The organism is Streptomyces sp. NPDC032091 (genome assembly GCF_055580265.1).
In genome coordinates this window covers 128865-180792 of sequence record NZ_JBVILR010000017.1, presented here as the reverse complement: position 1 = coordinate 180792, position 51928 = coordinate 128865, and the positions used below count along the sequence as shown (strand labels likewise).

The window sequence follows — 51928 nt, the reverse complement described above, 5'->3', positions numbered from 1 at the left end:
CGCGCTGGGCTTCGAGAAGCCCGAGGGCGGTTTCCGCAACCTCGTGGAGCACGGCTTCCGGCGCGTGGCGTCGACGAGCTGGGAGCAGGGCGACGTCCACGTCGGCGTCCAGCTGCTCCAGTTCAAGGACTTCATGGGGGCGGACGCGTACAAGATCGGCCAGTCCGAGTACCTGCCCAAGGCCGACTTCGCGGGCAACGCCGGAGCGGACATCCCCGGAGTGCCCGGCGAGTCCGGACACCTCTGGGTGTTCTCCAAGGCCGATGAGAAGCCCGGCTACTACCCGGTCCGTGAAGCCAGGGCCGTCGCCCGCCGGGGCGACATCGTCATGCACATCTTCTACCTCGACCTGCGCGGACGTGAGATCGCGGAGAGCGACGTCGCCGAGGTGGCGAAGCGCCAGTGGGAGCGACTGTGACCGAGCCGCAGAAGGACACGGACGCCACCGCCCAGGCGCCGGAAACCCCCGCCACGGAGGCCCCGGCGCCCGAGGCACCCGCGCCCGAGGAGCCCGCGCAGGCGGAACCCGCGGGGGAGGCCGGCGCGCGGACGGGCCGGCGTCGCAAGGGCGTCGCCCTCGCCGCGGCGGCCGTCACGGCCGTCGTCCTCGCGGCCGGCGGGGTCTGGGCCTCGTCCGCCGTCACCGGCGCCGACCGGACGGCACGCACGGCGTACTGGGTCCCCGACGGGGCGTCGCTGCCGAACCGCGGGGTGCCGGGCCAGGTGCCCGCGAACCTCCTCTCCGCGAAGCTCATCCCGGCCCCGCCGGGCTACCGGCCCGGCCCCGACCTGGGCGCCGACGGCAACGACTACGTCGTGTCGGGCGAACGGGCGCTGGACGGCTTCAAGGAGGCCCGCACCGGCCTGTCGTCCTCGGAGCGCAAGAAGCGCGACGACATGCTGGCCGGGCTCAAGCTGAAGGGCGTGGCGGGCCGCACCTTCGCGAAGGACACCGGGACGCTGGTCGTGGAGGTCAAGCTGATGCAGGCCGACCCCAAGGCCCTGGATTCCTTCTCCCAGGTCTCGCGCAAGCTCCTCGAACTCGGCGGTGACGGCCGTGAGGCGCCCAAGGCGGACGGGTTCCCCGATGCCAGGTGCGCTCTGGCCGCCCTGGTCGCCGACGACGCGGGCAAGGGCAAGGACAAGGACAAGAAGGACCAGGGCATCGACTCCCTGACCTGCGTGGCGGTCCAGGGTGACGTGATGGTCGACTTCCGGGCCTACGGATCCAAGAGCGTCTTCTCGGCCTCCGACGCCGTCACGATCTTCAAGAACCAGCTGAACCACCTGAAGTCCCCCGGGGAGTCCGTGTGACCGAGCAGACCACCGCCGCCCCGGACGCCCCCGCCGCGGACGCCCCGGGAACCGGGTCCCCCGACGCCCCCGCCGCGAAGGACCGCCGCGCCCTGCGCGCCGTCCTGCGGTGGACCGCCGCCGTCCTCGTCTTCGGCGTCGCCGGGGCGGGGACGGCGTACGGGATCACCCGGGCCGAGCGCACCGACGTCCCCGGCCTGTCCACCAAGGACGACGGCCGCTGGGCGTACCCCGTCCTGGCCAGGCCCACCCCTCCCCCCGGCGCCGCGCTGCCCTTCGCCGCGGACAACCCGGAGGGCATCCACTACGCCGGCCTGACCCAGCTCCTGCTGCCCGCTCCCCAGGGCTCCACGCCCGACGGCGCGCTGAGGCTGGAGAAGGACTCGGCCGTCACCGTGGACACCTTCCTGGAGGAGTACGAGCCGTCGGCCCGCGCCACGATGCGCGAGCAGTTCGACGTCAACGGCCTGCGCCAGATCGCCGGCCGCGGCTGGACCACTCCCGACGGCACCCGCACCCGCGTCTACCTGCTGCGCTTCCACGCCTCGGGATTCGCGGACACCTTCAAGGGGTGCGGCACCGACATGGAGCTGAACGGCGTCAAGCAGGTCGTGACGGACGAGGTCTGGAACAAGGCCAAGGTCGGCCAGGTCTCGCCGGCCGTCGAGGGCATCAAGGTCCTGGAAGAGGCCGTCCCCTTCGGCGACGAACAGACCCGCGTCGGGTGCGTCGAGGCGGGCGACATCCAGGCAGTGATCGTCCAGAGCCGCAAGGGCGCGGCCCTCACCGTCCCCCTCCACCAGACGGTGATCCTCCAGGACCAGCTGCTCCACTGAGCGGCGCCCCCCGGCAGGCCCGGTTCGGCCTACCTCACACCGTGCGCCGGTCCCCGGGCCAGTAGGCTTGGGGACCGGCCCCGTCCACCCGCACCGAATCCTCCGAGGAGCACCCCGTGCTTGAGGCTTTCTTCACCTCCCTGCTGGTCCTGGTCTGCGTCGGCGTCCTCGCCTTCACCGGCCTGGCCGTCAAGAAGCTGTACCAGGGTCAGCGCTGACAGCCGACCGGCCGACCGCCCCGGAACCCCTCCCACAGATCGCCTGAGCAGCCAACCATGATCCAGATCCCGTCCGACCTGAACCCCGGTCTCGTCCCCCTCGCCTTCCTCCTCGGTACCTGGGAAGGCGCCGGCGTCTTCGACTTCCCCGGCGAGGAGAAGTGCAACTTCGGCCAGGAAGTCGTCTTCAGCCACGACGGCCGGGACTTCCTGGAGTACACCTCCCACTCCTGGGTCCTCGACGCCGACGGCAACAAGGTGCGCCCGCTGGAGTCCGAGTCGGGCTACTGGCGCATCGACAAGGACCGCAAGGTCGAGATCGTCATGGTCCGCGACCAGGGCGTGGTCGAGGTCTGGTACGGCGAGCTCGCCGACCAGAAGCCGCAGATCGACCTCGTCACCGACGCCGTGGCCCGTACCGCCGCCTCCGGCCCGTACAGCGGCGGCAAGCGCCTCTACGGCTACGTGAAGAGCGACCTGATGTGGGTCGGCGAGAAGGCGACCCCCGAGGTCGAGCTGCGCCCCTACATGTCGGCCCAGCTGAAGAAGGTCGTCACCCCGGAGGAGATCGCCGACATGGCGCGCAACCTCCCCGAGCTCCCGGAAGACGGCATCGCCTTCTTCCGCTGAGCCGCGTACGCGCACGAAAGGGGACCGCGGCAGGGCCGCGGTCCCCTTCGCGCGCTTACACTGGCCGGGTGGTGACCACCGACTGGAAGACCGACCTGCGGCAGCGCGGATACCGGCTGACACCGCAGCGCCAGCTCGTGCTGGAAGCGGTCGACGCCCTGGAGCACGCCACCCCCGACGAGATCCTCGTCGAAGTGCGCAAGACCGCCTCCGGCGTCAACATCTCCACCGTGTACCGCACGCTGGAGCTCCTGGAGGAGCTCGGCCTGGTCTCGCACGCCCACCTCGGGCACGGGGCGCCCACGTACCACCTCGCCGACCGGCACCACCACATCCACCTCGTGTGCCGCGACTGCACCGAGGTGATCGAGGCCGACCTCGACATCGCCGCCGACTTCACGGCGAAGCTGCGCTCCACCTTCGGCTTCGAGACCGACATGAAGCACTTCGCCATCTTCGGCCTGTGCGAGCGGTGCGCCGCCCGCCGCCGGGACGACCGCGCCGGGAGCCCCGCCGCCGGACAGGGCGACGCGTAGCGCCCCCGGTGCGCCCTGGGACCCCGCGGACGGGGTCGTAGGCTTGGTGGCATGACCAGCAGCCCCTTGCTCCATCTTCCCGGCGCCGTAGCGGCCGAAGGCCGTGACGAGGGCGTCGCCGCCCACTACGGAGAGCTCTACGGCGAACAGCGCGCCCTCGCCGACGGCCGAGGCTTCGTCGACCTCTCCCACCGCGGGGTCGTCACCGTCACCGGCCAGGACCGGCTCGCCTGGCTTCACCTGCTGATCACCCAGCACGTCACGGAACTCCCGCCCGGGCAGGCCACCGAGGCGCTGATCCTCTCCGCCAACGGGCACATCGAGCACCAGCTGCACCTCGTCGACGACGGCGAGACCACCTGGGCGCACGTCGAGCCGGGCACGCAGGAGGCGCTGATCGCCTACCTGGAGTCCATGAAGTTCTTCTACCGCGTGGAAGTCGCCGACCGCACCGCCGACTTCGCCGTCCTCCACCTCCCGGCCGGCTCCATCGCCGAGACCGACAAGGAGCTCGTGGTCCGCGAGACCCCGTACGGCCGTGACGTGTTCCTGCCGCGCGAGCGGCTGGAGGCCTTCGCCGCCGAGCACGGCCCGGCCGCCGGGCTCCTCGCCTACGAGGCCCTGCGCGTCGAGGCGCACCGCCCGCGCCTGGGCCTGGAGACCGACCACCGCACCATCCCGCACGAGATCGGCCTCATCGGCACCGCCGTGCACCTGCAGAAGGGCTGCTACCGCGGCCAGGAGACCGTCGCCCGCGTCCACAACCTGGGGAAGCCCCCGCGCCGCCTGGTCTTCCTCCACCTCGACGGCTCCGAGGTGCTGCTCCCGCCGCACGGCGCGCCCGTACGCCTCGCCGCCGACGGGGAGGACGGCCGCCAGCTCGGCTTCGTCACCACCGCCGTGCGCCACCACGAGCTCGGGCCGATCGCCCTCGCGCTCGTGAAGCGGAACGTTCCGGTGGACGCCCCGCTGCTGGCCGGGACCACCCCGGCCGCACAGGAGGTCGTCGTGGCCCCGTAGGGGCTCCGGCGGCTATACGTCGATGACGAGGGTGAACGGGCCGTGGTTGGTCAGCGAGACCCGCATGTCCGCGCCGAACCGGCCCGTCGCCACCGTCGCGCCCAGCGCCCGCAGCTGCGCCACGACCTCGTCCACCAGCGGCTCGGCCACCGGCCCGGGCGCGGCCGCGTTCCAGGTGGGGCGCCGGCCCTTGCGGGCGTCCCCGTAGAGCGTGAACTGGGAGATCACCAGCAGCGGCGCGTCCACGTCGCTGCAGGACTTCTCCGCCTCCAGGATCCGCACCGACCACAGCTTGCGCGCCAGCACGGCCGCCTTCTCCGCGGTGTCGTCGTGGGTCACCCCCACCAGCACGCACAGCCCCTCGCCGACGATCTCGCCGACCGTCTCGCCGGCCACGACGACGCTCGCGCCGTCCACCCTCTGCACCACTGCTCGCATACCACCTGTGTACCAGGCGTGCACCCGTCCGGGGCCGATCGGGTGGCGTGGGACTGCGTCCGCACCACGGAGAGTGGCACCATGCACGCAGGCGGTGCCCCCAGCACCGGTCGAGGGGACGGACACGAAACGATGAACACCACCTCTGATACCTCCGCACTTGCACCCGCGGCACCCGACGAGGCGTCCGCGCCCCAGGTGCGGCCGCCCGCGCAGCGCACCGGCGACCCCGAGGGGCCGACCACCCCCGCCGGTCTCCCCGCCGCCGCGCTCGGCCTGCCCGAACTGCGCGCCCTGCGCCGCGACGCCCAGCGCGACGAGGCCGACCTCAGCTACATCCGCAGGCTCCTCCAGGGCCGCATCGACATCCTGCGCGCCGAGCTGGCCCGCCGGACGGACCCCGAGGCGCCGGTGGTGGACCGGCTCTCGGAGATCCTCGCCGACGCCCCGTCCCGCCGCAGCGCCTCCGCCCGGCACGTCACCCTCGGCACCCCGCACAACGAGGAGTTCCGGCTGCTGGCGGCCGAGATGCTCTCCGACGTGGAGCTGTCGGACCTGGACGCGCGCACGGACGCCGAGCTGCACGAGGCGATGGCCCGGCTGGTCCGCTACGAGCAGCAGGTTTCGCGCCGCCGCCAGCAGCTCCAGCGGACGGCGGACGACTCCAGTGCGGAGATCACCCGGCGCTACCGGGAGGGCGAGGCGCAGGTGGACGACCTGCTGGCGTAGCGGCGGTGGCGGGACCCGGGGCCTGACGGCCGGGCGGAAATTCGGGCGACTCGGCCCGGTGGGGCCGTTAGCGTGACCGGATATGAGTGCTGACATCCGGCCGATCGCCGAATCCGAACTCCCCGAGTGGATGCGGGCCCTGAACACGGGCTTCCTGATGCCGGCTCCGGTCGCGGGGCCCGACGTGGCCATGCGGAGCAAGTACTGGGACCTCGCCCGTACCCAGGGTGCGTTCGACGCCGCCACCGGCCGCTGCGTGGCCACCTTCCGGTCCTTCTCCCAGCAGCTGGCCGTCCCCGGCGGCGCGCGTGTTCCCTCCAGCGCCCTCACCAATGTCAGCGTGACCGCCACCCACCGGCGGCAGGGCCTGCTGACGCGGATGATGGCCGCCGAGCTGACCGCCGCCAAGGAGCGCGGCGACGTCGTCTCCACCCTGATCGCCGCCGAGTACCCGATCTACGGCCGGTACGGGTACGGGCCCGCCACGACCGCCGTCGAATGGGAGATCGACGTCGCCCGCAGCGGCCTCGACCCCCGCGCGGCCGGCCCCGGCGACGGCGGCCGCATCGACCTGGTCGACGCCGCCGAGGCCCGCGAGACCGGTCCCGGCCTGCACGAGCGGCTCAGCGCGGCTGTGCACGGCGCGGTCAGCCGCGACACGCGCCGGTGGAACATCGCCACCGGGGTGGAGGAGACCCAGGACCGCCCCTACAAGCACCGGTTCTTCGCGGTCTACCGGGACGGGGCGGGAGAGCCGGCCGGTATGGCGGCGTACACGGCCGACGACCGGTGGACGGACGAGAAGCGTCCGCTGAACACCCTCCAGGTCAAGGACCTGATCGCGGTGACCCCGGAGGCGGAGCGCGGCCTGTGGCGGTTCCTGTGCTCCATCGACTGGGTGATGAAGGTCCGCACCGGCTACCGCGCCCCCGACGACCTCGTCCCGCTGCTGCTGCCCGACCCGCGCGCGGCCCGCCTGGTGACCTCGGCGGACTTCATGTGGCTGCGGCTGCTCGACGTCGAACGGGCCCTGTCCGCCCGGACGTACGCCGTGCCCGGGGTCCTGGTCCTGGAGGTGGAGGACGCGGCGGGGCTCGCGGACGGCCGCTACCGGCTGGACGCGGGGACCGGCGCGTGCACCCGTACCCAGGACCCGGCCGACGTGCGCCTGGACGTGTCCGCGCTCGGCTCCCTCTACCTAGGCGACGAGTCGGCGGCGCGGCTGGCGGCGCTGGGGCGTGTGACGCAGGAGCGGGCCGGGGCGGTCGCGCTGGCCGACGCGGTGTTCCGCACGGCCCGGCGCCCGTGGTGCCCGGACGTCTTCTGACCGGCCCTGGGAGGGGACACATGACATCGATCGTCGAACGGCTGCGCGCAGCGGGCTGCGTCTTCGCCGAGGAGGAGGCCGAGCTGCTGGTCGCGGCCGCCTCCGGGGACGACCGCCGGCTGGCGGGGCTGGTCGCCCGGCGGGTGGCGGGCGAGCCGCTGGAGCACGTCGTCGGCTGGGCGCAGTTCTGCGGGCTGCGCGTGGAGGTGGGGGCGGGGGCCTTCGTACCGCGCCGGCGCAGCGAGTTCCTCGCCGAGGAGGCGGTGGGGCTGGCCCGGCCCGGCGCCGTGGTGCTGGACCTGTGCTGCGGGGTGGGCGCCCTCGGCGCGGCGGTGGCCTCGCAGGTGCCGGACGGGGTCGAGCTGCACGCGGCCGACATCGACCCGGCCGCGCTGGCGTACGCCCGGCGCAACGTCGCCCCGTACGGGGGAGCGGTGTGGGAGGGCGACCTGTACGCGGCGCTCCCGGCGGAGCTGCGGGGGCGGGTGGAGGTCCTGGTGGTCAACGCCCCGTACGTGCCGACCGGGGAGATCGGGCTGATGCCGCCGGAGGCCCGGGAGCACGAGCCGCTGGTCTCCCTCGACGGGGGCGAGGACGGCCTGGACGTCCACCGCCGGGTCGCGGCGCAGGCCCTGCGCTGGCTGGCCCCGGGTGGCCACCTGCTGATCGAGACCAGCGCCCGCCAGGCCCCGCTGACGGCTTCCGCGCTGACGGCGGGGGGTCTGGCGGTGCGCGCGGCGGTCTCGGAGGAGCTGGGCGCGACCGTGCTGATCGGCGGAGTGCCGGCGGGGCCGGGCCCGTCCCCGGCAGACAGGCCCTAGGCGGGGAAGGGGCGGCCTAGGCGGCGAGGCGTTCGGCGAGGAAGGCCTCCCAGGTGCGCTCGCCCAGGACCGCCCCGTCGAGGGAGAGGTTCTCCCCGGCGCGGTAGGCGCGGCCGGCCTTTCCGGGCATCCGGACGGGCAGCATCAGGCGCCGCTTGCCGCGCGCCCGCAGGTAGCTGCGGCTCAGGTCGCCGAGGGTGTGGACGTCGGGCCCGGCGAGGTCGGGGACCAGTCCGGCGGGCTTGCCGAGGGCCAGCTCGACGAGGCGGGCCGCGACCTCGCGGGAGTCGACGGGCTGCCAGCGGACCCCGCCGGGGACCGGGACCACGGGCAGCCTGGCCAGCTTCTCGGCGACCGTCAGGGCCAGTTCGTGGAACTGGGCCGCCCGCAGCGTGGTCCAGGGCAGCCCGGAGCCGGACACGGCGCGCTCGGCGTCGAGTTTGGCCCGGAACCAGGCGAGGGGCACGGTGTCGGCACCGATGACGGAGATCAGGACGAGGTGGCGGACCCGGGCGGCCTGGGCGGCGCGCACAAGGTTGCAAGCGGCGACGTCGTCGCCCTTGGGCCCGCCGGCGAGGTGCAGGACCGTTTCGACGCCGTCGAGGGCGGCGTCGAGGCCCTCGTCCCGCAGCAGGTCGCCCCGTACCCGGGTGATGCCGTCGGCGGCGGCGGGGCGGGCGGTGCGGCTGAGGATCCGGACGGGGACGCCGGCGTCGCGCAGGAGCGGTACGACCAGGCTGCCGAGGGTTCCGGTGCCGCCGGTGACGAGGAAGGGGCTGGGGGATCCGGTCGTGTCCGTCATCTGGTTCATCTCCGATCGCGGGGACGCGAGTTGACGTCCCTGGCTTGAACTCGTTCGAAATCACGGTGGTGTGCGGTCTACTGCACTGACCCGCAGTGAGGAAGGAATGTGACAGGTGGACGAGAGTTCTTCGTGGACGGAACTGGCGGATCTGACGGAGCGTTTCGAGGAGCACCGCAGCCATCTGAAGGCGGTGTCCTACCGGATGCTGGGCTCGGTGAGCGAGGCCGAGGACGCCGTCCAGGAGACGTGGCTGCGGCTGGAGCGCACCGACGTGAGCGAGGTCGAGAACCTCGGCGGGTGGCTGACCACCGTCGTCTCGCGGATCTGCCTCAACATGCTGCGCTCGCGCGAGCAGCGGCGTGAGGACCCGGTGGAGCGGCTGGAGACGCGGATCCCGGACCCGTTGATCGGCTCCGAGCGGCGGATCGACCCGGAACAGGAGGTGATGCTGGCCGACTCGGTGGGGCTGGCGCTGATGGTGGTGATGGAGTCGCTGGCGCCGGCGGAGCGGCTGGCGTTCGTCCTGCACGACATGTTCGCGGTGCCGTTCGAGGAGATCGCCCCGCTGGTCGAGAAGTCCGCGGCGGCGACCCGGCAGCTGGCGAGCCGGGCGCGGCGCAAGGTGCAGGGGCAGGCCCCGGCTCCGGACAAGGACCTCGCGCGCCAGCGGGAGGCGGTGGACGCGTTCTTCGCGGCCGCGCGGGACGGGGAGTTCGAGGCCCTGCTGTCGGTGCTCGACCCGGACGTGGTGCTGCGTTCGGACGGCGGGGCCGCCGGTGCGCTCACCGTGGTGCTGACGGGGGCGCGGACGGTGGCGGGCCAGGCGGTCACGTACAGCTCGCTGGTGCCGTTCGTACGCCCGGCGCTGATCAACGGTGCGGCGGGTGTGGTGGTGGTCCGCAAGGACCGGGCCGTGTCGGTCATGGCCTTCACGGTCGTGGAGGGGCGGATCGTCGCGATCGACGTGCTGTCCGACCCGGAGCGCCTGGGGGCGCTGGACCTGACGGCCCTGGAGGACTGAGGGCCGCCCGTTTCCGGTGCCCGGGCCGTCGCCGGCCCCGGCCCCGGTCTCAGACCAGGGCCAGGACGGCGGCGGCGGGGGCGGCGTAGATCAGCGGGAAGGCGACGTGGGCGTACGAGCGGGCCCGCAGGACGGTGATGACGGCGCCGGTGAAGTAGAGGACCAGGCCGATCGCGGCGGCGATGCCGAGGGCGGGGACGGCGAAGCCGGCGAGGAGGCCGAGGGCGCCGGCGATCTTGACGGTGCCGAGGAAGGTCCACATCCCCTTCGGGACGCCGTACTCGACGAGCGGGTCGGTGACGAACTTCGCCCCGCGCAGGATCGAGAGGCCGGAGAACCCGGCCATGAAGGCGGCGACCAGGGTGACGACGGTGGCGGTGGTGGACATCGGGGGCTCCTTCGGGTGGTCTGCTTCTGCGTCTTCTTCTTCTTCGTCGTCGTCGCTCTCTTGCGTCCGACACCCCTCTGACCCGGCGCCGCGCACGGATGTGACAGGTCTGCGGAAGTCTTTTCCGGCCCACCCGGATGGATACTCCTGCAAGCAAGCGCTTGCAATAGTTAGCAGGGTGCGGCAGGATCGGAGCATGGCATCGCTCAACGTCGGGAACCTCGGCGACTACCTCCGCGATCAGCGGCGGCAGGCCCAGCTGTCGCTGCGGCAGCTGGCCGACGCGGCCGGGGTGTCGAACCCGTACCTGAGCCAGATCGAGCGCGGGCTGCGCAAGCCGAGCGCGGACATCCTCCAGCAGCTGGCCAAGGCGCTGCGGATCTCCGCCGAGACCCTGTACGTGCAGGCCGGGATCCTCGACGAGCGGGACCGGGACGAGGTGGAGACGCGGGCCGTCATCCTCTCCGACCCGTCGATCAACGAGCGGCAGAAGCAGGTGCTGCTCCAGATCTACGACGCGTTCCGCAAGGAGAACGCGACGGACGAACCGGCCGCCGACGACGCGGTGCCCCCTACGAACTGACCGGATCCGGGAGGACCCGCACATGGCCATCGCCGATGACCTGAAGAAGACCCTCACCGACCCCACCCCCCTCTACTTCGCCGCCGGCACCGCCGACCTGGCCTTCCAGCAGGCCAGGAAGGTCCCCGGCCTGATCGAGCAGCTGCGCGCCGAGGCGCCGGCCCGGATCGAGGCCGTGCTCGACACCGACCCCAAGGTCGTCCAGGAGAAGGCCAAGGTGGCCCAGGAGGCCGTCACGGCCCGGGTCGTCGAGGTCTTCGGGGCGATCGACCCGAAGAAGCTCGGCGAGACCGCCCAGGACCTGGCGCTGCGCGGGGTCGGCGTGGCCGCCGAGTACGCCGTCCGGGCCAAGGAGACCTACGACAAGGTCGCCGAGCACGGCGAGCAGGCCGTACGCGCCTGGCGCGGCGAGGTCGCCGACGAGATCGTCGACATCGCCGGGGCCGTGGAGCCGGAGCCGGCCCCGCCCGCGGAGCCCGCGCAGGACGCTCCGGCCGAGGCCGCCGCCGGCGTGGACGGGGACGGCGACGGGAAGACCGCCGCGAAGAAGCCCGCCGCGCGCCGCAACGGGGTCAAGAAGACCGCCGCCGAGCCGGTCGCCGAAACCGCCGGCGAGAGCTGACATGTCCGCGGACGAACCGGGCACCCGCGGGGTGTCCGGTTCGTTCTCGTTTCGGAAGGCGGCTCGGGCGGTAGCGTGGAGTCGGAAGAGCTGAACGCGAGAAGGCGGTCGAGACGATGCTGATGCAGGGGTTCGATAACGGGGTCCTCCCGTTGCTGGGCTACGCCATGCTGGCGCTCGCCGTCGCGGCCTTCGTCCTCGCGCTCCTCGCGCGTGAGGACGCCTACCGCGCGGCGGACAAGCAGACCAAGACCTTCTGGCTGGTCATCCTGGGCGTCACGGTCCTGGTGGACTTCTTCCTCGGGATGCTGTTCCTGCAGATCGCGGGCCTGGTGGCGTCCATCGTGTTCTTCGTCGACGTCCGCCCGGCCCTCAAGCAGGTCTCGGGCGGCGGCAACCGGCGCCGCGGCGGCAGCAGCAGCGACGGCCCGTACGGCCCGTACAACGGCGGCCGCTAGTCCGACCGGACCTAGCCCCTGGAGAGCAGGACGAGGGCCACGTCGTCGGTGAGCTCGCCGCCGTTGAGGCGCCGGGCCTCGGTGACCGAGGCCTCCAGCAGGTTCTCCCCCCTGAGCCCGTCCTCCAGGTGGCGGTTGATCATGTCGACCATGCCGTCCTGGCCGAGCCGCTCGCGGCCCTCGCCGATCCGGCCCTCGATGAGGCCGTCCGTGTAGAGCATGAGGCTCCAGGTACCGCCGAGGTCCACCTGGCGGCGGGGCCATCGGGCCCGGGGGAGCAGGCCGAGCGCCGGGCCGCTGTTCTCGTACGGCAGGAGCCGCGCGGGGCGGCCGGGGCGGGAGACCAGCGGGGCCGGATGCCCGGCCAGGCACAGGCCGGCGCTGCGGCCGTCGGGGGAGATGTCGACGGTGCACAGGGTCGCGAAGATCTCCTCGCAGGGCCGCTCCACCTCCAGGACCTCCTGGAGGGTGGCGAGCAGGTCGTCCCCGCACAGGCCGGCCAGGGTGAGCGCCCGCCAGGCGATCCGCAGCTCCACGCCGAGGGCGGCCTCGTCGGGGCCATGGCCGCAGACGTCGCCGATCATCGCGTGGACGGTGCCGTCGGGGGTGCGGACGGCGTCGTAGAAGTCGCCGCCGAGGAGGGCCCGGCTGCGGCCGGGGCGGTAGCGGGCGGCGAAGCGGAGGCCGGAGCCGTCGAGCAGGGGGGTGGGGAGCAGTCCGCGCTCCAGGCGGGCGTTCTCCTGGGCCCGAAGTTTCGATTCTGCGAGCTTGTACTGGGCGATGTCGGCCCGCTTTCTCTCCACGGCGTAGCGGATCGCGCGACTGAGGAGCCGCCCGTCCAGCTCGTCGCGGAAGAGGAAGTCCTGGGCGCCGACGCGGACGGCCTCGGCGGCGCGCTCGGCGTCGGCCTCGGCGGTGAGCACGAGCACGGCGTGGCGGGGCGCGATGCGCAGTACCTCGCGCAGGGCGCCGAAACCGTCCTCGCCGGGGCCGGGGAGGGCCAGGTCGAGCAGGACGCAGTGCACGTCGGGCGTGAGCAGCCGCTCGGCCTCGGTGAGGTTGCGGGCGCTGCGGAGCCGGATGCGCTGGCCGTCGGCGTCGAGGATCTCGGGGACGGTGAGACCGCCGCCGGGGTCGTCCTCGACGACCAGCAGGGTCAGCGGGGCGGGGCCGCCGATCTCCGTGGCGGGGATGTCCCTCTGCCGCGGTACAGGTACGGGCATCGTCTCCGGTTCCTTGCCTCCCCCCGGAAGTGCGCTCATGCCGGGACCCTAGCGGGCCGGGGTCGGGAGGGGGAATGCCGAAGCGGGCGGGGGCCCGCTCCATATGCCCCCATCCCGGCGGAAACCCGCCCACCCGCAATGACCAACGTCACGGCCCGGCCGGCCCCGCCGGAGCCGCCCGTCACGGGGTGTGCGGACCCCGCTGCACGGGGCGAGGCCCCCTGCCCGCCTTTCCAGCCGTTCCCCCGGCGACAGCCGGCGCGGAGCACGCGGGGCGGCGCCACCGGCCCCGGACCCGCCCGCCCGGGGCCTACGCGTCGGGCCGGACCACCGCCTTGATCGGCATCGAGCCCGCCCCGGCCATCGTCACGTTCCGCCCGGGCCGCGGCGCGTGCACGATCGCGCCGTCCCCGACGTACATCCCGACGTGGCTCGCGTCGTCGAAGTAGATGATCAGGTCCCCCGGCCGCATGTCCTTCACCGCCACCTTCGGCAGCAGCCGCAACTGCTCCTGCGAGGTACGCGGGATCGGCCGCCCCGCCGCGAGCCACGCCTGCGAGGTGAGCCCGGAACAGTCGTAGGAGCCGGGCCCCTCCGCACCCCACACGTACGGCTTCCCGATCTGCGCGGTGGCGAACTGCACCGCCCTCTTCCCGACGTCCGAGGCCAGGCCCTTGACGTCCTTCATCGCGCCCGACGACAGCCATGCCGTCTGCGCCTGGTACTGGGCGTCCTGCTCCAGCTGGATCAGCCGGGCCTTCTCCTCGGCCGCCAGCCTGCTCTCCAGGTCCTCCGCCGCCTTGATCTTGCCCTCGATCTCCTTCTTGGCGGCTTCCTTCTTGACCCGGTTGTCCTCCATCTTCTGCCAGACGGCGCCCGCGTCCTTCGCGTACCGCTCCAAGTCGGCCTGCGTGCGGTTCAGTTCGGCCAGCAGATCGGTGGTGGCCTTCTCGCCCTGCCGGAGCCGGTCCGCCCCGTCGAGGAACTCGGAGGGGCTGTTGCTGAGCGCGAGCCGTGCGCCCGGCGGCAGGCCGCCCGAGCGGTACTGGGCGCGGGCGGCGGCGCCCGCGCGGTCCTTCAGGGTGGAGATCCGGTCCTGGCCCGCCACCACCAGCTTGGCGATCTCGACGATCCGCTCGGACTGCGCCTTGGTCTCGCCCTCCGCGAGGTTGTACGCGTCCGTCGCGCTGCCCGCCTGGCGGTAGAGGTCCTCTATCTCCTTGCGGACCTGCTCCAGGGACTTGGCGCCCGGCTCCGGCGCGGGCGCGGACGGGGCGGAGGGGGTGGACGGGGCGGACGGGGCCGCGAACGCCGAACCCGTCGCGAATCCGGGGGCCGTCAGTATCGCCATCGCGCACAGCAGGGTCAGGGCGGACGCCCCCCTCCGGCGCGACGACGCTCGCTTCACGGTCCCCATGGCTCCCCCAGGCGCCCCGAGTCGGACCCGACGTCACCCGACATCAGATCTGACTATTCGTCAGTAACTTCGCACTGCCTCCGGGATGGTGCCACGAACCGGCGAATTCCAACACCCTCCGGATTCCGCTCCGATCATGACCCGCCACGCACCGTCCACCCCAGACGACCCAACGGACCGCCCCCACCCCCGGTTCCCCGTACCGCGAGGTTCACCCCGCCGGGCGCAACGCCTCCCACCGCACCGTCAGTTCCCCCTGCCTCCACCGCACCGGCCCGTCCGCCAGCGGCCACTCCCCGGCCAGCGCCCGCGCCGTCCGGATCCACCGCTGCCGCGCCCCGTACGAGGCGTACGGCGCGGCCGCCGACCACGCCCGGTCGAAGTCGCGCAGGAACGCGTGCACCGGCTCCCCCGGCACGTTCCGGTGGATCAGCGCCTTCGGCAGCCGCTCCGCCAGGTCCGACGGGCGCTCCAGCGAACCCAGCCGCGTCGCGAAGGTCACCGTCCGCGGCCCCTCCGGCCCCAGCGCCACCCACACGTGCCGCCGGCCGATCTCGTCACAGGTCCCCTCCACCAGCAGCCCCTCCGGCGCCAGCCGCGCGCACAGCCGCTCCCAGACCGCCTCGACCTGCTCCTCCTCGTACTGCCGCAGCACGTTCGCCGCCCGGATCAGCGCCGGCCGCTCCCCGCCCTCCAGCGGCACCTCGAACCCCCCGTGCCGGAAGCTCAGCCCGTCCCGCTCGTAGGGCTTCGCCCCCGCCACCCGGGCCGGCTCGATCTCGATCCCCACCACCCGCACCGCCGGCGCCGCCTCCCGCAACCGCGCCAACAGCTCCACCGCCGTCCACGGCGCCGCCCCGTAGCCCAGGTCGACGGCCACCGGCGCGTCCGCCCGGCGCAGCGCCGCCCCGTGCACGGCGGCGATCCAGCGGTCCATGCGCCGCAGCCGGTTCGGGTTCGTCGTCCCGCGCGTCACGGTGCCCACAGGGCGCTTCGGGGGTGGCGGAGTGCTGCGGGAGACCATGCGCCGAGCGTAAGCGGAGCCGGGGGCGCGCAAAAAAATCCGGCGTACCGGCGAGGAACTTCCCGTCCCCCGGAATGCGGGGGGCGGCCATCCGGGTTGCACTCCTTGCAGAGCGCCGCGCGCGCTCCCGCAGTCATGCCGTCCGTGTGCCGCCCCACCGGCACCCGCACAGCCCGCCGCCCGCGCGATCCGAGCGAGAGGAACTGCTCCCTTGAGCCAGTACGTGTCCCGCCTCGGCGGCAGCATCAGCGGCCGCATCGCCGCCGCCCGCGGTGCCCGCCAGGACGCGCCCCGCCTGCGCCTCCCGGCCGTCGGCCACCACCGCAAGCCCCGCCGCGTGGCCATGCTCAGCGTGCACACCTCCCCGCTGCACCAGCCCGGCACCGGCGACGCCGGCGGCATGAACGTCTACATCGTGGAGCTGGCCCGCCGCCTCGCCGCCATCAACATCGAGGTCGAGATCTTCACCCGCTCCACCACCGGCGGCCTGCCGCCGGCCGTCGAGCTAGCCCCCGGCGTCCTCGTCCGGCACGTGGACGCGGGCCCGTACGAGGGCCTCGCCAAGGAGGAGCTGCCCGCCCAGCTGTGCGCCTTCACCCACGGCGTCATGCAGGCCTGGGCCGGCCACCGCCCCGGCTACTACGACCTCGTCCACTCCCACTACTGGCTCTCCGGCCACGTCGGCTGGCTCGCCGCCGAACGCTGGGGTGTCCCCCTCGTCCACGCCATGCACACCATGGCCAAGGTCAAGAACGCCGCCCTCGCCGAGGGCGACACCCCCGAGCCGGCCGCCCGCGTCATCGGCGAGACCCAGATCGTCGCCGCCGCCGACCGGCTGATCGCCAACACCGCCGAAGAGGCCGACGAGCTCGTCCGCCACTACGAGGCCGACCCGGGCAAGGTCGCCGTCGTGCACCCCGGCGTGAACCTCGACCGCTTCACCACCGGCGACGGCCGCGCCGCCGCCCGCGCCCGGCTCGGCCTGCCCCAGGACGCCGTGATCCCGCTGTTCGCGGGCCGCATCCAGCCCCTGAAGGCCCCCGACATCCTGCTCCGCGCCGTCGCCGAGCTCGTGGACCGCGATCCCGCCCTGCGCGGCCGCCTCTTCGTCCCCGTCGTCGGCGGACCCAGCGGCAGCGGCCTCGCCAAGCCGGAGGGGCTGCAGAAACTCGCCGCGAAGCTCGGCATCACCGACCTCGTCCACTTCCACCCGCCGGTGGCCCAGGACCAGCTCGCCGACTGGTTCCGGGCGGCGTCCGTGCTGGTCATGCCCTCGTACAACGAGTCCTTCGGGCTGGTCGCCATCGAGGCCCAAGCCACGGGCACGCCCGTCCTCGCCGCGGCCGTCGGCGGACTCCCCGTCGCCGTCGACGACGGGGTGACGGGCCTGCTCGTCCCCGGCCACGACCCCGTCGACTACGCCCGGGCGCTGCGGCGCTTCGTCGATGAACCCGGCCTCACGGCCCGCATGGGCGCCGCCGCCGCCCGGCACGCGCAGCACTTCGGCTGGGACACCGCCGCCAGCGGCACCGCCGACGTATACACCGCGGCGATGCATGATCACCGCCGTCGCGTACGCTCCCACCATGGCTGACACCGCCGCGATCATCGAGTCCACGCTGGCCGGCGCCGAGCTGCCCTGGGAGAGCCCGCAGCCCGGCACGTACGTCGTCCAGCTGCCCGGAACCCGCAAGCTGAGCACCACCTGCTCCCTGCGGATCGGCCGCCACTCGCTGTCGCTGAACGCCTTCGTGATCCGCCACCCCGACGAGAACGAGGCGGGCGTCCACCGCTGGCTGCTGGAACGCAACCTCAAGCTGTACGGCATGGCGTACGCCGTCGACCCGCTGGGCGACGTCTACCTCACGGCCAGGCTCCCCCTGTCCGTGGTCACCCCGGACGACCTGGACCGCCTCCTCGGCACGATCCTGGAGGCGGCGGACGGCGCGTTCAACACCCTCCTGGAACTGGGCTTCGCGAGCGCGATCCGCCGCGAGTACGAATGGCGCACGTCCCGCGGCGAACCCACCCACAACCTGGACGCCTTCAAGCACCTCACCCGCCCGGATTCCAGCCCCGCCGGCGCTTGAAAGGGCGGGGGAGCGGCTCCGCGCAGCGGCACCCGCCCCCCACTCCACACCACCGCCCCGGCTACGCCTCGGTCGGAGCCGGAGCCACCACAGGAGCCGGAGCCGGAGCCACCACAGGAGCCGGAGCCACCACAGGAGTCGGCTCCGTCACCGGAGCCGCGGCGGAGCCGGAGGCGCCCGGCGCCCCGCCCGCCCCCGGCATGCCTCGCATCAGGACCGCGTACCCCCCGGCCGCCACCGTCCCCAGGACACCCGTCGCCGCCCACAGCCACCCGGCCCCCCACCGGTCGATGACGAGCCCCGACATCAGCGGAGCCACCAGCGAGGCCACCGACCAGGACATCGTGTACATCCCCTGGTACCGCCCCCGCCCGTGCACCGGCGACAGCTGCACCACCAGCCCCATCTGCGTCGGCGAGTTCACGATCTCCGCAAGCGTCCACACGCACACCGTCAGCGCGTACGCCCACAGCGGCCCCGCGAACGCGGTCATCGCGAACCCGTACCCCGCCAGCAGCGCCGAGGCCACCAGCAGCCGCCGCGGGTCACGCTTCTCGATGAACCGCGTCACCGGCAGCTGGAGCACCACGATCAGCACCCCGTTCGCCGCGATCACCAGCCCGTACTCCCCGGGCGAGAACCCGGCCGCCCCCATCGCCACCGGCAGGCCCACCGAGCCCTGGGTGAAGATCAGCGAGATCAGGAACGACAGCCCCACGACCCCCATGAACCGCCCGTCCCGCAGCACGGTCCCCAGTCCGACCCCGGCCTCCGCCGCGGCCTCCGCCGACGAGCCCCCCGCCCCCGGCTCCGGCCGCGACTCCGGCAGCTTCACGAACACCAGCACCGCGCACAGCAGCGTCAGCGCCGCCTCGCCCAGGAACCCGGCCAGGTAGCTGTACTCGGCGACCACCCCCGCCACCACCGAGCTCACCGCGAAGCCCAGGTTGATCGCCCAGTAGTTCAGCGCGAAGGCCCGTACCCGGTCCTCCGGCCGGACGATGTCGGCCATCATCGCCTGCACCGCCGGACGCGAGGCGTTCGAGGCCATCCCGACCAGCAGCGCCACCGCCGCGATCGCCGCCGGGTGCTCCATGAACCCCAGCAGCGCCACCGCGCCGGCCGTCGCGACCTGCGCCACGAGCATCGTCGGCCGCCGCCCCAGCCGGTCGGCCATCACCCCCGCCCCCAGCGAGGACATCACCCCGCCCAGCCCGTGCAGAGCGGCCACGAGTCCTGCGAAGGAGGCCGAATAGCCCCGCTCCAGGGTCAGGTACAAGGCCATGAAGGTGGCGACGAAGGCCCCGAGCCGGTTGACGAGCGTGCTCGCCCACAACCACCAGAACGCGCGTGGCAGACCCGAGACGCTCGCCCGGGCGGAACGACTCAGACGGGCAACGGACATAAGGAATCCCCCGGGTGATGTAAGTGTCACTGATCCGCCCGGCACGTTACGAGAGGGGCCCGCCGGCCCGCCACCCAATTGACGCCGACCGTCAATCGGACCGCCCCCGGACCGCGCGCGAGCGCCACCGGCCGTCCACTAGGCTCGTACGCATGGCCGACGCACCGTACAAGCTGATCCTCCTCCGCCACGGCGAGAGCGAATGGAACGCGAAGAACCTGTTCACCGGCTGGGTGGACGTCAACCTCAACGAGAAGGGCGAGAAGGAGGCGGTCCGCGGCGGTGAGCTGCTCAAGGACGCCGGCCTGCTCCCCGACGTCGTGCACACCTCCCTCCAGAAGCGCGCCATCCGCACCGCGCAGCTGGCCCTGGAGTCCGCCGACCGCCACTGGATCCCCGTCCACCGCTCCTGGCGCCTGAACGAGCGCCACTACGGCGCCCTCCAGGGCAAGGACAAGGCCCAGACCCTCGCCGAGTTCGGCGAGGAGCAGTTCATGCTGTGGCGCCGCTCGTACGACACCCCGCCGCCGGCCCTTGAGGACGGCACCGAGTTCTCCCAGTCCGCGGACCCGCGCTACGCCTCCATCCCGCCGGAGCTGCGCCCGCGCACCGAGTGCCTCAAGGACGTCGTCGTCCGCATGCTCCCGTACTGGTACGACGCGATCGTCCCGGACCTCCTCGACGGCCACACCGTCCTGGTCGCCGCGCACGGCAACTCCCTGCGCGCCCTGGTCAAGCACCTGGACGGCATCTCCGACGCCGACATCGCGGGCCTGAACATCCCGACCGGCATCCCGCTCTCCTACGAGCTCGACGCCGACTTCAAGCCCCTCACCCCGGGCGGCACCTACCTCGACCCCGAGGCCGCCGCGGCCGCGATCGAGGCCGTCAAGAACCAGGGCAAGAAGAAGTAAGAAAAGCGATCATGCCCCCGACCTGCGCCTATGGCGCGGGCCGGGGGCATTTTCGCGGCTCGGGCCCACTCGGGGCCTCAACGCCGGGTCACCCTACTGGCGGCCGGTGAAGAACACCGAGCGCAGCTTGAGCCGGTCGCCGGCGGGCCGTCCGTGCGGGCGCAGGGTCCAGGAGTCGCCTGTGCAGTCGGGCTCGGTGTACACCATCACCCACTCGTCGGTGTCGTTGTGCGGGGCGAAGGCCGGCTCGGACGAGCCCGGGTCCGCGACCTCTGCGAGCGGGACGCAGCCCGGGCTCTGCGGGTCGTGCAGGGTCACCGACTGCGGCGCGCCGCTCAGGCCGACGTACTGGTAGGAGAAGTCGCCGGTGGCGGCGGACGCGGAGGTCGGCAGGGTGAGCGTGAGGGCGAGGGCGCCGAGGGCGGCGGTCAGGGTCGTACGAAGGCGCATCAAGGTTCCTTGCGGCAGGGCGAATCAGGTCCCGTCCAGCTTGTCCCGGCACCTCACGCGTCAGGCGCTGCCGGGCCTCGTTCACCCCTGGGGGAGCTGCAGGAACGATCGCCCCTGGGCCATGTGGGGGGACCGGCAACGGGCCCTGCTGCCAGACGCCGGACGAGCTGCCGGCGGCCGCCCTAGGCTCCGCCCAGCCAGCTCGTCGCGTCGAGGCGGAAGGCCGTCTCGGCGGGGACGACCCGGCGTAGGCCGCTCTCGATGTCCCGGACGCGGTCCGGGCCGAGGACGGCGGCCCACTCCGCGCGCAGTTCGTCGAAGACGGCGGCCGAGCGGCGCAGCCCGGCGAGGCCGTGCGGGGTGAGGTGGACCGTCTTGCGGCGCGCGTCCAGGGCGTCGTCCCTGCGCTCGGCGTAACCGAGCGCCACCAGGCGGTCGACCGTCTTGCCCGCGGCCTGCTTGGAGACGCCGAGGCGCCGCCCGATCTCGCTGGCGGTGGCGCCCCCGGTGCCGACGGCCTGCATGGCGAACCCGTACGCCGGCCGCAGGCCCGGATGGCCCTCCTCCGCGAGCCGTGCGTGCAGCCGGTCGATCAGCGTCCGGAATCCGCCGAACAGCAGCAACGGCAGCTCGAAGCCCGGGGCGTCGGAAACGCCCTTGCCGGAATCGACAACACGGTTTACGTTTTTCTCGTCCACCTCGTCAACCATGTTGTCCATCCTACGGGGAGCCGCCTTGTCCACCGAGATCGCCACCGACATGTCCGCCCGCACCGCCAACGCCGTCGCCCTGCTGAAGGAGGCCTCCCCGGTGACGCTGGAGGCCTTCCTCACCCTCAGCCGCATGTTCGAGGCGACCACGCTTGACCCGCATTCCCGCGAAGCCGTCATCCTGACCGTCGCCACGCACCACCAGTGCCACCTCTGCGTCGACATGCACGAGGCCAAGCTCGCCGGTCTCGGCCCGGCGCCGGACCCCCGGCGGATCGACGCCGTCCGCCGGTTCACCCGTCAGGTCCTCGCCGCCTCGGGCGCGGTGGGCGACGAGGAGCTGGCGGCGTTCCGGGCACACGGGTACACCCGGCGCAACGCCCTTGAGGTGGTGCTCGGCATCGGTGCCTACACCCTCTCGACCTTCGCCAACCGGATGACCCGTGCGGCCTGAGGGCCCCGGAGCCCGGGCCCCCCAACCGTGAAACGGCCCCCCGGCCGCCGGATGTCCGGTGGGTGGGGGGCTTCTTTCAGTGGGGGGTGGTGTCGGGGGCGGGGGGTGGGGGCGCGGTGGGTCTGGGGGGCTTCGTTGCCTCCACGTGGCGGGAGAGCACGTCTCCGAGGTGTCGGCGGCGGCGTAGTTCGCGGACGTCCAGGGGGTGCATGCGGCCCACGCCCGACGTGGTCCAGGCGGTGACGCCCGTGCCCAGTACGGAGCTGATCAGGGCGAACCACATGAGGGTGTCTGTCACTGCGGGTCCTCTCCGGTGCGGGTGATCGGGGGAGGGGGCTGCGGCGCCCCCGGCGACACCCGGTCATAACGTGGCGGCATATGCGGGGTTGCGTGCTGTCAGCCGTTTGCCGCCACGCGGGGTTCGCGGTGCCCGTGCGCCAGGGGCGTGAGGACGGGAGCGAGCGCCGCTCGCGCGGCTCAATGCGCGCCTTAGCCCATCACGGGGGCGTACGCCCGGCGCGGTCGGGCGGCGCGGTCGGGCCGAAGGCCGCGGTCGGACTCCGCCGTCCCCCCTTCGAGCTGGAGGGACCCCGGGGCGGGCGGGGTGCGGACCGTCGTCCCGAAGGGCCGCCCGTTCGGGCGGGGCCGATAAAAGACACTGGTCAACCTGGGTTTACCCGTCGCGCCATCACCTGGACGGCGCACACCCTCCCCGGTGTCGGGAGCGTTGGGTGGACTATGACAACAGCAAAACACGCGGCAATGTTGCCGCCGAGCGCCGAGAACGACGTGTGCGCCGACCGCATCCGGACCGAAAGGGTGGGGAAATGGATGTACACGCCCGTCTCCACCGACCCGGCGGCCCTGGAGCAGGGCGCGACCCTTCGGTATGACGGGCTGGAGATCGGGCTCCACTACTCGTCCTCGATCTTCGAGGACTTCCTGGACACGGTGTGCAGGATCCAGCGGGAGTTCGACCGGAGGTCCGAGGAGGCGGCACCCCCCACGGCGCCCCCCACGGCCCCGCCCACGGCGCCGGCCGGGGAGCACTCCGGGCAGACGTCCCGTGTATGAGCGGTACGGCCACTACGCCCCCGCACCGGAGCCCACGGTGTACTGGCCGCTGCTGGACCAGGAGCAGCACACCGTCTACGGACAGCCGCCCTTCGGGCCGGGCGGGGTGAGCGCTCCGTGGGACCCGGGGGAGGATCCGGCCGGCGGAGCCGCCTTCGACGGCCCCGTCTTCGACGGCGGTGCCTTCGACAGTGCCGCCTTCGACAGTGCCGCCTTCGAGGGCGCCGGCTTCGACGGGAGCGTCGGCGAGACGGCCGGCGGCGTCGGCCCCGGGCCGGGCCCGGATCCCCACCCGGTCGGCGGGAGGACCTCACCGGGCGGCGGTGGGCACCGGCGCGGTGGTGTGGCGAGGACGTCGGTGGTGACGCTGCTGCGGACCGGCAGCGTGTGCACCGCGGTGCTCGTCGCCGTCATCGCCGCCGTGGTCGGCACGTTCAGCGGCCTGGCCATCTGCGAGTCCCTGCGCCACAGCGCCGGACCGGGCACCGCGCACGGTGTGCCGAGCTGGTGGCCGCTGCTGATCTACGGACCGTGGACGGTCGCCTCCCTCTCCATCCTGCGGGCCGCCCTGCACCAACGCCGAGCCGTCCACTCCTGGTCGATCGTCCTGCTGTTCTCCACCGTTGCCACCCTGCTCTGCCTGGCGCAGGCGCCGCGGACGTTCGCCGCCCAGGCGGCGGCCACGCTGCCCCCCATCGCCGCGCTGGCCTGCTTCCAGCAGCTCGTCCGCCAGATCACGCTGACGCGCCCACCCCAGCAGACCGCTCCGCGCCACCGCGGCCCCCGGCCCCCCCGGCTCCGGACGCCGGTGGCGGCCGGCCCCGTCCCCGTCCCCGTGCTCCCCGGCCATCCGGCGAGGGACCGCAGGCCGTCCGAGCCCCCCTCCTCCGGCTACCGGCTGCGCTACGGATCGTGATGCCGGGCGTCGCCAACCTCTCCGGCACCTCCGACCTTCCAGGCTTCAACGACACGTGCACCTCAGGAACGAAGATCGAAACCGATAGGTCACGGGCTGTGCCCGGGTCCAAGTCCTACGAGCACCCTGCCTTCCCCCCCTGCCCCCACAGCGAGAGGACGACAGCATGACCTACGAGCCCACCCACGCCGAGCGCCTCCGGTACAAGCGGCGCCAGGACGCCGCGTACCGGGACGGTGAGGAGGCCGTCACCAAGCTCCAGGCCGCACTCGCGCTCGCCGGTCTGGTCCTGCCCTCGCTGTACAACGACGGACCGGTCGGCTGCCGGGGCTTCGTCCGGCTCGGCGGGTGCAGCGTCGCCCTCGCCAACCAGCTCGCCGAGGTCATCGCCGCGGGCGCCCAGGCCCTGCAGGGCCAGCAGTGACCGGCCCCCAGGACCCGGCATGAACCTCTGGCCGGCCGACCCCTACCGGTTCCCCGGCTTACGCGCGATGGCGTACGACGAGGACGACGACCGCCGGCGCCTGGACCTGCACGCGTGGCTGACCAGGGCCGGGGTCCGCCCGCACGTCGACGACGCGCACGCCATCGCCGTGCTCTCCACGGTCGACGACACCACCCACGAGGCCCTCCGGCGGTGGATCACCGGCGGTCCGTGACCGCGCCGGCCCCGGCCCGGCCCTGGCCCCGGCCCCGGCCCGATACGGTCCGCATTGGGCCGAACAGGTGGTACTGGCCACACGGGTGGCGGACCTCTTCGGCCGCGTATGCACAATGCGTTCTGTCGAGGTCGGCCGTGGGATGTGTAGCCTGCGCGTCTGTAGCTGGAGGTAGACCGCCCATGGCGGTGAACGGATATCCCACGGTCAGGAGACGGCGCCTGGGCGCGGAGCTCCGGCAGCTCCGCAAGGCCGCGGGGATGACCTCCACGCAGGCCGCGGGCCACCTGCTGGTGTCACAGTCCAAGATCAGCCTGATCGAGACCGGTCGCCGTCCCATCAACCCGCGGGACGTGCGCGATCTGTGCCGGCTCTACGGAGTCGCCGACCAGCACGTCGTCGATTCGATGATGCGGATGGCGAGGGAATCGGGCCGGCAGGGCTGGTGGGTCTCCTGCGGCGACGTCCCCTACGGCGTCTACATCGGGCTGGAGACGGAGGCCGCCTCCCTCCACACGTACGAGCCGCTGGTGGTCCCCGGCCTGCTCCAGACCCCGGCGTACGCCGCCGCGCTCATCAGCGAAACGGTCCCTCACATCACCCCGGAGCAGGCGGCCGTCAGCCTGGAGGTGCGGCTGCGGCGCCAGCACCGGGCGCACCACCCCGCCCGGCCCTTCCGCTTATGGGCGATCCTGGACGAATCCGCCCTGCGCCGCGAGGTCGGCGGCCGCGACGTCGTGCGCGGGCAACTGGAGCACCTGAACTCCCTGGCCGCCCTGCCCCACATCACCGTGCAGGTCCTGCCCCACACCGCCGGGGCCCACGCCGGGCTCCTGGGGCAGTTCTCCATCCTCGGCTTCGCCGACGCCGACGCGGGCGTCGTCTACCTGGAGCGCTTCACCAGCGATCTCTACCTGGAGAAGTACGCCGACCGGCACCCGTACCACATCATGTACGACCACCTCCAGGCCCAAGCCCTCAACCCCGACGAGACCCGCCACTTCATCGACGGCCTCATCAAGGCGTTCCAGGACGACGCCGCCACCGGGTGAGGCGCATGCGCGAGGACCCCGTCCGGTGTGCGGACAGGGCCCTCGCTGTCCCGCGGCTGGCGGTGGCCGTCAGCCGCCGCACTGGCAGGGGGCGCCGGACTGGCAGCCGCAGCCGCAGCCGGAACCGCAGCCGCAGGCGGCGAGCAGCGGGAGGCGCAGGGGTTCCGGACGGGGCGGCTGCTCCTGCTCCGGGGTGATGGGGACGGGGGAATCGGGCATGGATCCTCCTCGCAGGCGGCGTACGGGACGTCGTACTGCCTTCGCCTCATTCATGCCCAGCCACACCGGCGCGTCAACGGCGCATTGGGGCCCCGCAGGGGCGCGGAACGCCGGACCGCTCAGACGCCCTCCACCTGCGTCGGCTGCTGGAGCTCGTCCGCGTGCTCGCCCGTCACCAGGTACACCACGCGCTTGGCCACCGACACCGCGTGGTCGGCGAACCGCTCGTAGTAGCGGCCCAGCAGCGTCACGTCCACGGCCGTCTCGATGCCGTGCTTCCAGCGGTCGTCCATCAGGTGCTGGAAGAGGGTGCGGTGCAGCTGGTCCATCTCGTCGTCGTCCTGCTCCAGCTGGAGCGCCAGGTCGACGTCCTTCGTGATGATGACCTCGGCCGCCTTCGCCATCAGGCGCTGCGCCAGCTGCCCCATCTCCAGGATCGTGGCGTGCAGGTCCCGCGGGACCGCGCGGTCCGGGAAGCGCAGCCGGGCCAGCTTCGCCACGTGCTGCGCCAGGTCGCCGGAGCGCTCCAGGTCGGCGCTCATGCGCAGCGAGGTGACGACGATGCGCAGGTCGGTGGCGACCGGCTGCTGGCGGGCCAGCAGGGCGATGGCGCGGGCCTCCAGGTCGTGCTGGAGGTCGTCGACCTTCTGGTCGGCGGCGATGACGCTCTCGGCGAGCTTCAGGTCGGCGTCCAGCATGGAGGTCGTGGCCCGCCCGATCGCGGAACCGACGAGCCGGGCCATCTCGACCAGGCTCTCTCCGATCGAGTCCAGTTCCTCGTGGTACGCGTCGCGCATGTGTCCTTCTCCTGCCTGCTTGCCTACTGCTTGCCTACTGCTCGCTACTGCTGTTGCGGTGGACTTCCGTGCCCCACGTTGACACGTTCGGCCGCCAACGCGTCCTGCTCCGGCACCACAAATGAATCAACACCGTCGTCAGGGTGAACTCTGGGCGACGACTGTTCGAGCTGCCACCCGAACGGCTGTGGAAGTGTCCTACCCCCTGCTTAACCTGGACACATGGACGTGAACGCGGCGGTCGCCGCAGCTGCGGCGATCGCCGGTCTCTGCACCGGTGTCATCGCCATGCTGGCGTTCCGCTGGAGCGAGCGCGACCAAGCCCGCCCCACGAGGAGCTCCATGCGCCCCGACATCAACGCGGTGCTCCCGCCCGGCGTGGACACGGTGCTTTCCGTACTCCGCTCCTCCGCCGTCGTCCTCGACGAGGGCGACGCGGTGGTCAAGGCCAGCTCGGCGGCGTACGCCCTGGGCCTGGTCCGCGGCGGGAAGCTCGCCGTGGAGCCCATGCTCCACATGGCCCGTGACACCCGCCGGGACGGAGAGATACGACAGATCGAGCTCGACCTGCCCCGGCGCGGGACCGGCCGCGGCGAGGCCCTCGCGGTCTCCGCCCGCGTCGCCCCGCTGGGCTCCCGCCTGGTGCTCCTGCTCGTCGAGGACCTCACCGAGGCCCGCCGCATCGAAGCGGTGCGCCGCGACTTCGTCGCGAACGTCTCGCACGAGCTGAAGACCCCGGTCGGCGCCATCTCCCTGCTCTCCGAGGCGGTCATGGACGCCTCCGACGACCCCGAGGCGGTCACCCGCTTCGCGGGCCGCATGCAGATCGAGGCCACCCGCCTGATCAACCTCGTACAGGAGCTCATCGACCTCTCCCGGGTGCAGAACGACGAGGCCCTGGAGGACGCCGAGCCGGTACGGGTGGACACGCTCGTGGCGGAGGCCATCGACCGCTGCCGGCACACGGCGACCTCCAAGCAGATCACCATGGCCGCCGGCGGCACCGCCGACCTGCGGGTATGGGGACACCGGGGGCAGCTGGCCGCGGCCCTCGGCAACCTGGTGGAGAACGCCGTGAACTACAGCCCGGCCCGCACCAGGGTCGGCATCGCCGCGCGCCGGGTGACCGCGCCGGGCGGAGACTTGATCGAGATAGCCGTGACCGACCAGGGCATCGGCATCCCGGAGAAGGACCGCGAGCGCATCTTCGAACGCTTCTACCGCGTCGACCCGGCCCGCTCCCGCGCCACCGGCGGAACCGGACTGGGCCTCGCCATCGTGAAGCACGTGGCGGCCTCGCACGGCGGGGAGGTGTCGGTGTGGAGCTCCGAGGGCCAGGGCTCCACGTTCACCCTGCGGCTCCCCGAGGCGCCCGCGCCCGCCCCGGACACCGGCGGGGCGGCCCCGGCCACCGCCCCCGAATCCGCCAGACCCCAGCTTGACCCAGAACCGACCGTCCCCTCCCCGGAGGTCCTTCCGTGACCCGAGTGCTCGTCGTCGAGGATGAGGAATCCTTCAGCGACGCCCTGTCCTACATGCTCCGCAAGGAAGGCTTCGAGGTCGCCATCGCCGCGACGGGGCCCGACGGGCTCGACGAGTTCGAGCGCAACGGCGCCGACCTCGTCCTCCTGGACCTGATGCTGCCCGGCCTGCCGGGCACCGAGGTCTGCCGGCAGCTGCGCGGCCGCTCCAACGTCCCCGTGATCATGGTGACGGCCAAGGACAGCGAGATCGACAAGGTTGTCGGGCTGGAGATAGGAGCCGACGACTACGTCACCAAGCCCTTCTCCTCCCGGGAGCTGGTCGCCCGCATCCGCGCCGTCCTGCGCCGCCGCGGCGAGCCGGAGGAGGTCACCCCGGCGGCCCTGGAGGCCGGTCCCGTACGGATGGACGTGGACCGGCACGTGGTCACCGTCGGCGGGGCCAAGGTGGACCTCCCGCTCAAGGAGTTCGACCTGCTGGAGATGCTGCTGCGCAACGCGGGCCGGGTGCTGACCCGCATGCAGCTGATCGACCGGGTGTGGGGCGCGGACTACGTCGGCGACACCAAGACCCTCGACGTGCACGTCAAGCGCCTGCGCGCCAAGATCGAGCCGGATCCGGGCGCCCCGCGCTACCTGGTCACGGTCCGCGGCCTCGGCTACAAGTTCGAGCCGTAGGCCCGCCGGGAGGGAAACGGGGAAGGGGCCCCGGCCGCGATGCGGTCGGGGCCCCTTCCTTCGTGCGTCAGTGGCCGGCGCTGTGCGACGGCGAGGCCGCGGGGGAGCCCGACGGGCTGCCGGAGGCGGAACCCGAGGGGGAGGGGGAGCCGGAGGGGCTGCCCGACGGGGAGGCGGAGGCCGAGCCCGAGGGGGCCGGGGTGGCGCCCGCGGCGGGGGCCTCGGTGGGGCCGTAGCCCGCGTACATGCCGTTGGCCGGGACGACGTAGGCGTCCAGCTTCACGTCACCGGCGGTGCTGAGCTGGAAGGTCATCTCCTGCACGTTGCCGTTCTGGACGGCCTCGCGGCCCCCCTCGACGACGGCGGAGGCGTTGCCCTTGCCACCGAGGACGACGGAACCGCCGGCGGGCACGGTGATCTTGCCGGAGCCCTCGGCGCCCTTCAGCGTCACCTTGGACTTGCCACCCGCCAGGGTGATCGCGTCCAGGGTCTGGTCCTTGGCGCCGGAGTTGAAGAGGGTCGCCGAGACGGACGCCGGGCCCTTCTTCTCCTTGTCGCCCTTGGTGATCACCAGGGCGTTCTGGACCTTGATGTCGCCCTTGGTGACGGCGGCGTTGTCCGGCTTGATCTGGAGAGTCTGCGCGTCGTTGCCCGCGCCGCACGCGGCAAGCGAGGCGAGCGAGAACACTACGGCGGAAGCGGCGAGGGCGCCGCGTCGAAGGCTGCGGCTCACGGCGGCGGCAACTCCTTGGACGTACGGACGGGACGATGGCTCTCGGAGCGGCCGAGGTAAAGCCGCCCTAAGGGTGTGTCAGCGGGCTTAGGTTACCGAGCCGCCACCCCGCCCCCGCACCCGACCCTCCGCAGCGCGCGCACGGCGCCGCACGCGTGCGCGATCTTGCATTCCGCTATCGCGGCGGAGGGTCCCCCGGTGATCGAATTCAGGCATTCCCTCGAACGCCGGAGCGTGATCAATTCCGGATTGGGCCGGAACCGCTCCGTACGCGTGGCCGCCAGTCGAACGGAGTACTTCGTTTTCCTGTCCTCGAACCCGGCAAAACGGGACGTACGTCACACTGGTGGGTGCACCTGCCAGGTGTAACGTGGTCGTTTCGCCCGGTCCGCACAGCGCCTCCGACCTGCGAATACCCCCCTCCGGAAGCCTTTCGCAGCACGTTCGTGTCGCTGTTGTCAAGCCCCGAGAGGTGCCCTGACCTGCGAAAACGCCATTCATAACAGTCAGTTCTCGTGTTACCCTGGATAGCCACGGAAGGGGTACCTGTCACATGACGTTCAAGGTTGGCGACACCGTGGTCTATCCCCATCACGGGGCCGCGCTGATCGAGGCCATCGAAACTCGCCAGATCAAAGGCGTGGACAAGACCTACTTGGTGCTCAAGGTCGCCCAGGGCGACCTGACGGTTCGTGTGCCTGCGGACAATGCGGAGTTCGTCGGCGTTCGCGACGTAGTCGGCCAGGACGGGCTGGACCGGGTCTTCGAGGTGCTCCGCGCACCGTACGCAGAAGAGCCCACGAACTGGTCCCGTCGCTACAAGGCAAATCTGGAGAAGCTCGCTTCGGGCGATGTCATCAAGGTCGCCGAAGTGGTGCGCGACCTGTGGCGTCGTGAGCGTGAGCGTGGGCTTTCCGCCGGTGAGAAGCGGATGCTCGCGAAGGCGCGTCAGATTCTGGTGAGCGAGCTCGCGCTCGCCGAAAACACGAACGAGGACAAGGCCGAGGCCCTCCTCGACGAGGTGCTCGCGTCCTGACGCTCACGCATCTCGATCAAGCGCTGTGATCACAGTGTGCCGCGGTGCCCGATGACAAGCCCTCTCCTCCACGAGAGGGCTGTTGCCGGGCGCTGCGGCATGTCTGCGTCCGCACGCACGTCCCCCACCTGGCGCGCCGGGTCCGGGCAGCCGGCTCGACCGGTCGTCACGGAAGGGGCGAGGGCGTCGCACCCGGCACCCTTCAGGCCATACCCATGTCGGCCGAAGTCACAAACCTGGCTCGGAGCTACTGATGTCTGACGAATCCCGCCCCCACCGCACCGCCGCGGTGATCCCGGCCGCCGGCCGCGGGGTACGCCTCGGCCCCGGCGCCCCCAAGGCCCTGCGGGCCCTCGGCGGGACACCGATGCTGGTCCACGCCGTCCGCGCCATGGCCCGCTCCCGCGCGGTGTCCCTCGTCGTGGTCGTCGCCCCGCCCGACGGGACCGCCGAGGTGCGCCACCTCCTCGACGAGCACCCGCTGCCCGACCGTACCGACGTCCTCGTCGTCCCCGGGGGCGACACCCGCCAGGCGTCGGTGCGCGCCGGCCTGGACGCCCTCCCGGCCGATGTCACCACCGTCCTCATCCACGACGCGGCCCGCCCCCTGGTCCCCGTCGACACCGTGGACTCCGTCGTGGAGGCCGTCCGCGACGGCGCCCCCGCCGTCGTCCCCGCCCTGCCGCTGGCCGACACCGTCAAGGAGGTCGAGCCCGGCCGCCCCGGCGAGCCCGAGCCCGTCCTCGGCACCCCCGAGCGCGCCCGGCTGCGCGCCGTGCAGACCCCGCAGGGCTTCGACCTCAAGACCCTCCTGCACGCCCACGAGACCATCGCCGTCTCCGGCGAGGGCGCCACCGACGACGCCGGAATGGTGGAGCGCACCGGGGTCACCGTCGTGGTCGTCCCCGGCCACGAGGAGGCCTTCAAGGTCACCCGCCCCCTCGACCTGGTCCTCGCCGAGGCCGTACTCGCCCGCAGGAGGGCCACCGATGCGTACTAGCCCCGCAGGTTCCGAGGAGTCCCCCGCGCCCCCCGCCGCCCCCCTGATCCCGCGCGTCGGCATCGGCACCGACGTGCACGCCTTCGAGGCCGGGCGCGAGCTGTGGTGCGCCGGCCTGCTGTGGGAGGGCGAGGACGGCCTCGCCGGGCACTCCGACGGAGACGTCGCCGCCCACGCCGCCTGCGACGCCCTGTTCTCCGCCGCGGGCGTCGGCGACCTCGGCGCCCACTTCGGCACCTCCCGCCCCGAGTGGTCCGGCGCCGCCGGCGTCACCCTCCTGGCGGAAGCGGCCCGCATCGTCCGTGCCGAGGGCTACGAGATCGGCAACATCGCGATCCAGGTGATCGGCGTACGCCCGAAGATCGGCAAGCGGCGCGAGGAAGCGCAGAAGGCGCTCGCGGCGGCCGCGGGCGCCCCCGTCTCCGTCTCCGGCACCACCACCGACGGGCTCGGCCTCACCGGCCGCGCCGAAGGCCTCGCCGCCCTCGCCACCGCCCTCGTCTACCGGACGGACCGGGACTGAGTACGGGGTACGTCCACGAGGCGGCCGTTACGGATGTCAGGCCGCCGATGACGGATGTCACCTCTTCGGCAACAAAGCGTCCCCGCGACCTCAAACGGTCGCGGGGCACTGCCGCAGGCGCACTACCCTGGATGCCGTGACTATTCGCCTGTACGACACCAGCGCCCGGCAGATCCGCGACTTCACCCCGCTCACGCCGGGCTGCGTCTCGATCTACCTGTGTGGTGCCACCGTCCAGGCGGCGCCGCACATCGGCCACATCCGCTCGGGCCTCAACTTCGACATGATGCGCCGCTGGTTCGCCTACCGCGGCTACGACGTCACCTTCATCCGCAACGTCACGGACATCGACGACAAGATCATCGCCAAGTCGGCCGACCAGGGCCGTCCCTGGTGGTCCATCGGCTACGAGAACGAGCGGGCCTTCAACGACGGCTACGCCGCCCTCGGCTGCCTGCCGCCCACCTACGAGCCCCGCGCCACCGGTCACGTCACCGAGATGGTCGAGATGATGCGCGGCCTGATCGAGCGCGGTCACGCGTACGAGGCGGACGGCAACGTCTACTTCGACGTGCGCTCCTTCCCCGGCTACCTGGAGCTGTCCAACCAGGAGCTCGACAACCTCCTCCAGCCCTCCGCCGAGGGCGAGACCGGCAAGCGCGACTCCCGCGACTTCGCCATGTGGAAGGCCGCCAAGCCCGGCGAGCCCTCCTGGGAGACCCCCTGGGGCCGCGGCCGCCCCGGCTGGCACCTCGAATGCTCCGCCATGGCGCACAAGTACCTCGGCTCCGCCTTCGACATCCACGGCGGCGGCCTGGACCTGATCTTCCCGCACCACGAGAACGAGATCGCCCAGGCCAAGGCCTTCGGCGACGCGTTCGCCAACTTCTGGGTGCACAACGCCTGGGTCACCATGTCCGGCGAGAAGATGTCCAAGTCGCTGGGCAACTCGGTCCTCGTCTCCGAGATGGTCAAGCAGTGGCGCCCGATCGTCCTGCGCTACTACCTCGGCACCCCGCACTACCGCTCGATGATCGAGTACAGCGAGGAGGCCCTGCGCGAGGCAGAGTCCGCCTTCGCGCGCATCGAGGGCTTCTGCCAGCGCGTCGTCGAGAAGGCGGGCGGGTCCGTCGCGGCCGCCGCCGAGGTGCCGCCGGCCTTCGCCGAGGCGATGGACGACGACCTGGGCGTCCCCCAGGCCCTCGCGATCGTCCACACCACCGTCCGCCAGGGCAACAGCGCGCTCGCCGCCGACGACAAGGACGCGGCCATCGCCCGCCTGTCCGAGGTACGGGCCATGCTGGGCGTCCTCGGCCTGGACCCGCTCGACCCCCAGTGGGCCGGCGAGTCCGACCGGGGCGAGGAACTGCACGGCGCGGTCGACACCCTCGTACGCCTCGTCCTGGACCAGCGCGAGTCCGCCCGGGCCCGCAAGGACTGGGCGACCGCCGACGCCATCCGCGACCAGCTCCAGCAGTCCGGCCTGGTCATCGAGGACAGCCCCACCGGCCCGCGCTGGACGCTCGGCCCGCGCTGACCGGACCCGTCCGGACCAGCGCCGTTGTGCCGCCCGGCCATCCGGGCGGCACACTCTTCATACGTACATATCGCAGCACGAACGAAAACAGGTAGAGGTCATGGCCGGGAACAGCCAGCGCAGGAACCGCCGCACGTCCAACAAGAAGGGCGCGACGGTCGGCAGCGGTGGCCAGCGGCGCAAGGGCCTGGAAGGCAAGGGCCCCACGCCCAAGGCGGAGGACCGCAAGAAGCACAAGGCGAACCGCATCGCCAACGCGATGGCGCGCCAGGCCGCCAAGCGCCGCCCCGCCCCCCGCCGCGGCGGCCCCAAGGGCACCAGCGAGATGGTCGTCGGCCGCAACTCCGTCTTCGAGGCCCTGCGCGACGGCGTCCCCGCCACCACCCTCTACGTGCAGCAGTTCATCGACAACGACGAGCGCGTCCGCGACGCCCTCAAGCTCGCCGGTGAACGCGGCAACATCAACCTGATGGAAGCCCCGCGCCCCGAGCTCGACCGCATGACCAACGGGCTCAACCACCAGGGCCTCGTCCTCCAGGTCCCGCCGTACGAGTACGCGCACCCCGAGGACCTCACCGACGCCGCCTACGACAACGGCGAGGAACCCCTCATCGTCGCCCTCGACGGCGTCACCGACCCCCGCAACCTCGGCGCCATCGTCCGCTCCGTCTCCGCCTTCGGCGGCCACGGCGTGGTCATCCCCGAGCGCCGCGCCGCCGGCATGACCGCCGGCGCCTGGAAGACCTCCGCCGGCACCGCCGCCCGCACCCCGGTCTCCCGCGTCACCAACCTCACCCGCGCCCTCCAGGAGTACAAGAAGGCCGGCGTCACCGTCGTCGGCCTCGCCGCGGAAGGCACCCACGAGGTCCAGGACCTCGAAGCCCTCGGCGGCCCCGTCGTCATCGTCGTCGGCTCCGAGGGCAAGGGCCTCGGCCGCCTCGTCGGCGAGAACTGCGACTACCTCGTCCGCATCCCCATGCCGGGCGGCGCCGAGTCCCTCAACGCCGGTGTCGCCGCGGGCGTCGTCCTCTACGAGGCCGCCCGCCGCCGCGCCGCCCGCGGCCGCGTCTGACCCGTCAGCCGTACGGGCCACACCCGGGCCGCCGCCTTGATCCACTCGGCCCACCGGACGTGACCCGTGAGCGTGTCGCCCCGCCCCTTCCGGGCGGGGCGACTTGATCTTGACGGGTCTCGGACAGATCCCTGCTGTCAAGGCAGTGTCCTAAACACTGATCACTCGGTTAGATGAGTGTGGACACCAGAACGTCAGGGTTCGACGACCAGCCCGCGCTGAGCATGGTCAAGGTGCCGTGCGACCCCGCACAGGTCATCGTCAACCACGCCAGCTTCCGCGTGCGGCTCGCACCGAGCCCGAGCGCGCGTTCCAAGCCCGCGAACGCCCCCGGCCCCGGCCGCGCACCGGTCCTGGCCGTCGGAGCCGTCGCGGCCGCCGGCGCCACCCGCCGCCGCGCCCCCGTCGTCTGGAGCGGCAAGACCGCCCCCGGCGACGACGCCGCGGCCACGGGCGGACTCCTCCAGGCCGTCCGCGCGGCCGGACGCGGCCACGACGACTACGACGGCGGCGCCACCCAGACCATCCCCCGGGTGGACCTGGCGCGCGACCTCACCGAGGACACCCTCGCCACCCCCACCGTCATCGGCCAGCGCAGCTACGCCGACCCCGACGAGACCCGCCCGCTGGGAGCCGTACCCGACCAGCCGCGCCAGCCCCACGAACACCCGTACGGCCAGCCCTACGAGGACCAACCCCCTTACGGCGGCCCCGGCACCGAAACCCGGCGCCCCGCCGACAACCGCGCCCAGGCCTCCTACTACCCCGGCCGCCGGATGAACCTCGGCGTCGTGCTGCTCCCGCTGCGCGTCTTCCTCGGCTTCATCTCCATCTACGCCGGCATGGGCAAACTCTGCGACCCCGTCTACTTCGACGGCGGCGAACGCGGCTCCATGGTCACCTGGCTGCACACCCTGCACCCCTGGGCCCTCGCCGAACCCCTGCGCGACTTCGCCCTCGCCCACCCGGTCGGCGCCGGACTCACCGTCGCCTTCCTCCAGGTGATCGTCGGCGTCCTCACCGTCTTCGGACTCTGGCAGCGCTTCGCCGCCTGCATCGGCGCCCTGCTCTCCGCCGCCCTGCTGATGACCGTCAGCTGGAAGACCGTCCCCGCCTACGACGCCCCCGACATCATCTACCTCGCCGCCTGGAGCCCGCTGATCATCGCCGGCGCCCCCGTCTACTCCCTCGACGGACGCCTCGCCGGGGAAGCCTGGCGCACCCTCGGCCCCCGCTCCGAAATGTGGCAGCTCCGCCGCCGCGTCCTGCGCCGCGGCACCGTCATGGCCACCGTCGTCTGCGGACTCACCCTCCTCATCGGCTCCCTCCTCGGCGGGGCCGTCCGCTCCAGCACCGTCGTCACCGTCCCCGGCCCCGGCCAGGCCCCCAGCAACTACCTCCCCGGCAGCCCCCTGCCGCAGCCCCCCGCACCCCGCCAGTCCGCACCCGCCAAGCAGCAGCCCTCCCAGCAGGCCTCGCCCTCCGCCTCGGCCTCCGCCTCCGCGCCCGCCGCCAAGTCCGGCCGCACCGGCGCCCCCAGCCAGAGCGCCGGCACCGGAACCGGCTCCGGCGCCCCCAGCGCCACCAAGGGCAGCACCGGCCAGACCCCCCGCAGCACCACCTCCAGGCAGTCCAGCCCCCAGCAGCCGCCGGCCACCTCCTCGGGCAGCCGCAGCGGCTCCGACACCACCGCCAAGAAGCCCGGCCTCGTCGGCGGCCTCCTCGGCTGACCCCCCACCCGCACGACACGAGGGCCCGGCACGCGAACGCGCGCCGGGCCCTCCGCAGTTCACCGCACCCCGTGTGAGCCCCTCGGAAGCCGCTGCGGGGCCCTGGACCCCCCTGCGGGCCATCAGGCGCCGCTGTGAGCCCTCAGGCGCCGCTGTGAGCCGCCAACTCCCGCGCGGCCTCGGCCAAGTCCTTCGCCGTGTCGATCGCCCGCCAGTAGGCCCCCTGCGGCAGCGGGAACCCCGCCAGCCGCCGCTCCCGCGCCAGCCGCGGGAACGTCGTCCGCTCGTGGTCCCCCACATCCGGCAGCAGCGCCGCGAATTCGGGCGCGAACACGTACACCCCGGCGTTGATCAGATAGGGCGACGGCGGCGACTCGACGAAATCCAGCACCTGCCCCAGCCCGTTCGTCTCCACCGCCCCCCACGGGATCCGCGGCCGCGCCAGCGCCAGCGTCGCCGTCGCCCCCCGCTCCGCGTGGAACGCCGCCATCTCCCGCAACGGGAACCGCGTCCACACGTCCCCGTTGGTCGCGTACCAGGACCGCTCCGGCCACGGCAGGTGCCGGGCCGCGTACTTCAGCCCGCCCCCGCGCCCGAGCGGCTCCTCCTCCACCACCGTCGTCACCCGCAACGGCAGCACCGCCCCCGCCAGCCACTCCCGGAGCACCTCCGCGAGGTGCCCGCACGACACCACGACGTCGGTCACCCCCTCCTCCGCCAGCCACGCCAACTGGTGCCCGATGATCGGCAGTCCCGTCCCCGGGATCTCGACCATCGGCTTCGGCCGGTCGTCCGTATACGGCCGCAGCCGCGAACCCTGGCCCCCCGCCAGGACGACGGCCTGGACGGGCGGGGGCGGGAACGCGGCCGCGCGGTCGGTGGAGGGTGCAGCGGTGGGAGGGGTCTCGGTCATGGCCGCCAGCGTAGGGACGGCCACCGCCCCGGCCGGGGCGGCACGGCGGGCGTCAGCCCATCGAGGCGACCCCGGACGCGTACGAGGTGTCGCACACCGGGCGGGCGTACGACTGCGCCTTCGTGGGCCCGTACGCCTCGACGGCGGCCCGGCCGAGCGCCCGGGCGATGCCCATGCAGTGCTCGGCGAGCGACGGCCGCCCGTTCACCTGCTCCTGCAGGTGCCCGAGGACGACACCGGGGTTCTCCCCCTGCTGCAGCTCGTTCAGCAGCTTGTCGCGGAGCACGTCCTGCGCGGCACGCGGCTTGGCGGGGACGGAGACGTCCTCGGCGGAGGCGGTCAGCACCTGGGACGGGGAGTTGTCCGCCCAAGGGACCATCGTGACCGCGAGGGTCCCGGACAGGACCAGGACGACGGGCAGGACCAGGGCGAGGGAACGGCCGATTCGGCGGGCAGTGTGGGTCACGAGGGCGAGAGTAGCGCTCGGTGAGGAATTGGCGACATTTAGTCACCCGGTCGGGGGATGGTTCGACGTGGCTTTTCGATTTACGGGTTGACGAGTGCGGCCGAATGGCCCGCTCTGCCGGGGTTCGTGGCGAACGCCCCCGGCAACTGCCCCGGAAGGGGCGCCCCTTGACGGGACGCCCCTTCCGGTGGACCCGCGCCCGGCCTCAGCCGGAGAGCCGTGCCCCGGTCGACGTGGAGAACACGTGGATCTCCCCGGCCCGCGGCACCACATGCAGCGAGGAACCCTTTTCGGGCACCTGGCGGCCGCCCACGCGGACCACGATGTCCTGGCCGTCCTTACTGCCGTAGACGTAGCCGTCGGCGCCCAGTTCCTCGACGACGTTCACGGTGATCGTCAGACCGCCCGTCTCGCCGATGTCGAAGTGCTCGGGGCGCACGCCGACGGTGACGGTCTTGTCACCGGCGTCGGCGGCCGCCGACAGCGCCTCGCGCGACACCGGCACCACGCTGTCCCCGAACTTCACGCCGCCGTCGGTGATCGGCACCTCGACCAGGTTCATGGCGGGCGAGCCGATGAACCCGGCGACGAAGAGGTTCGCCGGCCGGTCGTACATGTTGCGCGGGGTGTCCACCTGCTGGAGCAGGCCGTCCTTCAGCACCGCCACCCGGTCGCCCATGGTCATGGCCTCGACCTGGTCGTGGGTCACGTACACGGTGGTGATGCCGAGGTCGCGCTGGAGCGCGGCGATCTGCGTACGGGTGGACACGCGCAGCTTGGCGTCGAGGTTCGACAGCGGCTCGTCCATGAGGAACACCTGCGGCTTGCGCACGATGGCCCGGCCCATGGCGACGCGCTGGCGCTGACCGCCGGAGAGCGCCTTGGGCTTGCGGTCGAGGTACTGGGTGAGGTCCAGCATCTTCGCCGCCTCCTCCACCTTGCGGCGGATGGTGGCCTTGTCCTCACCGGCGATCTTGAGCGCGAAGCCCATGTTGTCGGCGACGCTCATGTGCGGGTACAGCGCGTAGTTCTGGAACACCATCGCGATGTCCCGGTCCTTGGGCGGCAGGTGCGTGACGTCGCGGTCCCCGATGCGGATGGCGCCGCCGTTGACGTCCTCCAGGCCGGCGAGCATGCGCAGCGAGGTGGACTTGCCGCAGCCGGAGGGCCCGACGAGGACGAGGAACTCGCCGTCCTCGATCTCCAGCTCCAGCTGGTCGACGGCGGGCTTGTCGCCGCCCGGGTAGAGGCGGGTCGCCTTGTCGAAGGTGACAGAAGCCATGGTGATGCATCCCTTCTACCGGCAGGAACGTGCCGGACGATCCGAGTGGAAGGTCTAGTCCAATATTCAGGACTCGGCCCGACGCTACCCGGTGCGGGGGGTTCTGTCAGCAGCTGGGGCGAACGCGATGGCTCGGGCAGGGGGCGCTGTGTAGAGTGATGGCGGCCCTGCCTCCTTAGCTCAGCTGGCCAGAGCAACGCTCTTGTAAAGCGTAGGTCGTCGGTTCGAATCCGACAGGGGGCTCTGCTTCCGAAGGCCCCGGACCCTCTGGTCCGGGGCCTTTCGCGTGGGCTCAGGGCTTGTCGCGGATGACCGCGGTGGCTCCCCCCTTGGCCCGCCTGAAGGCGATGTCGTACGCCCAGGCGTAGGTGGAGACCTTCTTGTCGATGGAGAAGTGCCGACCGGTCGCTTGATCGAGGACCCGGTGGAACTCGTCCATCAATTCCGCCCACTGCACCGCTTCGAAGTCGTCCTCGGTCCACTCGTAGTAGGGAGACCAGTTCCTTCTTGACCGAGGCGAAGAAGGACAGGTTCTCGCGCTCTGACGGGTCCACGCGGACGTTGTGTCGGCGGAGTAGTTCCTTGAGGTGATCGGGGGTGTCGGCCCACTTCTCCGGGCTGCTGTTCAGCTCGGTGTGGTCGACCCAGGCCCAGAAGCTCTCCGCGTCGGCCACGTCGGGAGCCTCCGCGTGGTGTTTCTTGCACAGCAGCGCGAAGTTCCGCATGTCCATGGAACCGCCCAGGGCGCTCGGCACGACGTGCGCCCGCTCTACGGGCTTGGCCCAGCAGACGAGGCACGCGGCCTCCTCCATGCCGAGGTAGTCGGCGATCGCGCGGGTCGTGGGCGGTGTCTTACGGTCCGCGGGAACCGCCTCGCGGGGGTTGAGGGCGAGGGACCCCGCATCGAAGCCGTACTTGCTCCCGTCGTCCGGGTAGCCGAAGACGAGCCGCTCCGGGAGGTCCTCCGCTGCCCCTTCATGCGGACATGGATCAGGGGAGTGTGCAGCTCGGTGAGGTATTTCCCGAGGTACTGGAGCGCGAACTCGTTGATCAGCTCGAATGCGTCGTGGTCGTACCCCCCGACGGAGTTCCGATGGCCCTGTACGTCGATGTACAGGTGTCTCGGAGAGCCGGGGGAACCGCGCTCGGCCTGCTGGACCAGTAAGAAAATGCGCTGCGCGGAGCGCTCGAAGTTCTCGTAGACCTTCATGTCGTGGTAGATCGCGACACCCGGACGACGGTCCCGCGGGCTCTTCTTCCTTGTCTGCTGCCTCGTTCTCTTCGCCATGGCCCCCCTGGGCTCGGTGTCGGTGCGGCACTGGCCAGGATGACAGGGGCCAGTGACAGTGGCGGTCAGGAGCGGCCCGAGATGCGGTTTGCGAGGTGGGCCAGGGGGGTCGTCGTCGGGGTGTGGGTTTTTGATTCGTGGCGGTCCGCTTCGCGGTAGGCGGCGTAGAGGGCGTGGACGCCGAGCCAGCGGAAGGGTTCCGGTTCCCAGCGGCGGACGCGGTGGTGGACCCAGGGGAGGGTGGTCAGGGCGGTGGATTCGCCCAGGACCAGGTCGCGGAGGGTGCGGGCCGCGAGGTTGGCGGTGGCGACGCCCGAGCCGACGTAGCCGCCGGCCCAGCCGAGGCCCGTGGTGGCGTCCAGGGTGACCGTGGCGCACCAGTCGCGGGGGACGCCGAGTACGCCCGACCAGGCGTGGGTGATCTCCGTGCCGGTGAGGACCGGGAAGAAGGAGAAGAGGAGTTCCGTGAGGGCGGTGATCGTGGACGGCTGGGTGCGGCCGTCGTTGTCCGTGCGGGAGCCGAAGCGGTACGGGACGCCCCGGCCGCCGAGGGCGATGCGGTCGTCGGCGGTGCGCTGGGCGTACATGTAGGCGTGGGCCATGTCGCCGAGGAGGGGGGCGTCCGTCCAGTTGAGGCGGTCCCAGACCGAGGGCGGGAGGGGGGCCGTGACGATCATCGAGGAGTTCATGGGGAGCCAGGTGCGCTTCTGGCCCTTGAGGGAGGCGGTGAAGCCCTCGGTGCAGCGCAGGACGTAGGGGGCGCGGACGGTGCCGTAGGGGGTGACGGCGCGGCCGGGGGCGATGTCCGTGACGGGGGTGGACTCGTGGATGACGACTCCGAGGCGTTCGCAGGCGGTGGCGAGGCCGCGGAGCAGTTTGAGGGGGTGGATGCGGGCGCCGTGGGGGGTCCAGCTGGAGCCGACGGCGTCGGCGATGTCGATGCGGGCGCGGGTGGCGGTGGTGTCGTGGAGCTCGCGGTCGGTTTCGCCGAAGGAGAGTTCGGTGGCGTGGAAGGCCTTGAGGCGGGTGAGCTGGGCGGGGGTGCGGGCGACTTCGAGGACGCCGCCGCGGTGGATGTCGGCGTCGATGGATTCGGCGGTGGCGACGTCGATGACCTCGGTGACGGTGTCGTTCATGGCGTGCTGGAGGCGGCGGGCGGCTTCGTGGCCGTGGAGGGCGGCGTAGCGGTCGCGGCCGGCGATGCCGTTGTAGAGCCAGCCGCCGTTGCGGCCGGAGGCGCCGTAGCCGCAGAACTTCTGCTCCAGGACGGTGACGCGCAGGTCGGGGGCGGTGCGCTTGAGGTAGTAGGCGGTCCACAGGCCGGTGTAGCCGCCGCCGACGATGGCGACGTCGGCGGTGGTGTCGGTGGTGAGGGGGGTGCGGGGTGGCTGGTGGGTGGTGTCCGTCGCGTACCAGAAGGAGATGCCGCCGTTGATCGTCATGGGGGTGTTGGTACCGGCGGTGCGGGAGGGGTGTCCAGGGGCGGGGTGTCGTGTGTCGGGGGCGGGTTGGGTGCGGGGTGTCCGATGCGGGGTGGGGGTGGTCAGGGTTCGAGGACGACCTTGCCGGTGGTGGCGCGGGTTTCGAGGTCGTGGTGGGCGCGGGCGGCGTGGGCGAGGGGGTAGCGCTGGAGGGCGGGGCGGAGCCGGCCGGCGGCGGCTTCGGCGAGGGCGCGGGTCTCCAGGGTGCGCAGGGGGTCGGGGGTGCCGACGGCCTGGAGCATGGCGGGGCCGAGGATGTGGTGGGTGGTGATGCGGCGGGCGTCGAGGTCGGCCCGTTCGGTGTCGGTGGGGGTGTGGGGGGTGCCGCTGGACCAGCCGAAGACGAGGTGGCGGGCGCCGGGGGCGAGGAGGGTGAGGGCGGTGCGGGCGGTGGTGCCGCCGACGGAGTCGAAGAGGACGGTGGCGCCGTCGGGGTGGTGGGTGCGGACGGTGTCGGCCCAGTCGGGGGTGGTGTAGTCGAGGGCGAGGTCGGCGCCGTTGGCGGCGGCGCGGGCGGTTTTGGCGGGGCCGCCGGCGAGGGCGATGACGGTGGCGCCGGCGTTCTTGGCGTATTGGACGAGGAGGGTGCCGATGCCTCCGGCGGCGGCGGGGACGAGGGCGACGGAGTGGGGGCCGAGGTCGGCGAACTGGAGGATGCCGAGGGTGGTGCGGCCGGTGCCGATCATGGCGACGGCTTCGGCGGGGTCGAGGCCGTCGGGTACGGGGTGGAGCCGGTCGGCGTCGGCGACGGCGTGTTCGGCGTAGCCGCCGGGGCGGAAGCCGAGGTGGGTGACGACGGTGCGGCCGAGCCAGGCGGGGTCGGTGCCGGGGCCGAGGGCGTCGACGGTGCCGGCGATTTCGCGGCCGGGGATGGTGGGGAGGTCGGGGAGGGGGGTGGGGGGTCCTTGGACGCCTCGGCGGAGGGCGGTGTCGAGGAGGTGGACGCCGGCGGCGGCGACTTCGATGCGGACCTGGCCGGGGGCGGGGGTGGGGAGGGGGACGGTTTCGTAGGTGAGGTGGTCGGCGGGGCCGAAGGCGTGGAGGCGGACGGCCTTCATGGTGGGGGTGTTCGTCGTGGGGGTGTTCGTCGTGGTCATGGGGAGAGCGTGTGACCTCAAGCGGGGTTGAGGTCAAGGGTGCGGTGGATTGTCAGTGCCGGGGGCCACGATGGGGGCATGGTGCGCAGTGGCGGGAGCGGTCGTGGTGGCGGTCAGTCGGTGAAGGCGGCGCGGCGGGCGGAGGTGGTGCTGCCGGAGCTGGTGGTGTGGGAGGGCGGTCGGCTGGAGCCGGACGGGGATTACGACGGGCTGGAGTTCGCGGACCTGGACCTGTCGGGGCAGGAGGGGGTGGGGGCGCGGTTCATGGACTGCGCGGTGCGCCGGTGCGGGCTCGACGGGGTGGGGCTGGCGAAGGCGCGGGTCCTGGACTCGGTGTGGGAGGGCGTCCGGGGGGTGGGGGCGGACCTGTCGGGTGCTTCGCTGCGGGACGTGGAGCTGGTGGAGGCGCGGCTGGGCGGGGTGCAGTTGCACGGGGCGGTGCTGGAGCGGGTCGTGGTGCGCGGCGGCAAGATCGACTACCTGAACCTGCGGCAGGCGCGGCTGAGGGACGTGGTGTTCGAGGGGTGCGTGCTGGTGGAGCCGGACTTCGCGGGTGCGGTGCTGGAGCGCGTGGAGTTCCGGGACTGTGTGCTGCGCGGGGTGGACGTGACGGGGGCCCGGCTGAAGGACGTGGATCTGCGGGGTGCGGCCGAGCTGGAGGTGGCGCGGGGGGTGGAGTCGCTGGCGGGGGCGGTGATCAGTCCGTCGCAGCTGTTCGATCTGGCTCCGGCGCTGGCGGCGCAGCTGGGTCTGCGGGTGGTGGGGTAGGGGGCGGGATGGCGGTGCCGGGGGTGGCCGGTCGCCTCAGATGAGGTCCGTCTTCGGGTTCAGGGACCAGTGGTTGCAGCGGAAGGTGCGCCCGGCGAACTCGACGTCGGTTTCGGTGACGAGGCGGAAGCCGACGGAGCGGCAGATGCCGTTCGAGGCGGCGTTGGCGGTGGAGGGGTAGGCGTGTACGACGCCCCAGCGGTCGGCGTCGCGGGCCTGTTCCAGGAGGGTGCGGACGGCGCGCTTGCCGAGGCCCTGGCCTTGGTGTGCGGGCAGGACCATCCAGCCGATCTCGGAGACGGGTCCGTCGTCGGTTTCGTGTGCCCAGAGGTTGACGGTGCCGGCGACCACGTCGGGGGTGGCGGGGTCGGGGACGATCATCTTGATCCAGGCGAGGTCGGCGGCCGCCTTGTCGCTGTCGCGCAGGACGAGGGCGGGCATGTCGGCGGGCGACTGGGGGCCGCCGAGGTCGGCCATCATGAGCGGGTCGCAGCGCATGCGCACGTAGGCGTCGAGGTCGGCGGGGGTGACGTCGCGCAGCTTCACGGGTTCCTCCTGGTGTGCCGACTGGGGTGGTTCGAGGGGATTGGTCCGGGAGGGGTGTGCCCAGAGGGGTGGTCCGGCCGGGTCCGGGTCAGGCGGGGACGCGGGGGAAGCGGGCCTGGAGGGTCCAGATGACGGGGTTGTCGGCGAGGCCCTCGTGCATGTCGATGAGGTCGGCGATCAGGTCGTGGAGGAAGTCGCGGGCCTCGCGGCGCAGCAGGCGGTGGCTGAAGGTCAGCGGTTCCTCTTCCGGCGGCATCCAGTCGGCTTCGACGTCGACCCAGCCGAAGCGGCGTTCGAAGAGCATCCGGTCGCTGGATTCGGTGAAGTCGAGTTCGGCGTACCGGCTGTCGGAGGAGCGGCTGCCGCGGGGGTCCTGGTCGAGCTGTTCGACGATGTCGCAGAGGGCCCAGGCGAAGTCGAGTACGGGTACCCATCCCCAGGCTGTGGACACTTCGGTGTCCTTGTCGGTGTCCGCGAGGTAGACGTCGCCGCAGAAGAGGTCGTGGCGCAGGGCGTGGACGTCCGCCGAGCGGTAGTCGGTCTGCGGGGGGTCGGGGAAGCGGCGGGAGAGGGAGTAGCCGATGTCGAGCACGTAGGTGATGGTGTCACGGGTCGGTGGGTGGTGCGGGGTCGGGCCGTCACCTCTTGGGGCCGGGCGGGGTCAGGACGGCAGGAGGCGTTGTTCCTTGGCGACGGCGACCGCGCCGGCGCGGGTGTCGACGCCGAGCTTGTCGTAGATGCGGCCGAGGTGGGTCTTGACGGTGGCTTCGCTGATGAACAGGGCGCGGGCGATGTCGCGGTTGCCGAGGCCGCGGGCGAGCTGGCCGAGGATGTCGAGTTCGCGGTCGGTGAGGGTGGGGCGGGTGCCGCGCAGGTGGGCCATGACGCGGCTGGCGACGGGTGCGGAGAGGGTGGTGCGGCCGGCGGCGGCCGAGTGGATGGCGGCGAAGAGTTCCTCGGGGCGTTCGGCCTTGAGGAGGTAGCCGGTGGCGCCGGCGCCGATGGCGCGGGTGATGTCCGCGTCGGTGTCGTACGTCGTCAGGACGAGGACGTGCGGGGGGCGGGGGAGGGCGGTGATGCGGCGGGTGGCTTCGACGCCGTCGATGCCCTCGCCGAGCTGGAGGTCCATCAGGACGACGTCGGGGTGGAGCTTGGCGGCCAGGGCGACGGCTTCCTCGCCGCTGCCGGCCTCGCCGAGGACCTCGATGTCGGGTTCGCTGCCGAGCAGGGCGAGCAGTCCGGCGCGGACGACGACGTGGTCGTCGCAGAGGAGGATCGTCGTCATCCGGTGGGCTCCAGGGGGATCGAGGCCGAGAGGACGGTGCCTTCGCCCGGGGTGGATTCGATGGTCAGGGTTCCGCCGAGCTGGCGCACGCGGGCGCGCATCGCGGGGAGGCCGTGGCCGCGGCCGGTGGGGGTCGGGGTGGCGGAGCCGGCGGGGGCGGAGGTGACGCCGGTGCCGGTGGTGAAGCCGGTGCCGTCGTCGGCGATGTCCAGGACGACCTGGTCTCCGAGGAAGCTGAGGGTGAGGGCGGCGGTGCGGGCGCCGGAGTGCTCGCGGATGTTGGCGAGGGCGCCCTGGGCGATGCGCAGCAGGGCGGATTCGGCGCGGTCCGGGAGGGGGGCGGGGGTGCCCTCCAGGTGGAAGCGGACCTCGATGTCGGGGCCGGCGTCCAGGGCGCGCAGGGCGTCGGCGAGGCCGGCGCCGTTGTCGAGTTCGGGCGGGGCCAGGTCGTGGACGAGGCGGCGGGCTTCGGCGAGGCCGCGGGCGGCGATGCCGGTGGCGGTGCGGACGTGTGCGCGGGCGGTGGCGGGGTCGGTGTCCCAGGTGCGGTCGGCGGCCTGGAGCAGCATCTGCTGGCTGGAGAGGTGCTGGGCGAGGGTGTCGTGGATCTCCATGGACAGGCGCTGGCGTTCGGCGAGGGTGCCTTCGCGGCGTTCGGTGGCGGCGAGCTCGCGGCGGGTGCGGATGAGGTCGTCGATGAGGGCGCGCTGGGCCTGGGCCTGGCGCTCCATGTGGATGAAGACGGCCGTCGCGAGGGCGGCGATGGCGGGCGGGGCGAGCAGGAGGTTGGGGTCGAAGGCGGTGGAGAGCTTCAGCTGGGCGGCGACGACGAAGACGGTGAGGACGGTGACGAGGGCTACGGCGGCGCGCGGGGGGAGGGTGCGCAGGGCGGTGAAGAAGAGGGGGACGGCGCACCAGGCGAAGCTGGGGGCGAGGACGACCAGGACGACCCAGGTGGTGACGACGAGGCCGAGCCAGAGCCGCCGGCGGAGGGTGGGGGCGGGGGTGGCCGTGGCCGCGGTGCCGCCCACGGCCGGGCCGAGGACGTAGAGCAGGGCCAGGGTGACGCTGAGGGCGATGACCCAGGGGGTGCGGGGCTCGCCCGGGTGGTGGAGGAGGAAGCGGGCCACGGAGGCGCCGAGCAGGAGGAAGAACGCCGTGTGCATGACGGTGGCCAGGGCGCGGGTGTCGGGTTTCCGCGGGGGGTGGCTCACGGGCGGGGCTCCTGGGGGTGGGGTGTCCATTGTGGCGCCGCACTGGCCGGGCGGTCACGGGTCGGGGCTGGGCGGTCGCCCTGGCCGGGTGGGCGTACGTGTCTGCGTACGCGGCCGGGCTGCCTGCGGAGCGGCACGGGTCCGGGGCGGAGACCCCGGGCCCCAGGGAACCGGGCGGGCGGCCCCACCGCATCGGCCGATCGGATGACCCCCGGGTCAGCCGGTGCGGTCGTCGGGGCGAGCCGGTACGGGGACGGGCGGGGGCGGGGGTGGCGGCGATGGTGGAAGGGAGCCAGTCGAGACCATCAGGAGCAGAGATGAACACCCGTACCCGCGTCCTCACCGGTACCGCCCTCGCCGTCGTCCTCGGCGCCGGCACCTTCGGGGCCGTCAGCGCGAGCGCCACCCCTGCCAAGAAGGACGAGGCCAAGAGCGGCAACTTCACCACCTCGACCCACCTGACCGTCGACGCCGCCACCCGCGCCGCCCAGGCCGCGCTCGACGCCGCCCAGAAGGAGAACCAGAAGGTGACGGTGGCCGTGGTGGACCGCAATGGCAACACGATCGTCACCCTGCGTGGCGACGGTGCGGGCCCGCAGTCCTACGAGTCCGCGCAGCGCAAGGCGTTCACCGCCGTGTCGTGGAACGCCCCGACCTCGGTGCTCGCCGGCCGGCTCGCGCAGACCCCGAACCTGAAGGACATCCCCGGCACCCTGTTCCTCGCCGGTGCCGCCCCGGTCCAGGCCGACGGTGCGCCCGTCGCCGGTATCGGTGTGGCCGGTGCGCCGAGCGGCGACCTGGACGAGAAGTTCGCCAAGGCCGGCGTCGAGGCCCTGGGCAAGTAACCCCACTTAGGATCGGGCGTGTGGACCACCGCACGCTCACCCGTCTCGCCGCTCCTGCCCTCGCCGTCCTGATCGCCCTCACCACGGGCTGTACGGGAGCGACGGTGCAGGGGCGGCCGGGTGCGTCCGGGCTGCGCGACCCGTACTTCCCGCGGGCGGGCAACGGCGGGTACGAGGTCGAGCACTACGCGCTGGACCTGGCCTACGACCCCGCGGGCGGGGAGCTGCGCGGGACGGCCGTGATCACCGCGCGGGCCGGTCAGGGGCTCAGTTCGTTCAACCTCGACTTCAGCGGGCTGAAGGTCGAGGGCGTGGAAGTACAGGGCGTGGGCGCGCGGTTCAACCGGACCGGGAACGAGTTGACCGTGCGTCCGGCCGAGGACCTGCGCAAGGGCGAGGTGTTCCGTACACGGGTGGACTACGGCGGACGGCCCAGGCCGCTGGTCGATCCCGACGGGTCCAAGGAGGGCTGGATCACCGCCGGGGGCGGGGAGTTCTCTGTCGGGGTGGGCGAACCGGTGGGGTCGATGGGCTGGTTCCCCGGCAACCACCATCCCAGCGACAAGGCGGCGTACGACGTCACGGTGAGCGTTCCGCGGGGCTACGAGGCCGTGTCGAACGGGGAGCTGCGCTCCCGGCGGGACGTGGGGGAGCGGACCGAGTTCGTGTGGCGGAGCGCCGAGCCGATGGCGAGCTATCTGGCGACCGTCGCCGTGGGGAAGTTCAGGGTGAGTACGGGGAGGACCCCTTCGGGGGTGTCCGTGTACCAGGCCGTGGCGCCCGGGGAGGAAGAGGCGAGCCGGGCCGTGCTGGCGCGGGTGCCGGAGATGGTGGAGTGGGGCAGTGCCACGTTCGGGCCCTATCCGTTCGGGACGGTGGGGTCGATCGTGCTGCCCGCGCGGGCCCTGGGGTATGCGCTGGAGACGCAGACCAAGCCCGTGTACCCCGGTGCGCCGGACGAGGAACTGGTGCTGCACGAGCTGGCGCACCAGTGGTTCGGAAACTCGGTGTCGCCGGAGTCCTGGAAGGACATGTGGCTGAACGAGGGCTTCGCCACGTACGCGGAGTGGCTGTGGGCGGAGTCCCACGGGGGTGTGTCCGCGCAGCGGCGGTTCGAGGCGTTCCTGGCCGGTGACACGTCGGTGGACGCGCACGCCGATGGCGACTGGGCGGCGTTCGCGCCGGCCGCGCCGCCGGATGCCGCGCACCTCTCGGACGACCCCGTCTACTACCGGGGGGCGATGGTGCTGCACCGGATCCGGCAGGAGGTGGGGGACGCGAAGTTCTTCGACCTGCTGCGGGGCTGGGCGGCCGACCACCGGCACGGCAACGCGAGCACGGCCGACTTCACCGCGTACGCGCAGCGGCGTACGGGGGCGGACCTGAAGAAGGTGTGGGACGTGTGGCTCTACGGGGCGGACCGGCCGAAGGCGCCCTAGAGAGCCTTGCGCATCACCAGGCAGGGGCGGGCGCGTTCGCGGTCATGGGTGTGGCGCAGGACGGTGTAGCCCTGGGTCTGCCAGAAGGCGAGGGCCCGGGGGTTGTTCTCCAGGACGGCGAGGCGTACGCCGGTGCGGCCGGCGGTGCGGAAGCGGGCCTCGACGAGGCGGGCGAGGGCGCTGCCGTGGCCTTCGCGGTGTGCGGTGGCGTCGATGAGGAGCAGGCCGATCCACGGGTCGGGGTCGGCGGGGTCCGGGTGGTGGGCGAGGGTGGCGGCGAGGCCGACGAGGCGGCCGGCGGAGCGGGCGAGGAGGACCTCGGCGCCGTCCGGGGCGAGTTCGTCGGCGAGTGCGGCCGCGACCTGCTCGACGGTGATGCGGGTCGGGTCGGGGAAGTCGCCGCTCAGTTCGAAGAACGTGCGGTTCGTCGCGTAGAGGGCGGCGATCTCGGTGAGGACCGGGCCGGGGAGGGCGCCGTCCACGGGGACGAGGGGCTGGATGATCACCCGTCGAACGGTAGCGAAGCCGGGCGCGGCCCCTTCTCCGGGATGCCCGGGGAAGGGGCTCGGCCGTGGCGGTCTCAGACGTTGACGCCGAAGTCCTGGGCGATGCCGGTGAGGCCGGAGGCGTAGCCCTGGCCGACGGCGCGGAACTTCCACTCGGTGCCGTTGCGGTAGAGCTCGCCGAAGACCATGGCGGTTTCGGTGGCGGCGTCCTCGGAGAGGTCGTAGCGGGCGATCTCGGCGCCGCCGGCCTGGTTGACGACGCGGATGTACGCGTTGCGGACCTGGCCGAAGTTCTGGCTGCGGGAGTCGGCGTCGTAGATGGAGACCGGGAAGACGATCTTGTCCACGGCGGCGGGCAGGCCGGCGAGGTTGACCTTGATGGACTCGTCGTCGCCCGAGCCCTCACCGGTGCGGTTGTCGCCGGTGTGGACGATGGTCTGGTCCGGGGTGGACTTGTTGTTGAAGAAGACGAAGTGGCCGTCGGAGACGACCTTGCCCGTCGCGTCGACCGCGATGGCCGAGGCGTCGAGGTCGAAGTCGACACCGGTCGTCGTACGGACGTCCCAGCCGAGGCCGACCGTGACGGCGCTGAGGCCGGGGGCCTCCTTCGAGAGCGAGATGTTGCCGCCCTTGGACAGGCTTACTGCCATGTGACTGGTGTCCTTCCTCGTCATTCCGGGTGCGTGAGCCCGATGTGGGGTCAAGCTACCGCTGCCCTTCATAACGCGGGGAGGGGGCACGGAGGTTCCAGGGGGGTTTCCGGGGCGGCGGCCGGGGCGGGAAATGAGGGTGACGGGGGAGGGGCGGGGGCGGATCATAGGGGGCATGCCTGGTCCCTATGTCATCCGCGGTGCGGTCGTGCTCCCCGAGGCGGAGCTCGCCTGGCGGTTCTCGCGTTCCTCCGGGCCGGGCGGGCAGCACGTCAACACCTCGGACTCGCGGGTGGAGCTGCTGTTCGACGTCGCCGCGACGAAGGCGCTGCCGGAGGTGTGGAAGGAGCGGGCGCTGGAGCGGCTCGCGGGCCGGCTGGTGGACGGGGTGCTGACGGTGCGGGCGTCCGAGCACCGGTCGCAGTACCGCAACCGGGAGATGGCGCTGGTCCGGATGGCGGCGGTGCTGGCGGAGGCGACGGCGGCCCCGCCGAAGGCCCGGCGGGCGACGAAGATCCCGCGCGGGATCAACGAGCGGCGGCTGAGGGAGAAGAAGGCGCGGTCGGAGACGAAGCGGGGGCGCAGCTCGCGGGACTGGTAGGCCCCGGCCCGGGCTGCCCGGCCGTCCGCCCTGTCCGCCCGTCCACCCCGGCCGCCCGGCCGCATCACCCGTCCGCTTCCGGTGGGCTACGGCAGCAGGTGGCGGTAGCGGCCGCGGAAGTACGTCAGGGGCTGGGCGTCCGGTGACGGGAACGCGGCCGTCAGGACGTGCCCGATGACCAGCGTGTGGTCGCCCGCCGGGACCCGGGAGGTCGTGCGGCACTCCAGGGTGGCCAGGGCCCCCGAGAGCAGCGGGGCCCCCGAGGCGGCGCCCCGCTCGTAGGCGAGGTCGGCGAAGAGCAGCCGGTCGCTGATGCGGCCCTTCATCGAGAACCGGCCGGCCACCTGGAGCTGGTTCTCCGCGAGGAGCGAGACCGCCCACAGCGGCTGCTCCGCCAGCAGGTCGTCCATCCGGGAGCCCTCGCGGACGCTGACCAGGACCAGCGGCGGGTCCAGGGACACCGACATGAACGCGGTGGCCGTCATGCCCACGTCCTCGCCGCGCGGCCCCTCGGCGGTCAGGGGCGGTTCATGGGCGGTGATCAGGCACACGCCCGCCGCCAGCCGGGACATGGCGGCGCGGAACTCGTCGTTGCTCACCCCCTCAGGATGGGGGGAGAAGGGGCTGTCGGGGGTGTAAGGCTGGGGTGCGGGGGTCGTCTTCGGCACGTACCGCACGCTAGTCCGGTCTCCGCGCGCCGCACATCGGGCGCTGGTCCGAGCCGCGTCCCCGCCGCTGGGCCTAGGCCCGGGCGTATCGTTTGCGCGTGGGAAGGCGGGGGAGGGCCCCTCGTCCTCAACGCGCCTGCGCCGTAGCATTATTCATCTCATGTGACTTGAGTCACAGAGGCCAAGATTTGTTGACCCTGTGTACCTGCCGCACAGCTCACTGTGATTCAGTGGACGGGACACCGCAACGAAACGCCGATGACAAACCTGGAGTTGCTGTCGAGGTCTCGGGGAGAGCGAGCAATGGAGACCGAGTCGGAGCCGTACGTCCGTCTTGCGACCCTGCGGCAGCTGCACCAGGTGGTGGCCGAGCTCAACACGGCCCGGAGCCTGGCGGACACTCTGCAGACCGTCGTGGACGGCATCGTGCGCGGCCTCGGCTACGAACTCGCCTGTGTCAACCTCGTACGCCCTGACGGGGATCTCGTCGTCGCCGCCTTCGCCGGCGACCCCGCCGCCGAAGCCCTGATCACCGGCCGCGTCGGCTCCCGCGCCGCCTGGGAGCGCCGTCTGACCATGGGCCAGGACTGGGACGGCCTGCGCTTCATCCCGCACACTGAGGGCTGGGTCCTGCTGGAGGACGACGTCCCCCAGTGGCACACCGACGGACCCGATCCGCGCTTCGAGGACGAGTGGCACCCCGAGGACCGGCTCTACGCCCCGATGTATGCGACCGGCGGGGAACTTCTGGGTGTCATCTCGGTGGACAGACCGCGCAACGGGCGCCGCCCCGGCGCCTGGGGGCGCGAGGCGCTCCAGATGTACGCCTTCCAGGCGGCCATTGCGATCAGCAACGCGCGGCTGCGCGCGAACATGCAGCGGGCCCTGGTGCGGCTGGAGCGCGAGCAGCAGGCGCTGCGGGCCAGCGAGGAGTCGTTC

The 51928-nt window shown here is 72.6% G+C and carries 61 protein-coding genes and 1 tRNA gene (2 of these 62 only partly in view); 36 read left to right on the top strand and 26 right to left on the bottom strand.

Annotation, left to right across the window (positions count from 1 at the left end; genetic code table 11):
• The 6 genes from ACZ5NJ_RS25975 to ygfZ form a co-directional block, all read left to right on the top strand.
• Window positions 1-418, top strand: the 3' portion of a protein-coding gene (locus ACZ5NJ_RS25975) for a hypothetical protein (RefSeq protein ID WP_468767617.1). Its footprint begins 326 nt before the window's first position; the window shows 418 of its 744 coding nt (coding positions 327-744); the start codon falls outside the window, past its left edge; it ends in the stop codon at window positions 416-418.
• A complete protein-coding gene (locus ACZ5NJ_RS25970; protein WP_468767616.1) occupies window positions 415-1314 on the top strand; it encodes a hypothetical protein in 900 nt (299 codons plus the stop codon). Before ACZ5NJ_RS25975 ends, ACZ5NJ_RS25970 begins: the two co-directional genes overlap by 4 nt.
• Window positions 1311-2150, top strand: a complete 840-nt coding sequence (locus tag ACZ5NJ_RS25965) for a hypothetical protein (RefSeq protein ID WP_468767615.1) — start codon at window positions 1311-1313, stop codon at window positions 2148-2150. Before ACZ5NJ_RS25970 ends, ACZ5NJ_RS25965 begins: the two co-directional genes overlap by 4 nt.
• 275 nt (window positions 2151-2425) lie before the next feature.
• The gene (locus ACZ5NJ_RS25960; RefSeq protein ID WP_468767614.1) at window positions 2426-2998 is read left to right on the top strand and encodes a heme-binding beta-barrel domain-containing protein; all 573 of its coding nucleotides are present in this window, start codon (window positions 2426-2428) and stop codon (window positions 2996-2998) included.
• A 68-nt stretch (window positions 2999-3066) separates the two neighbouring features.
• Window positions 3067-3534 carry a Fur family transcriptional regulator gene (locus tag ACZ5NJ_RS25955; RefSeq protein ID WP_468767612.1) on the top strand — a complete coding sequence of 156 codons (468 nt, stop codon included), beginning with the start codon at window positions 3067-3069 and terminating at the stop codon, window positions 3532-3534.
• A gap of 51 nt (window positions 3535-3585) precedes the next feature.
• On the top strand, window positions 3586-4554 hold the full coding sequence (ygfZ, locus tag ACZ5NJ_RS25950; RefSeq protein ID WP_468767611.1) for a CAF17-like 4Fe-4S cluster assembly/insertion protein YgfZ: 969 nt from the start codon (window positions 3586-3588) through the stop codon (window positions 4552-4554).
• Between the two features lie 12 nt (window positions 4555-4566).
• Here the strand turns inward: ygfZ and dtd are convergent, their stop codons facing one another.
• On the bottom strand, window positions 4567-4992 hold the full coding sequence (dtd, locus tag ACZ5NJ_RS25945; RefSeq protein ID WP_468767609.1) for a D-aminoacyl-tRNA deacylase: 426 nt from the start codon (window positions 4990-4992) through the stop codon (window positions 4567-4569).
• A 132-nt stretch (window positions 4993-5124) separates the two neighbouring features.
• On the opposite strand from dtd, the gene ACZ5NJ_RS25940 reads away from it, so the two are divergent.
• From ACZ5NJ_RS25940 to ACZ5NJ_RS25930, 3 genes are all read left to right on the top strand, one after another.
• The gene (locus ACZ5NJ_RS25940) at window positions 5125-5721 is read left to right on the top strand and encodes an RsiG family protein (RefSeq protein ID WP_468767608.1); all 597 of its coding nucleotides are present in this window, start codon (window positions 5125-5127) and stop codon (window positions 5719-5721) included.
• An 82-nt stretch (window positions 5722-5803) separates the two neighbouring features.
• Window positions 5804-7048, top strand: a complete 1245-nt coding sequence (locus tag ACZ5NJ_RS25935; protein ID WP_468767606.1) for a GNAT family N-acetyltransferase — start codon at window positions 5804-5806, stop codon at window positions 7046-7048.
• Window positions 7049-7068: 20 nt separating this feature from the next.
• On the top strand, window positions 7069-7869 hold the full coding sequence (locus ACZ5NJ_RS25930) for a putative protein N(5)-glutamine methyltransferase (protein ID WP_468767605.1): 801 nt from the start codon (window positions 7069-7071) through the stop codon (window positions 7867-7869).
• Between the two features lie 16 nt (window positions 7870-7885).
• Here ACZ5NJ_RS25930 and ACZ5NJ_RS25925 read toward each other — a convergent pair whose 3' ends face one another.
• On the bottom strand, window positions 7886-8671 hold the full coding sequence (locus tag ACZ5NJ_RS25925; RefSeq protein ID WP_468767603.1) for an SDR family oxidoreductase: 786 nt from the start codon (window positions 8669-8671) through the stop codon (window positions 7886-7888).
• 115 nt (window positions 8672-8786) lie between these two features.
• Between ACZ5NJ_RS25925 and ACZ5NJ_RS25920 the strand changes: the two genes are divergently transcribed.
• A complete protein-coding gene (locus ACZ5NJ_RS25920) occupies window positions 8787-9695 on the top strand; it encodes a sigma-70 family RNA polymerase sigma factor (RefSeq protein WP_468767601.1) in 909 nt (302 codons plus the stop codon).
• 49 nt (window positions 9696-9744) lie between these two features.
• On the opposite strand, the gene ACZ5NJ_RS25915 is transcribed toward ACZ5NJ_RS25920, so the two are convergent.
• Complete coding sequence (locus ACZ5NJ_RS25915) at window positions 9745-10083, bottom strand: DoxX family protein (RefSeq protein ID WP_468767600.1); 339 nt, start codon at window positions 10081-10083, stop codon at window positions 9745-9747.
• Window positions 10084-10279: 196 nt separating this feature from the next.
• On the opposite strand from ACZ5NJ_RS25915, the gene ACZ5NJ_RS25910 reads away from it, so the two are divergent.
• The 3 genes from ACZ5NJ_RS25910 to ACZ5NJ_RS25900 all read left to right on the top strand — a co-directional run bounded on the left by ACZ5NJ_RS25910 (window position 10280) and on the right by ACZ5NJ_RS25900 (window position 11746).
• Window positions 10280-10666 carry a helix-turn-helix domain-containing protein gene (locus ACZ5NJ_RS25910; RefSeq protein WP_468767599.1) on the top strand — a complete coding sequence of 129 codons (387 nt, stop codon included), beginning with the start codon at window positions 10280-10282 and terminating at the stop codon, window positions 10664-10666.
• 22 nt (window positions 10667-10688) lie between these two features.
• A complete protein-coding gene (locus tag ACZ5NJ_RS25905) occupies window positions 10689-11288 on the top strand; it encodes a hypothetical protein (protein WP_468767598.1) in 600 nt (199 codons plus the stop codon).
• Between the two features lie 116 nt (window positions 11289-11404).
• Window positions 11405-11746: a DUF2516 family protein gene (locus ACZ5NJ_RS25900; RefSeq protein WP_358895768.1), complete on the top strand. Its 342-nt coding sequence runs from the start codon at window positions 11405-11407 to the stop codon at window positions 11744-11746.
• Window positions 11747-11757: 11 nt separating this feature from the next.
• On the opposite strand, the gene ACZ5NJ_RS25895 is transcribed toward ACZ5NJ_RS25900, so the two are convergent.
• The 3 genes from ACZ5NJ_RS25895 to ACZ5NJ_RS25885 form a co-directional block, all read right to left on the bottom strand.
• Window positions 11758-12969 (bottom strand): PP2C family protein-serine/threonine phosphatase, encoded by a 1212-nt coding sequence (locus ACZ5NJ_RS25895; RefSeq protein ID WP_468767652.1) that lies wholly within the window; start codon window positions 12967-12969, stop codon window positions 11758-11760.
• Between the two features lie 310 nt (window positions 12970-13279).
• The gene (locus tag ACZ5NJ_RS25890; RefSeq protein ID WP_468767596.1) at window positions 13280-14386 is read right to left on the bottom strand and encodes a C40 family peptidase; all 1107 of its coding nucleotides are present in this window, start codon (window positions 14384-14386) and stop codon (window positions 13280-13282) included.
• A gap of 211 nt (window positions 14387-14597) precedes the next feature.
• Window positions 14598-15410, bottom strand: coding sequence for a class I SAM-dependent methyltransferase (locus ACZ5NJ_RS25885; protein WP_468767595.1), 813 nt, complete (start codon window positions 15408-15410; stop codon window positions 14598-14600).
• Window positions 15411-15621: 211 nt separating this feature from the next.
• Here ACZ5NJ_RS25885 and mshA point away from each other — a divergent pair, with 211 nt between their 5' ends.
• Together mshA and ACZ5NJ_RS25875 are read left to right on the top strand one after the other, a co-directional pair.
• Window positions 15622-17004 (top strand): D-inositol-3-phosphate glycosyltransferase, encoded by a 1383-nt coding sequence (mshA, locus tag ACZ5NJ_RS25880; RefSeq protein ID WP_468767593.1) that lies wholly within the window; start codon window positions 15622-15624, stop codon window positions 17002-17004.
• Window positions 16997-17500, top strand: coding sequence for a type III secretion system chaperone family protein (locus ACZ5NJ_RS25875; RefSeq protein WP_468767591.1), 504 nt, complete (start codon window positions 16997-16999; stop codon window positions 17498-17500). Before mshA ends, ACZ5NJ_RS25875 begins: the two co-directional genes overlap by 8 nt.
• 61 nt (window positions 17501-17561) lie before the next feature.
• Here the strand turns inward: ACZ5NJ_RS25875 and ACZ5NJ_RS25870 are convergent, their stop codons facing one another.
• Window positions 17562-18905: an MDR family MFS transporter gene (locus ACZ5NJ_RS25870; RefSeq protein WP_468767590.1), complete on the bottom strand. Its 1344-nt coding sequence runs from the start codon at window positions 18903-18905 to the stop codon at window positions 17562-17564.
• A gap of 152 nt (window positions 18906-19057) precedes the next feature.
• Between ACZ5NJ_RS25870 and ACZ5NJ_RS25865 the strand changes: the two genes are divergently transcribed.
• The gene (locus ACZ5NJ_RS25865) at window positions 19058-19819 is read left to right on the top strand and encodes a phosphoglyceromutase (protein ID WP_468767589.1); all 762 of its coding nucleotides are present in this window, start codon (window positions 19058-19060) and stop codon (window positions 19817-19819) included.
• A gap of 93 nt (window positions 19820-19912) precedes the next feature.
• On the opposite strand, the gene ACZ5NJ_RS25860 is transcribed toward ACZ5NJ_RS25865, so the two are convergent.
• Window positions 19913-20269, bottom strand: a complete 357-nt coding sequence (locus tag ACZ5NJ_RS25860) for a hypothetical protein (RefSeq protein WP_468767588.1) — start codon at window positions 20267-20269, stop codon at window positions 19913-19915.
• 182 nt (window positions 20270-20451) lie between these two features.
• The gene (locus tag ACZ5NJ_RS25855) at window positions 20452-20988 is read right to left on the bottom strand and encodes a MarR family winged helix-turn-helix transcriptional regulator (RefSeq protein ID WP_468767587.1); all 537 of its coding nucleotides are present in this window, start codon (window positions 20986-20988) and stop codon (window positions 20452-20454) included.
• 40 nt (window positions 20989-21028) lie between these two features.
• On the opposite strand from ACZ5NJ_RS25855, the gene ACZ5NJ_RS25850 reads away from it, so the two are divergent.
• Entirely contained in the window at window positions 21029-21433 is a 405-nt protein-coding gene (locus tag ACZ5NJ_RS25850; protein WP_468767651.1) for a carboxymuconolactone decarboxylase family protein, read from the top strand.
• 76 nt (window positions 21434-21509) lie between these two features.
• Here the strand turns inward: ACZ5NJ_RS25850 and ACZ5NJ_RS25845 are convergent, their stop codons facing one another.
• A complete protein-coding gene (locus ACZ5NJ_RS25845) occupies window positions 21510-21731 on the bottom strand; it encodes a hypothetical protein (RefSeq protein WP_468767585.1) in 222 nt (73 codons plus the stop codon).
• Window positions 21732-22264: 533 nt separating this feature from the next.
• On the opposite strand from ACZ5NJ_RS25845, the gene ACZ5NJ_RS25840 reads away from it, so the two are divergent.
• The 5 genes from ACZ5NJ_RS25840 (at window position 22265) to ACZ5NJ_RS25820 (ending at window position 25134) form a co-directional block, all read left to right on the top strand.
• Entirely contained in the window at window positions 22265-22507 is a 243-nt protein-coding gene (locus ACZ5NJ_RS25840) for a hypothetical protein (protein WP_468767584.1), read from the top strand.
• The gene (locus ACZ5NJ_RS25835) at window positions 22500-23423 is read left to right on the top strand and encodes a pentapeptide repeat-containing protein (protein WP_468767582.1); all 924 of its coding nucleotides are present in this window, start codon (window positions 22500-22502) and stop codon (window positions 23421-23423) included. Before ACZ5NJ_RS25840 ends, ACZ5NJ_RS25835 begins: the two co-directional genes overlap by 8 nt.
• 166 nt (window positions 23424-23589) lie before the next feature.
• Window positions 23590-23847, top strand: a complete 258-nt coding sequence (locus tag ACZ5NJ_RS25830; RefSeq protein WP_468767580.1) for a hypothetical protein — start codon at window positions 23590-23592, stop codon at window positions 23845-23847.
• Window positions 23848-23866: 19 nt separating this feature from the next.
• A complete protein-coding gene (locus ACZ5NJ_RS25825; protein ID WP_468767578.1) occupies window positions 23867-24082 on the top strand; it encodes a hypothetical protein in 216 nt (71 codons plus the stop codon).
• 182 nt (window positions 24083-24264) lie between these two features.
• The gene (locus ACZ5NJ_RS25820; RefSeq protein ID WP_468767577.1) at window positions 24265-25134 is read left to right on the top strand and encodes a helix-turn-helix domain-containing protein; all 870 of its coding nucleotides are present in this window, start codon (window positions 24265-24267) and stop codon (window positions 25132-25134) included.
• A gap of 69 nt (window positions 25135-25203) precedes the next feature.
• Here the strand turns inward: ACZ5NJ_RS25820 and ACZ5NJ_RS25815 are convergent, their stop codons facing one another.
• Together ACZ5NJ_RS25815 and phoU are read right to left on the bottom strand one after the other, a co-directional pair.
• Entirely contained in the window at window positions 25204-25353 is a 150-nt protein-coding gene (locus tag ACZ5NJ_RS25815) for a hypothetical protein (RefSeq protein ID WP_167344738.1), read from the bottom strand.
• Between the two features lie 119 nt (window positions 25354-25472).
• Entirely contained in the window at window positions 25473-26150 is a 678-nt protein-coding gene (gene phoU / locus ACZ5NJ_RS25810) for a phosphate signaling complex protein PhoU (RefSeq protein WP_344162630.1), read from the bottom strand.
• Window positions 26151-26372: 222 nt separating this feature from the next.
• On the opposite strand from phoU, the gene phoR reads away from it, so the two are divergent.
• Together phoR and phoP are read left to right on the top strand one after the other, a co-directional pair.
• Window positions 26373-27632: a two-component system sensor histidine kinase PhoR gene (gene phoR / locus ACZ5NJ_RS25805; RefSeq protein WP_468767575.1), complete on the top strand. Its 1260-nt coding sequence runs from the start codon at window positions 26373-26375 to the stop codon at window positions 27630-27632.
• A 5-nt stretch (window positions 27633-27637) separates the two neighbouring features.
• A complete protein-coding gene (gene phoP / locus ACZ5NJ_RS25800; RefSeq protein WP_467644498.1) occupies window positions 27638-28309 on the top strand; it encodes a two-component system response regulator PhoP in 672 nt (223 codons plus the stop codon).
• 67 nt (window positions 28310-28376) lie between these two features.
• Here phoP and ACZ5NJ_RS25795 read toward each other — a convergent pair whose 3' ends face one another.
• The gene (locus ACZ5NJ_RS25795; protein ID WP_468767573.1) at window positions 28377-29042 is read right to left on the bottom strand and encodes a copper chaperone PCu(A)C domain-containing protein; all 666 of its coding nucleotides are present in this window, start codon (window positions 29040-29042) and stop codon (window positions 28377-28379) included.
• 553 nt (window positions 29043-29595) lie between these two features.
• On the opposite strand from ACZ5NJ_RS25795, the gene ACZ5NJ_RS25790 reads away from it, so the two are divergent.
• The 6 genes from ACZ5NJ_RS25790 to ACZ5NJ_RS25765 all read left to right on the top strand — a co-directional run bounded on the left by ACZ5NJ_RS25790 (window position 29596) and on the right by ACZ5NJ_RS25765 (window position 35940).
• On the top strand, window positions 29596-30078 hold the full coding sequence (locus ACZ5NJ_RS25790) for a CarD family transcriptional regulator (protein ID WP_003953493.1): 483 nt from the start codon (window positions 29596-29598) through the stop codon (window positions 30076-30078).
• A 253-nt stretch (window positions 30079-30331) separates the two neighbouring features.
• The gene (gene ispD, locus ACZ5NJ_RS25785) at window positions 30332-31078 is read left to right on the top strand and encodes a 2-C-methyl-D-erythritol 4-phosphate cytidylyltransferase (protein WP_468767572.1); all 747 of its coding nucleotides are present in this window, start codon (window positions 30332-30334) and stop codon (window positions 31076-31078) included.
• Window positions 31068-31601, top strand: a complete 534-nt coding sequence (gene ispF, locus ACZ5NJ_RS25780) for a 2-C-methyl-D-erythritol 2,4-cyclodiphosphate synthase (RefSeq protein ID WP_468767571.1) — start codon at window positions 31068-31070, stop codon at window positions 31599-31601. Before ispD ends, ispF begins: the two co-directional genes overlap by 11 nt.
• A gap of 136 nt (window positions 31602-31737) precedes the next feature.
• Window positions 31738-33138 (top strand): cysteine--tRNA ligase, encoded by a 1401-nt coding sequence (gene cysS / locus ACZ5NJ_RS25775; RefSeq protein WP_468767570.1) that lies wholly within the window; start codon window positions 31738-31740, stop codon window positions 33136-33138.
• 100 nt (window positions 33139-33238) lie between these two features.
• Window positions 33239-34210 carry a 23S rRNA (guanosine(2251)-2'-O)-methyltransferase RlmB gene (rlmB, locus tag ACZ5NJ_RS25770; protein ID WP_468767569.1) on the top strand — a complete coding sequence of 324 codons (972 nt, stop codon included), beginning with the start codon at window positions 33239-33241 and terminating at the stop codon, window positions 34208-34210.
• A 173-nt stretch (window positions 34211-34383) separates the two neighbouring features.
• A complete protein-coding gene (locus ACZ5NJ_RS25765; protein ID WP_468767568.1) occupies window positions 34384-35940 on the top strand; it encodes a DoxX family protein in 1557 nt (518 codons plus the stop codon).
• Window positions 35941-36082: 142 nt separating this feature from the next.
• On the opposite strand, the gene ACZ5NJ_RS25760 is transcribed toward ACZ5NJ_RS25765, so the two are convergent.
• From ACZ5NJ_RS25760 to ACZ5NJ_RS25750, 3 genes are all read right to left on the bottom strand, one after another.
• A complete protein-coding gene (locus ACZ5NJ_RS25760) occupies window positions 36083-36853 on the bottom strand; it encodes a nucleotidyltransferase family protein (protein ID WP_468767567.1) in 771 nt (256 codons plus the stop codon).
• A 52-nt stretch (window positions 36854-36905) separates the two neighbouring features.
• The gene (locus ACZ5NJ_RS25755) at window positions 36906-37319 is read right to left on the bottom strand and encodes a hypothetical protein (protein ID WP_468767566.1); all 414 of its coding nucleotides are present in this window, start codon (window positions 37317-37319) and stop codon (window positions 36906-36908) included.
• A 205-nt stretch (window positions 37320-37524) separates the two neighbouring features.
• Window positions 37525-38601: an ABC transporter ATP-binding protein gene (locus ACZ5NJ_RS25750; RefSeq protein WP_468767565.1), complete on the bottom strand. Its 1077-nt coding sequence runs from the start codon at window positions 38599-38601 to the stop codon at window positions 37525-37527.
• Between the two features lie 169 nt (window positions 38602-38770).
• On the opposite strand from ACZ5NJ_RS25750, the gene ACZ5NJ_RS25745 reads away from it, so the two are divergent.
• Window positions 38771-38844, top strand: a tRNA-Thr gene (locus ACZ5NJ_RS25745).
• Between the two features lie 49 nt (window positions 38845-38893).
• On the opposite strand, the gene ACZ5NJ_RS25740 is transcribed toward ACZ5NJ_RS25745, so the two are convergent.
• The 3 genes from ACZ5NJ_RS25740 to ACZ5NJ_RS25730 form a co-directional block, all read right to left on the bottom strand.
• A complete protein-coding gene (locus ACZ5NJ_RS25740; RefSeq protein WP_468767563.1) occupies window positions 38894-39040 on the bottom strand; it encodes a hypothetical protein in 147 nt (48 codons plus the stop codon).
• A gap of 914 nt (window positions 39041-39954) precedes the next feature.
• Entirely contained in the window at window positions 39955-41331 is a 1377-nt protein-coding gene (locus tag ACZ5NJ_RS25735) for an NAD(P)/FAD-dependent oxidoreductase (protein WP_468767562.1), read from the bottom strand.
• A 101-nt stretch (window positions 41332-41432) separates the two neighbouring features.
• The gene (locus ACZ5NJ_RS25730; RefSeq protein ID WP_468767650.1) at window positions 41433-42428 is read right to left on the bottom strand and encodes a zinc-binding dehydrogenase; all 996 of its coding nucleotides are present in this window, start codon (window positions 42426-42428) and stop codon (window positions 41433-41435) included.
• A 117-nt stretch (window positions 42429-42545) separates the two neighbouring features.
• Here ACZ5NJ_RS25730 and ACZ5NJ_RS25725 point away from each other — a divergent pair, with 117 nt between their 5' ends.
• Window positions 42546-43235: a pentapeptide repeat-containing protein gene (locus ACZ5NJ_RS25725; protein ID WP_468767561.1), complete on the top strand. Its 690-nt coding sequence runs from the start codon at window positions 42546-42548 to the stop codon at window positions 43233-43235.
• A gap of 36 nt (window positions 43236-43271) precedes the next feature.
• Here the strand turns inward: ACZ5NJ_RS25725 and ACZ5NJ_RS25720 are convergent, their stop codons facing one another.
• From ACZ5NJ_RS25720 to ACZ5NJ_RS25705, 4 genes are all read right to left on the bottom strand, one after another.
• Window positions 43272-43781, bottom strand: coding sequence for a GNAT family N-acetyltransferase (locus ACZ5NJ_RS25720; RefSeq protein ID WP_468767560.1), 510 nt, complete (start codon window positions 43779-43781; stop codon window positions 43272-43274).
• 88 nt (window positions 43782-43869) lie between these two features.
• Window positions 43870-44373: a hypothetical protein gene (locus tag ACZ5NJ_RS25715; protein ID WP_468767559.1), complete on the bottom strand. Its 504-nt coding sequence runs from the start codon at window positions 44371-44373 to the stop codon at window positions 43870-43872.
• A gap of 69 nt (window positions 44374-44442) precedes the next feature.
• Window positions 44443-45066 carry a response regulator gene (locus ACZ5NJ_RS25710; RefSeq protein WP_468767558.1) on the bottom strand — a complete coding sequence of 208 codons (624 nt, stop codon included), beginning with the start codon at window positions 45064-45066 and terminating at the stop codon, window positions 44443-44445.
• A complete protein-coding gene (locus ACZ5NJ_RS25705) occupies window positions 45063-46310 on the bottom strand; it encodes a sensor histidine kinase (protein WP_468767557.1) in 1248 nt (415 codons plus the stop codon). The genes ACZ5NJ_RS25710 and ACZ5NJ_RS25705 overlap by 4 nt, the downstream gene beginning before the upstream one ends.
• Window positions 46311-46597: 287 nt before the next feature.
• Between ACZ5NJ_RS25705 and ACZ5NJ_RS25700 the strand changes: the two genes are divergently transcribed.
• Window positions 46598-47125, top strand: coding sequence for a GlcG/HbpS family heme-binding protein (locus ACZ5NJ_RS25700; protein ID WP_468767556.1), 528 nt, complete (start codon window positions 46598-46600; stop codon window positions 47123-47125).
• Between the two features lie 20 nt (window positions 47126-47145).
• Window positions 47146-48564, top strand: coding sequence for a M1 family metallopeptidase (locus ACZ5NJ_RS25695; protein ID WP_468767555.1), 1419 nt, complete (start codon window positions 47146-47148; stop codon window positions 48562-48564).
• Here the strand turns inward: ACZ5NJ_RS25695 and ACZ5NJ_RS25690 are convergent.
• Both ACZ5NJ_RS25690 and ACZ5NJ_RS25685 read right to left on the bottom strand, forming a co-directional pair.
• Complete coding sequence (locus tag ACZ5NJ_RS25690) at window positions 48561-49070, bottom strand: GNAT family N-acetyltransferase (protein WP_468767554.1); 510 nt, start codon at window positions 49068-49070, stop codon at window positions 48561-48563. The genes ACZ5NJ_RS25695 and ACZ5NJ_RS25690 overlap by 4 nt on opposite strands.
• A gap of 74 nt (window positions 49071-49144) precedes the next feature.
• Complete coding sequence (locus ACZ5NJ_RS25685; RefSeq protein ID WP_468767553.1) at window positions 49145-49720, bottom strand: TerD family protein; 576 nt, start codon at window positions 49718-49720, stop codon at window positions 49145-49147.
• A gap of 175 nt (window positions 49721-49895) precedes the next feature.
• On the opposite strand from ACZ5NJ_RS25685, the gene arfB reads away from it, so the two are divergent.
• Window positions 49896-50321, top strand: coding sequence for an alternative ribosome rescue aminoacyl-tRNA hydrolase ArfB (gene arfB, locus ACZ5NJ_RS25680; protein ID WP_468767551.1), 426 nt, complete (start codon window positions 49896-49898; stop codon window positions 50319-50321).
• Between the two features lie 86 nt (window positions 50322-50407).
• Here arfB and ACZ5NJ_RS25675 read toward each other — a convergent pair whose 3' ends face one another.
• Window positions 50408-50989: a flavin reductase family protein gene (locus tag ACZ5NJ_RS25675; protein WP_468767550.1), complete on the bottom strand. Its 582-nt coding sequence runs from the start codon at window positions 50987-50989 to the stop codon at window positions 50408-50410.
• 303 nt (window positions 50990-51292) lie between these two features.
• Here ACZ5NJ_RS25675 and cdgB point away from each other — a divergent pair, with 303 nt between their 5' ends.
• Window positions 51293-51928 carry the 5' portion of a diguanylate cyclase CdgB gene (gene cdgB, locus ACZ5NJ_RS25670; RefSeq protein WP_468767548.1) on the top strand. The gene runs 1065 nt beyond the window's last position, so only the first 636 of its 1701 coding nucleotides appear in the window; its start codon is at window positions 51293-51295; its stop codon lies beyond the right edge, outside the window.

Excerpts from the sequence above, each read along its gene's own strand:
- ACZ5NJ_RS25850 (WP_468767651.1), top strand. The coding sequence starts at position 21,029 with ATGTCCGCCCGCACCGCCAACGCCGTCGCCCTGCTGAAGGAGGCCTCC.
- ACZ5NJ_RS25710 (WP_468767558.1), bottom strand. The coding sequence starts at position 45,066 with ATGACGACGATCCTCCTCTGCGACGACCACGTCGTCGTCCGCGCCGGA.
- ACZ5NJ_RS25750 (WP_468767565.1), bottom strand. The coding sequence starts at position 38,601 with ATGGCTTCTGTCACCTTCGACAAGGCGACCCGCCTCTACCCGGGCGGC.
- ACZ5NJ_RS25875 (WP_468767591.1), top strand. The coding sequence starts at position 16,997 with ATGGCTGACACCGCCGCGATCATCGAGTCCACGCTGGCCGGCGCCGAG.
- ACZ5NJ_RS25700 (WP_468767556.1), top strand. The coding sequence starts at position 46,598 with ATGAACACCCGTACCCGCGTCCTCACCGGTACCGCCCTCGCCGTCGTC.
- ACZ5NJ_RS25870 (WP_468767590.1), bottom strand. The coding sequence starts at position 18,905 with ATGTCCGTTGCCCGTCTGAGTCGTTCCGCCCGGGCGAGCGTCTCGGGT.
- ACZ5NJ_RS25910 (WP_468767599.1), top strand. The coding sequence starts at position 10,280 with ATGGCATCGCTCAACGTCGGGAACCTCGGCGACTACCTCCGCGATCAG.
- ACZ5NJ_RS25905 (WP_468767598.1), top strand. The coding sequence starts at position 10,689 with ATGGCCATCGCCGATGACCTGAAGAAGACCCTCACCGACCCCACCCCC.
- ACZ5NJ_RS25885 (WP_468767595.1), bottom strand. The coding sequence starts at position 15,410 with ATGGTCTCCCGCAGCACTCCGCCACCCCCGAAGCGCCCTGTGGGCACC.
- ispD (WP_468767572.1), top strand. The coding sequence starts at position 30,332 with ATGTCTGACGAATCCCGCCCCCACCGCACCGCCGCGGTGATCCCGGCC.
- dtd (WP_468767609.1), bottom strand. The coding sequence starts at position 4,992 with ATGCGAGCAGTGGTGCAGAGGGTGGACGGCGCGAGCGTCGTCGTGGCC.
- ACZ5NJ_RS25765 (WP_468767568.1), top strand. The coding sequence starts at position 34,384 with ATGAGTGTGGACACCAGAACGTCAGGGTTCGACGACCAGCCCGCGCTG.
- ispF (WP_468767571.1), top strand. The coding sequence starts at position 31,068 with ATGCGTACTAGCCCCGCAGGTTCCGAGGAGTCCCCCGCGCCCCCCGCC.
- ACZ5NJ_RS25830 (WP_468767580.1), top strand. The coding sequence starts at position 23,590 with ATGACCTACGAGCCCACCCACGCCGAGCGCCTCCGGTACAAGCGGCGC.
- phoU (WP_344162630.1), bottom strand. The coding sequence starts at position 26,150 with ATGCGCGACGCGTACCACGAGGAACTGGACTCGATCGGAGAGAGCCTG.
- phoR (WP_468767575.1), top strand. The coding sequence starts at position 26,373 with ATGGACGTGAACGCGGCGGTCGCCGCAGCTGCGGCGATCGCCGGTCTC.
- ACZ5NJ_RS25825 (WP_468767578.1), top strand. The coding sequence starts at position 23,867 with ATGAACCTCTGGCCGGCCGACCCCTACCGGTTCCCCGGCTTACGCGCG.
- ACZ5NJ_RS25760 (WP_468767567.1), bottom strand. The coding sequence starts at position 36,853 with ATGACCGAGACCCCTCCCACCGCTGCACCCTCCACCGACCGCGCGGCC.
- ACZ5NJ_RS25860 (WP_468767588.1), bottom strand. The coding sequence starts at position 20,269 with ATGCGCCTTCGTACGACCCTGACCGCCGCCCTCGGCGCCCTCGCCCTC.
- ACZ5NJ_RS25865 (WP_468767589.1), top strand. The coding sequence starts at position 19,058 with ATGGCCGACGCACCGTACAAGCTGATCCTCCTCCGCCACGGCGAGAGC.
- ACZ5NJ_RS25890 (WP_468767596.1), bottom strand. The coding sequence starts at position 14,386 with ATGGGGACCGTGAAGCGAGCGTCGTCGCGCCGGAGGGGGGCGTCCGCC.
- ACZ5NJ_RS25935 (WP_468767606.1), top strand. The coding sequence starts at position 5,804 with ATGAGTGCTGACATCCGGCCGATCGCCGAATCCGAACTCCCCGAGTGG.
- ACZ5NJ_RS25940 (WP_468767608.1), top strand. The coding sequence starts at position 5,125 with ATGAACACCACCTCTGATACCTCCGCACTTGCACCCGCGGCACCCGAC.
- ACZ5NJ_RS25685 (WP_468767553.1), bottom strand. The coding sequence starts at position 49,720 with ATGGCAGTAAGCCTGTCCAAGGGCGGCAACATCTCGCTCTCGAAGGAG.
- ACZ5NJ_RS25815 (WP_167344738.1), bottom strand. The coding sequence starts at position 25,353 with ATGCCCGATTCCCCCGTCCCCATCACCCCGGAGCAGGAGCAGCCGCCC.
- ACZ5NJ_RS25790 (WP_003953493.1), top strand. The coding sequence starts at position 29,596 with ATGACGTTCAAGGTTGGCGACACCGTGGTCTATCCCCATCACGGGGCC.
- ygfZ (WP_468767611.1), top strand. The coding sequence starts at position 3,586 with ATGACCAGCAGCCCCTTGCTCCATCTTCCCGGCGCCGTAGCGGCCGAA.
- ACZ5NJ_RS25960 (WP_468767614.1), top strand. The coding sequence starts at position 2,426 with ATGATCCAGATCCCGTCCGACCTGAACCCCGGTCTCGTCCCCCTCGCC.
- ACZ5NJ_RS25735 (WP_468767562.1), bottom strand. The coding sequence starts at position 41,331 with ATGACGATCAACGGCGGCATCTCCTTCTGGTACGCGACGGACACCACC.
- ACZ5NJ_RS25840 (WP_468767584.1), top strand. The coding sequence starts at position 22,265 with ATGTACACGCCCGTCTCCACCGACCCGGCGGCCCTGGAGCAGGGCGCG.
- arfB (WP_468767551.1), top strand. The coding sequence starts at position 49,896 with ATGCCTGGTCCCTATGTCATCCGCGGTGCGGTCGTGCTCCCCGAGGCG.
- ACZ5NJ_RS25895 (WP_468767652.1), bottom strand. The coding sequence starts at position 12,969 with ATGCCCGTACCTGTACCGCGGCAGAGGGACATCCCCGCCACGGAGATC.
- ACZ5NJ_RS25855 (WP_468767587.1), bottom strand. The coding sequence starts at position 20,988 with ATGGACAACATGGTTGACGAGGTGGACGAGAAAAACGTAAACCGTGTT.
- rlmB (WP_468767569.1), top strand. The coding sequence starts at position 33,239 with ATGGCCGGGAACAGCCAGCGCAGGAACCGCCGCACGTCCAACAAGAAG.
- ACZ5NJ_RS25925 (WP_468767603.1), bottom strand. The coding sequence starts at position 8,671 with ATGACGGACACGACCGGATCCCCCAGCCCCTTCCTCGTCACCGGCGGC.
- ACZ5NJ_RS25730 (WP_468767650.1), bottom strand. The coding sequence starts at position 42,428 with ATGAAGGCCGTCCGCCTCCACGCCTTCGGCCCCGCCGACCACCTCACC.
- ACZ5NJ_RS25740 (WP_468767563.1), bottom strand. The coding sequence starts at position 39,040 with ATGGACGAGTTCCACCGGGTCCTCGATCAAGCGACCGGTCGGCACTTC.
- ACZ5NJ_RS25705 (WP_468767557.1), bottom strand. The coding sequence starts at position 46,310 with ATGGACACCCCACCCCCAGGAGCCCCGCCCGTGAGCCACCCCCCGCGG.
- ACZ5NJ_RS25930 (WP_468767605.1), top strand. The coding sequence starts at position 7,069 with ATGACATCGATCGTCGAACGGCTGCGCGCAGCGGGCTGCGTCTTCGCC.
- ACZ5NJ_RS25915 (WP_468767600.1), bottom strand. The coding sequence starts at position 10,083 with ATGTCCACCACCGCCACCGTCGTCACCCTGGTCGCCGCCTTCATGGCC.
- ACZ5NJ_RS25725 (WP_468767561.1), top strand. The coding sequence starts at position 42,546 with ATGGTGCGCAGTGGCGGGAGCGGTCGTGGTGGCGGTCAGTCGGTGAAG.
- ACZ5NJ_RS25820 (WP_468767577.1), top strand. The coding sequence starts at position 24,265 with ATGGCGGTGAACGGATATCCCACGGTCAGGAGACGGCGCCTGGGCGCG.
- ACZ5NJ_RS25900 (WP_358895768.1), top strand. The coding sequence starts at position 11,405 with ATGCTGATGCAGGGGTTCGATAACGGGGTCCTCCCGTTGCTGGGCTAC.